This is a genomic window from Streptomyces sp. NPDC086989 (assembly GCF_044745505.1).
GTDB lineage: Bacteria > Actinomycetota > Actinomycetes > Streptomycetales > Streptomycetaceae > Streptomyces.
This window is the reverse complement of record NZ_JBIVAL010000007.1, coordinates 275,845-332,235: the sequence shown is the minus strand read 5'-3', so window position 1 is coordinate 332,235 and position 56,391 is coordinate 275,845. Positions and strand designations below refer to the sequence as shown.

Sequence of the window (56,391 nt, the reverse complement as noted above, 5' to 3'; positions counted from 1 at the left end):
CCGCGGTCGTTCACCCTCCTGCGGCGGGTTGCCGGCCCGCCATCGCCTGCTCGACCCACGCGCGCAGAACGTGCGCGGGTGCCGCGCCGGCCTGCCGGGCGACCTGCTCGCCCTGATCCAGGACGAGAAGGGTCGGAACGGCCTGCACTTCGAACCGGCGGCTGAGCTGTGGATTCTTGTCGACGTCGACCTTGACGAGCTTGATCCGTCCGGCGAGGTCGCGGGCGACCTGTTCGAGGGCGGGGCTGACCATGCGGCAGGGGCCGCACCAGGTGGCCCAGAGGTCGACGACGACGGGTACGGAGGCGCGCTCGGCGACCTCGGCGAAGTCGTCGTCGCCGGCGTCCACGAGCCAGGGCAGGGGCTGCTTGCAGTGGCCGCACCTGGGCCGTCCCTCGGCGGCCACGGGAACCCGGTTGCCGCGACCGCAGTTCGGGCAGGTCACCGTCGTCGTCCGGGTGGTGTTCACGCCGCCCTCGCTTCCTGGATCCCCTCCTGCTGGTCGTAGGTGACCACCAGCTCTGCGTGCTCGGCGTCGACGCGCACCGTCGCACCGTCCTGGACGTCGCCGCGCAACAGGGCGCGCCCGACCAGCGTCTCGACCTCGTGAGAGATGTAACGCCGCAGCGGCCGAGCCCCGTACACCGGGTCGTAGCCCTGGTGGGCGATCAACTCCCTGGCCGCGTCGGTCAGTTCGACGGTGATGCGGCGTTCGGCGAGCCGCTGGCGCAGTTCGTCGAACTGCAGCTCCACGATCCGCTCGATCTGCCGCTCACCGAGCGGCTTGAACAGCACGATGTCGTCGACGCGGTTGAGGAACTCCGGGCGGAAGTGTCCGCGCAGCTCGCCCATCACCAGGGCGCGGGCTTCGGGCTTGATCTCACCCTCGGCGGTGGCGCCGTCGAGGAGGTGCTCGGAGCCGATGTTGGAGGTCATGATGATCACGGTGTTGCGGAAGTCGACGGTGCGGCCCTGGGCATCGGTGATACGGCCGTCATCGAGGATCTGCAGCAGAGTGTTGAAGACATCGGTGTGCGCCTTCTCGACCTCGTCGAACAGCACGACCGAGTACGGCTTGCGGCGTACGGCCTCGGTGAGCTGGCCGCCCTCCTCGTAGCCGACGTATCCGGGCGGTGCGCCCATGAGCCGGCTGACGGTGTGCCGCTCCTGGTACTCGCTCATGTCGAGCCGGACCATGCTCTCCTCGGAGTCGAACAGGGCCCGGGCGAGGGTCTTGGCCAGCTCGGTCTTCCCGACGCCGGTGGGGCCGAGGAAGATGAACGAGCCGATGGGCCGGCGAGGGTCGCGGATGCCGGAGCGGGCACGGATGATGGCGTCGGCGACGAGCTTGACGGCCTCGTCCTGGCCGATGACGCGCTCGCGCAGGATCTCGTCGAGGCGCAGCAGTTTCTCGCGTTCGCCCTCCTGGAGGCGGGCGACGGGGACGCCGGTCCAGGCGGCGACGATCTCGGCGATCTCCTCCTCGGTGACGACCTCGCGCAGCAGCCGGTTCTGCCCTTGTTTGGCGGCCAGTTGCTCCTCCTCTGCGGCGAGTCGGCGCTCCAGGTCCTGGAGGCGGCCGTAGCGGAGTTCGGCGGCGCGGTTGAGGTCGTAGGCGCGTTCGGCCTCCTCCGCCTCGAGCCGGACCTGCTCCAGTTCCTGGCGCAGCTCCTGCACACGGCGGATCGCCTGCCTCTCGGCCTCCCACTGGGCGTGTTTGGAGTCGGCCTCGGCGCGCAGGTCGGCCAGTTCCCTGCGCAGCTCTTCCAGTCGGGCTTCACTGGCGGGGTCGGTCTCCTTCGAGAGGGCGGCTTCCTCGATCTCCAGGCGGGTGACGCGGCGGGTGATCTCGTCGAGTTCGGCGGGCATGGAGTCGATCTCGGTACGCAGCCGGGCGCACGCCTCGTCCACGAGGTCGATGGCCTTGTCCGGCAGGAACCGGTCGGTGATGTAGCGGTGGCTGAGGGTGGCCGCGGAGACCAGCGCGGTGTCCTGGATCTTCACTCCGTGGAAGACCTCCAGGCGTTCGCGCAGTCCTCGCAGGATGGAGACCGTGTCCTCCACGCTCGGCTCGTCGACCACCACCTGCTGGAAGCGACGTTCGAGGGCGGCGTCCTTCTCGATGTGCTTGCGGAACTCATCGAGGGTGGTGGCGCCGATCATGTGGAGTTCTCCGCGCGCGAGCATCGGCTTGAGCATGTTGCCCGCGTCCATGGCTCCCTCGGCGGCACCCGCGCCCACGACGGTGTGCAGTTCGTCGACGAAGAGCAGGATGCGACCCTGGGCGGCGTTGACCTCGCTGAGCACGGCCTTGAGCCGTTCCTCGAACTCGCCGCGGTACTTGGCGCCGGCGACCAGGGAACCCATGTCAAGAGCGAACACGATCTTGTCGCGGAGTCCTTCGGGCACGTCGCCGCGGACGATGCGGTGGGCGAGACCCTCGACGATGGCTGTCTTGCCGACGCCCGGGTCGCCGATGAGGACCGGGTTGTTCTTGGACTTGCGGCTGAGGATCTGGGTGACCCGGCGGATCTCGGCGTCCCGGCCGATGACCGGGTCGAGCCTGCCGGCCCTGGCCTCCACGACCAGGTCGCGGCCGTACTTCTCCAGGGCTTCGTAGGCGACTTCAGGGTTGGCGGAGGTGACGCGCTGGTTGCCGCGGACCTGGGTGAGCGCGCTCAGGAACGAGTCCCTGGTGATGCCGGCCTCTTTGAGCAGACGCCCGGCCTTGGTCGAAGGGCCCTCCTCGGCGAGGGCGAGCAGGAGGTGCTCCACGGACACGTACTCGTCCTTGAGGCGTTTGGCCTCCCGTTCGGCGGCATCGAGCAGGCGGGCGAGGCGCTGGGTGACGAAGACCTGGCCCGGTGTGGCGCCGGGGCCGGTGACCTTCGGACGACGGGAGAGTTCCTCGCGCACGGCCTCGCGCAGTTCGTCCGGCGCGGTGCCGGCCTGCTGCAGCAACCTCGGGATCAGACCGTCCTCCTGATCGAGGAGTGCGAGCAGCAGGTGTTCCCCGTCGACCTCTGTCTGCCCCATGCTGACGGCCGCGGACTGGGCTTCCTGGAGGGCTTCCTGGGACTTCTGGGTGAGACGATTCATGTCCATGGGGGGTTTTCACTCCTCGTGCCGCGCTCTCGCAGGGCGGCTTCGAGCAGGCTGATGCGATCGAGCAGGTCGAGCACCAGGCCGATCGAGGCGTAGTTGAGGCAGAGTCCGGAGCGCAGCCGCTGGATGCGGGCGAGCACCGCCGGGGCCGTGGGGTCGAACACCAGGTGGCCCGCGGCGTCGCGGTCGGCGTCGACCAGTCCGAGGGCGACGAACCGGCGGATCAGGTCGGGGTGGAGGCCCGAGTGACGGGCCACGGCGTCCAGGGAGAGTCTGCGGACGGGCACGAGCGCGTACCGGACGGCCGTCTCGGCGGTGAGGCCTGTGCCCGTTCGTACCGGACGGTCGCCCATGCCGGCCCGGCCGATGCCTGCCGCTCGCGCGGGTCGGTCGTTCATCGTGTCCTCCTGGGGTCGAAGGAGGAGGTGGCGGCGAGTTCCTCGAACAGTTCGCGCTCCCGGTCGCCCAGGGTGGGCGGCACCATGACGCGGAGTTCGGCGTACAGGTCGCCGTCGGCGCCGCGCGGGTTGGGCATGCCCTCGCCGCGCAGCCGCAGTCGCCGACCGCTGGACGAGCCCGCGGGCACGGTGACCTTGGCCGTGCCACCGCCAGGGGTGGGCACGGGCACGGTCGCACCGAGAGCCGCTTCCCAGGGGGTGACGGGGACCTGGACGTGGACATCGCGGCCGGCCAGCCGGAACTGTGGGTGGGGCCGGATGCGCACCCGCAGGTACAGGTCGCCTCCGGGGGCGTCACCACTTCCCTTGCCACCCTCCCCCGCCAGCCGGATGCGCTGTCCGTCGGTGACGCCCGGCGGCACGTTGACCTCGTACTGCCGCGGCTGCCCGGTGGGCCCGGCGAGCGTGACGGTGCGACGGCCGCCCCTGAACGCCTCCTCCACGGTGAGCGGCAGCTCGGCCTCCTGGTCGGCTCCCGGTACACCGCCGCGGGTGGCGCCTGCTCCGAAGAACGAACCGAACAGGTCCTCGATGTCGATGTCCTCCGCTGCGAAGTCGTCGCCGAAGCCGGTTCCGTACCGGACCCGGGGGCCGCCCGCGCCCGCGGTCCTCCGGGCGCGGAAGCCGCCGCCCGCGCCGGCCGCGACCCGTTCGTCGAAGTCCTCGGGGATCTTGCGGAAGTCCTCGCCGAAGCGGTCGTAACGGGCCCGGGTCTTCGGGTCCGACAGGACGCTGTACGCCTCGTTGAGGTCCTTGAAGCGTTCCTCCGCACCCGGGTCCTTGTTGACGTCGGGGTGGTATTTGCGGGCGAGCTTGCGATATGCCTGCTGGATCTCGTCCTGGCTCGCGGTTCGCGGCACGCCCAGCACCTCGTAGAAGTCCCGTGCCATCGCCGCTCACTCCCGCTTCGCGACGGTCACGGCGGCGGGCCTGAGCTGCCGTTCGCCGTCCCCGTAGCCCGGGCGCAGCACGTCGACGACCGTGCCGGGCGAGGCGTCGGGGTCCTGGACGACGCCGATCACCTCGTGCCGGGCCGGGTCGAACGCGACGCCGGTCTCCGCGTGCCGCGGGTAGCCGAGCAGTTCGAGGACGTTCACCGCCTGGTCGCGGACCGCCTGGACGCCCTCCACGATGGCACCGGGATCGGCGCCGGCATGGGTCAGGGCGAGTTCGAGGTTGTCCAGGACGGGCAGGAAGGCGGCGGCCGTCCTGGAACGCTCGGCCGTCCGCTCCCGCTCCAGTTCCCTGGCGTGGCGCTTGCGCAGGTTGTCGAGGTCGGCGAGCGCGCGCCGCCAGCGGTCCTCCAGTTCCCTGAGCTCGGCCGTGTACTCGTCCTCGGACGGTGCGGAGCCGCCGCCGGCCGCGCCGAGGCCGGGTTGCTCGTCCGTGGCAGGCCCCCGCCCCGCCGGCGGGTCCGAGCGCGGCAGATCCTCGGGGGGAGGGCCTCCTACGTCGCCCTCCGAGGCCGGACCGGTGTGCTCGGCCACGGCCGGGTCGGGTTCCTTGGGGTGGATGGGCATGGCGGTTCCTCAGGCCTTGTCGAACTCGGCGTCGATGACGTCGTCGTCACCGTCACCGCCCGTCGTGGGACCGCCGGTGGTGGGGTCCTGCCCGGGGCCGCCCGTGTCGGCGGCGGCGCCCTGGTGGGCCGCCAGCCCGGCGAGCAGTTGCTGGAGTTCGGAGGTCAGAGGCCGCACGCGCTCGATGCCCGCCTCTTCCTTGACCGCCGCCCGTGCATCGGATACGAGCATTTCGGCGCGTGCCCTTTCGTGCGCGGGGGCCGCGTCGCCCAGTTCCGTGAGGAGCTTCTCGACCTGGTAAGCGACGGCGTCGAGCTCGTTGCGGGCGTCGACGGCCTCGCGGAGCGCCTGGTCCTGGCCCTGGTTGCGCTCGGCCTCCTGGACCATGCGTTCGACTTCAGTGCGGTCAAGGTTGGAGCTCTCGCTGATGGTGATGCCCTGTTCCTTGCCGGTGTCCTTATCGCGAGCCGTGACGTTGAGGATCCCGTTGGCGTCGATGTCGAAGGTGACCTCGATCTGTGCTTCGCCCCGCGGCGCCGGCCGGATGTCGGTGAGCTGGAACCGCCCCAGCGCCCGGTTGTCGGCGGCCAGCTCGCGCTCGCCCTGGAGGACGACGATGTCGACGGCGGGCTGGTTGTCCTCGGCGGTGGAGAAGGTCTCGGAGCGGCGCACCGGGATGGTGGTGTTCCGCTCGATGATCTTCGTCATCACGCCGCCACGTGTCTCGACACCCAGCGACAGGGGGGTGACATCGAGCAGCAGGACGTCCTTGACCTCGCCCTTGAGCACCCCGGCCTGGATCGCGGCGCCCAAGGACACCACCTCGTCGGGGTTGACGCTCATGTTGGGTTCCTTGCCGCCGGTCAGCCGGCGGACCAGGGCCTGAACGGCGGGGATGCGAGTGGAGCCGCCGACGAGGATGACCTCGTCGATGTCGCTCTCGCCGACCTTGGCATCGGTCATGGCCTGCTGGACCGGTCCGAGGCACCGCTCCACCAGGTCGCCGGTGATCTGTTCGAAGGTGGACCGCATGATCGAGTCGGTGAGGTGCTTGGGGCCCGCGGCGTCGGCGGTGATGAACGGCAGGCTGACCTGCGTCTGCGTCACCGAACTCAGCTCGGTCTTGGCCTTCTCCGCCGCCTCGAACAGTCGTTGCAGCGCCTGCGGGTCCTTGCGGAGGTCGATGCCGTTCTCCTTCTGGAAGTCGTCCGCGAGGTGGTCCACCAGGCGCCGGTCGAAGTCGTCGCCGCCCAGGTGGCTGTCACCGGCGGTCGAGCGCACCTCCACCACGCCGTCGCCGACGTCGAGGATGCTCACGTCGAAGGTCCCGCCGCCCAGGTCGAAGACGAGGACGGTCTCGTGCTGCTGCTTGTCCATGCCGTAGGCGAGGGCTGCGGCTGTCGGCTCGTTGATGATCCGCAGCACCTCCAGTCCGGCTATCCGACCGGCGTCCTTCGTGGCGGTGCGCTGGGCGTCGTTGAAGTAGGCGGGCACCGTGATGACCGCCTCCGTGACCCGTTCCCCCAGCTGCTTGGAGGCGTCCTCGGTGAGTTTGCGCAGCACCTGGGCGCTGATCTCCTCAGGCGCGTACAACTTGTCGCGCACCTTGAAGCGGGCCGCCCCGCCGTCGCCCTCGACGACGTCGTAGGCGACCGCCCTGGCCTCGTCGGAGATCTCGTCGAAGTGCCGGCCGATGAACCGCTTGGCCGAGTAAATGGTCCCCTTGGGATTGAGAATCGCCTGGCGCCGGGCCATCTGGCCCACCAGACGCTCGCCGGTGTCGGTGAAGGCCACTACAGACGGTGTCGTGCGGTTGCCCTCGCTGTTGGGCACCACGGACGGCTCGCCGCCCTCCCACACAGCGATCACCGAGTTCGTGGTACCCAGGTCGATACCCACTGCCTTGGCCATGAGAGATCTCCGTCCTGGTGCGGCGGTCCTGCGCCGACTCTCCGGATCACGTTCGTGCTTCCAGAGCGTGTCCAGGGTGGCTGGCCGGTGGGTTTCGCGCCTGCTCCTGACGAGCCAGAAGTGCACGGGCCCGGTAGCCCCGCGAGTGCGAGAGAAAATCTGGACATCTCGGATGAGCCGCCCCCGAGTGGGTAGAGGTGCAGACGATCGCCTCCCCGGGTTCCGGGGAGAACGGAGCGAACGCATGGCTGTCAGCCGGGCACACAGCGTGTACGGCCGCTGCTCCGACCGGGAGGGCAGCCTCCCGACGGGTGGCGCCGGGCGGCATCCCGTGCATGCACGGAAGGGGCTGCGCCCACCCGCCACGAGCCCGGTCGACCGTGCCCTCCACCAGGTGGAGGTGCTTTCCCGCGCCCTGTCCGAAGCCCCTGACGAAGGCGAGATCCTGCGCCTGGCCATGCACCACATAGCCACCGCCGGGCCGTACCGTGCCGAAGCCGGATACCTCGAGGTGGACGGTGACCTAGTCCCCAGTCCGCGGAACGGCCGGACCCACGCCGCGTCCGTGGACCGGAGGGTCAGGGAGCTGGAGGGGCAGGACGGCCCTGTGACCGTACCCGGCAGGCCCTGGGGCTGGGCCCTGGGGCTGCGCGGGCGGGAGAGACTTCACGGGTACCTCGTGGTGACCTCCCCAGCCCGCCCCACGGGGGCCCAGCGGTCCCTGCTCTCCACGCTCGTCTGGCATACCGCCGCTGCTCTCTCAGTCGCCTTCGCGCAGCGCCGCCAACGCGAGGACGCGCTGGAGCTCCACCGGGTCAGGGAGGAACGCACCACTCTTCAGCAGCAGCTGATCTCCGTGGTGGCTGAGCTGGGGTACCAGCGGGCCGTTCATGCGCTCATGGCCGACATCGCCGCCTCCGGCGGCGGTGCGGAGGCCACCACCCGCGCACTGCACGAGCTCACCGGACTTCCGGCACTGGTCGAGGACCGCTTCGGCCGGCTGAAGTCCTGGTCAGGTTCCGGCCGGCCCGACCCTTACCCGGAACCGGATCCCGTGCGCCAGAACGACATGCTGCACGCCGTCGCCCGGGAGGTCGGACCCGTACGGATCAAGGACCGGCTGATCGCCCTGGTCCGCCCACACGGCGAGATCCTGGGCGTGCTGGCACTGGTCGACGCCCTGGACGAGGCCGACGAGCACACCGTGTTCGCGCTCGAACACGCCGCCACGTCGCTCGCCCTGGGGCTGGCACACCTGCGCAACCTGGCCGAAGTGGAGCTGAGGCTGCACCGCGAGCTGGTCGACGACCTCCTGGCGGGGACGGACGCCGCGAGCGCCTACGCCCGGTCCGAGGCAGTCGGACACGACCTGCACCGCAGCCACTACGTCGTCGTCGTGGAGTGGTCGAACCGGACCGCGGACGATGCGTTCGCCCGGACCGTGGGCCGGGCGGCCTCTGCCGTCGGCATGCGCTCGCTGCTGACCCAACGCTCCGACCACATCGTCCTGGTCGTTGACGACAGGCCGCACGGTTGCGCGCTGCACGAGGCGCTCGCCCGGGAGACCGGAACACGGTCCGGGACGATCGGGGTGAGCGCCCCTTCCGACTCCGTGCCCGACATCCCCCACCGCTACCAGGAGGCTCAGCGCGCCCTCGAAGTGCGCCGCAATTCTCGCGAGCGGTACGGCACGACCTTCTTCGACGAGCTCGGCCTGTACCGCATCCTGGGACCCGGCGCCGATCGCCAGGAACTGGAGACGTTCGTCCACGAGTGGCTCGGGCGGCTCATCGACTACGACTCCCGGCATCACGCGGCCATGGTGGAGACCCTCTCCCGCTACTTCGACTGCGGCGGCAACTACGACGAGACCGCCGGATCCCTCGCGATCCACCGCAGCACGCTGCGCTACAGGCTGCAGCGCATCCGCGAGATCAGCGGCAACGACCTCGCGAACGTCGAAGACCGGCTCAACCTCCAGGTGGCGACCCGAGTGTGGAGGATCGTGCTGGGCGGCCGTGAACCAGGAGAGCCCGGGTCTCAAGGTCGATCTGCTGAGCCTCTCCGGTAGGAACGACCACGACGGGAACGCGAGCGCCGGGCGCGCTGACGATCTCAGGCCGCTCGGCGACCACCGGTCGCAGACCGCCCGTGAGGCCGAGCACGGACAGCCCGGCGCACACCTCTTCGCGTACCTCGGGCTGGTCCTCACCGATCTCACCCGTGAAGACCAGGGCGTCCAGACGGCTCAAGGATGCCGCCATCTCGGCGATGCCCCGACGGCAATGGTGGGTGAAGACGTCAAGGGCCAGTGCAGCACGCTCGTCGCCCGCCGCCCGGCTGCGGACCAGGTCGCGCGTGTCGCCCGAAGTGCCGGAGAGGGCGAGCAGACCGGACCTGTGGTTCAGAGCGTCTTCGATCTCGTCCGCTGACACGTTCTTGCGTTTCAGCAACCACGTCAGGGCGCCAGGGTCGAGGCTGCCGCTGCGACGACTCATCACCAAACCCTCCAAGGGCGTGAAGCCCATCGTCGTGTCGACACTGCGCCCCTCGAGCACGGCGCAGGCGGAGCAGCCGCCGCCCAGGTGCACCATCACCAGCTGCAGCTGCTCAGGGCGGCGACCGAGGAGTTCAGCGGTCCGGGCCAGCGCCCAGGCGTAGGACAGACCATGGAAGCCGTAGCGGCGCAGTCCATACGCCTCGCGCCAGCCGGCGGGTACGGCGTACTCCCGTGCGGCAGCTGGGAGACCGGCGTGGAACACCGTGTCGAAGCAGACCACGTGCGGAACTTCGGGCAGCAGCTCCCGAGCCGCGTCCACAACGGTCAATGCCTGCGGGACGTGCAAGGGCGCGAGTTCTGCCAGCCGGTCCAAACGGACACGCACATCGTCGTCGAGCACGGTGTGGCTGCGCATCTGCGAGCCGCCGTGGACGATGCGGTGACCCACGGCTGTGGGAGCCGGCCCTTCCCCCAACAGCTGCCGCAGCGATCCGAGTGCGCCTTCGCCGGGAGGAGATTCGCTGTGGTGTTCGTTGAGGACCTCACCGCCGTCCCCGAAGACCGTCAGACGCAGACTCGACGAACCCGCGTCCGTCACTAGTACCCGGCTGATTCGTGTTCGCACACACCGACCCTCTCCCTCGTCCGCAACGGCACTGAGTACCCGATCCGACCACCCGGGAAACGGAACAGTCCGCGGGACACGTCCAGGGGATGCTGCGGCGGGTCTGATCGCGCCGGGACCGGGTGGGACCGGAGAATGCTCGCAGCCGGCCTGGCGGCCTCCTTCGGGGTGCGTAGGTTCGTCAACGCGCTGCTGCTCAGCATCTGGTTCATCGTCGCCGTCGGACTCGCGTACACCTTCCACCACGCGGCCCACGTCACCAGTCACACCTGGGCCCAGGCCCTGGTCTGGGCCGGAGGGTCGGCGCTGTGGATCGCGCTGACGTTCACCGAGTGGCTGTTCCGGGGCCGTCGTCCCGGCGGGGATTCCCGGCTCGGGGACCGCCGAGCCCCTCCCGCGTCGGCAACGCCAGAAGCGGAGGGCTGTGTGCGGTCACCTCAAAACAGCCCGGGTTCACAAAGAACAGCAGGTCAACGGACCCTTCCTCTGGGCTTCAGGTGGGTCGGGGGGAGCTGCGGGGCGGGAATCGGAGGGCCGTCGTAGCCCTTTACCTCGCCGTATCGGGAGCCGTTCATCCAGTCTTCTCGGGCCTGGGCGATCTCGTCGTGGGAGCGGCCGATCCAGTTCCAGAACATCACGATCTCCTCCTCGAACGGCTCGCCGCCCAGCAGCATCAGGCCCGCGTCCGAGGTCGCGCGCAGGGGGAGGTCCGTGCGGCCGCAGCCGAGGTAGAGCATGGAGCCCGGGAGGACCGGTACGCCGTCCACGTGGGCCTCGCCCGACATCGACAGCACCGCGTACTCGAAGTCCGGGTCCAGCGGGAGCCGGGTTTCGGTGCCCGCCGCGAGGGCCAGGTCGGCGCCGACGATCGGGCTGTACGCCGTGCCCGGCGAGGCCGCCGTGTCCAGGGTGCCCAGGATGACCGTCGCGGTCAGGCCCGGCGCCGTCACCTGCGGGAGCTCCGCGTGGTGCTGGAAGTGGGGGTCGACGTTGCGGTGGGCCTCGGGGAGGGCCACCCACAGCTGGGCCCCGTGCAGGATCCGGCCGTGCGGGCGGGGGCTCTCCTCGGAGTGGCTGATGCCTCGGCCGGAGGTCATCAGGCCGAGCTCGCGCGGGCGGATCGTCTCCAGGCTGCCGACGCTGTCGCGGTGGAGCACCTCGCCGTCGTGGAGCCAGCTCACGGTCTGGAGCCCGCTGTGGGGGTGCGGGGCGACCTGCATGCCGGGCTCGCCGGCGATGTCGTCCGGGCCGTAGTGGTCCACGAAGCACCAGGCGCCCACCATGCGGCGGCCCAGGTTCGGCAGAAGCCGGCGGACCTCGGTGGACTCCCCGAGCTGGACCGTGCGCGGGCTGAGGAGCTCACGGACGGGTTCGGCCACGACGAAGCCGCGGCCGCCGCAAGCGGAAAGAGCGGGCTGGCGATCGAGATTGCTCATACCCCCCAACCTAGTACGCGCGCCGGTGCCGCGTTCGGTGGAATGCCCGGCCGCCGTCCCGTGTTGGAGGGGGCGGACACAGCACCGGAACACCATCCGGGCACCACCCCGACGGCGGAAGGGACGCGATGAACGCGCCGACGACCTACTTCGAGCACGGGACGGCAGCCGAGCGCTGGGAGCGGGCCCGGCTCTTCTTCGATGCGAAGGAGTACGCGACGGCCGCGCGCATCCTGCACCCGCTGGCCGAGGAGGCCCCCGAGCAGCTGGCGCCGCGCCTGCTGCTGGCCCGCGCCTACTACCACTCCGCCCAGCTCTCGCGCGCCGAGCAGGAGCTCCGCGCCATCCTGGAGCGCTGGCCGGTGGAGGACTACGCGCAGCTGATGCTCGGCCGGACGCTGGAGCGCCGGGGCCGGGCCGCCGAGGCCGCCCCGTACCTGCGGCTCGCCGCCGCCATGGCCGGCGAGTTCCCCGAGTAGGCGGACAAAAGGCGGCGCCGTGCCGGGCCGGGCGGCCGCCTCGGTTAGCCTGGGGGCACGATGAACCGTCTGACCACGCCTTTCGGCTCCTACGAGCTCACCCGTTTCCCCGAAGACCCGCGCGACCAGCTCCGAGCCTGGGACGCGGCCGACGAGTACCTGCTGCGCCACCTCGACTCCGGTACGGGGGAACGCGGCCCGGTGGACCTGGCCGGCGCCGGGCAGATCACCATCCTCGGGGACCGGTGGGGGGCGCTGACGACGGCGCTGGCCGCGTACCGCCCGACGCAGATCACCGACTCCTACCTGGCCCGGGCCGGCACCGCCGCGAACCTGGACCGCGCCGGCATCGGCACCGCCAAGCAGACGGTGCGGCTGCTGACCACCCAGGACCCGCCGCCCGAGCGGATCGACGTACTCCTGGTCCGGGTCCCGAAGAGCCTGGCGCTGCTGGAGGACCAGCTGTACCGGCTGGCGCCGCACGTGCACGCGGGCACGGTCATCGTGGGCACCGGCATGGTCAAGGAGATCCACACCTCCACCCTGAAGCTCTTCGAGAAGATCCTCGGCCCGACCAGGACCTCGCTCGCCGAGAAGAAGGCCCGGCTGATCTTCTGCACCCCCAGTGCCACGTCGACGCGGGCGGTCGACCCGTGGCCGGTCACGTACACCCTGGACGAGGAGGCGGGCTCGGGCGCCGGCCTGACCGCCGTCAACCACGCCGGGATCTTCTGCGCGGACCGGCTCGACGTCGGCACCCGCTTCTTCCTCCAGAGCATCCCGACCAACACCGACGGCGCCCGGGTCGTGGACCTCGGCTGCGGCAACGGCATCGTCGGCACGGCCGTCGCGGTCGCGGACCCGCGCGCGGAGATCGTCTTCACCGACGAGTCGTACCAGGCGGTTGCCTCCGCCAAGGCCACGTTCCGCGCCAACGTCCACCGCGAGCGCGAGCGGGCCGACTTCCTCGTCGGCGACGGCGTGGCCATGCTGGACCCCGGTTCGGTCGACCTGGTGCTCTGCAACCCGCCGTTCCACTCCCACCAGGCGACGACCGACGCGACGGCGCTGCGGATGTTCGCGCAGTCCCGCAAGGTGCTGCGGCCGGGCGGTGAGCTGTGGGTGGTCGCCAACCGCCACATGGGCTACCACACCCACCTGCGCCGCCTGTTCGGCAACAGTGAGGTCACGGCGAGCGAGCCGAAGTTCGTGGTGCTGCGCGCGGTCAAGCGGGACGAGCGCTCACGCCCCGTGTGACCTGCTCGTATACCCGCCGGTACGGCCCGCGGTACGCCCTGCGCCCGGCCTAGACTCGGCCGCGTGAGCAGCCCGGTGCGAAATGACGGTACGGACGAAGGCGCGGACGGCGGTGCGGACGGCGGTGTGAACGGCGGTGCGCACCGCGCGCGCTACCGTCGCGAGGAGCTGGCCAGCGCAGCCGGCGTCAAGGTGCGCAACCTGCGCTACTACCAGGAGCGCGGGCTGCTCCCGCCGCCGCGCCGCGAGGGCCGGATCGCCTGGTACTCCGCGGACCACCTGACCCGGCTCCGGCTGATCAGCGATCTGCTGGGGCGCGGGTACACCGTCAACGGGATCGCCGAGCTGCTGCACGCGTGGGATGCGGGCGGCGGCCTGTCCCAACTCCTGGGCCTGGAGCGGGCGATGACCCGCGACTGGGTACAGGACGAGCCGGTCACGATGACCCTTGCCGAGCTGCGCGAGCTGTTCGGCCCGGCGGCGACGGCCGAGGACACCCGGCGGGCCGCGGAGCTGGGGTACGTACGGATCGAGGGCGGCCGGGTCACGCACCAGAGCCGGCGGCTGCTGGAGGCGACGCTCACGCTCGTGCGCCAGGGCGTGCCGCTGGCGGAGGTCCTCGACGCGGGGGGCTTCGTACAGGCTCAGGCGGCCGCGCTCGCCGACCGGTTCGTCGGACTGTTCCGGCGGCATGTGGTCGGCCCGGACGGCCTGGAGCACCTTTCGGCCAGTCAACTGGATCACATCTCGGAAGCCGCGGCGGCGCTGCGGCCCGTGGCGGGCGAGGTCGTGGCCGCGGAGTTCGCCCGGGCCATGGCCCGGCGGGTGGAGGCGGAGGTCGCCGAACTGCTGCGCACTGAGCAGTGACCGACGGGTAGGAGTCGGCCGAAAGGGTACGGTCGAACAACCTTGCCAACCCCCATTGGCACTCTTACATTCAACTCGTCGGTAACAACGGTGCACAGCCGAAATAAGGGACGATCTCATGGCAGATTCCCCCAACTTACCGGATCCCTCCGCCCCGCCCGGCAGAGACGACGAAGGAGGCGGCCGCGTCCGCTGGCGCCGTTTCGCCGTCCTGACAGTCCCCGCCGTGGCCGTCACCGCGGGCCTGGGCATCGCCCTCGCGCAAGGTGTGCTCGCCGCCTCGTTCGCCGTGTCGGGCCAGCAGTTCAAGGTGTCGGCGGCGAGTCTGGAGGGCGAGGGCTTCGCCCAGTACGGCAGCGTCGACGTCAACGCCCGCGAGGAGCTCATCCCCGTGGCGGTCACCGCCATCAAGGAGGCCAAGCTCCACAGCCTCTGCCAGTCGGTGGTCACCACGCTCCCCGTCGTCGGCGACATCTCGCTCAACCTCACGGCCGGCGACAAGACCCCCGTCGAGGCCAGCAACCTGTTCGTGGACGCCACCCAGCTGTCCGGCAACGCCGTCTTCACCAACATCGAGATCGGCCGTGACGCGTCCACCCTCGACAAGGGGCCGGCGGAGGCCGTCGGCATGCAGGACCTGTTCGCCCAGCAGGCGGACACCGTCAGCATCACCGATCTCCACCAGACGGCGTGGGCGACGAACGCGGGCACCTTCAAGCTGTCCGGGCTGAGCATGAACATCAGCAAGGGCAAGAAGGAATGCTTCTGAGCCGCTGGCGGCGGTGGCGGCGGGGCAGGCCCTTCTGGGGAGGACTCTTCGCCGTCCTCGCCGGGGCGGAGATCTGCATCCTGCCGCTCGCTCCGCTGAAGGTGATGCTCCAGCAGGGCATCGCGGGCATCCCGTCCGTCCTGATGGGCGTCGTCATGATCGTGCTCGGCCTCACCGCCTGGTTCTCGCCGGCGCAGCGCAGCCTCGCGGGTGTCCTCACCACGCTCGTGGCCACCGCCGCGCTGGTCATGTCGAACCTCGGCGGGTTCCTGGTCGGCACGCTGCTCGGGATCCTCGGCGGCGGGCTGATGTTCGCCTGGCAGCCGCACGCCGCCGCACGCCCCTCGGCTGCACCGCACGGCCCCGCACCGCACTCCCCCGCACCGCAGCCGCCCGCACCGCCGCACTCCGCCTGACCGCCGCGGTCCCCGCACCACCGCACTCCCGTACCACCGCAGTCCCGTTCCACCGCAGTCCCCCACACCCACCGGCTCCAGCCCGCACCCCCGATCCCCAAGGAGCGCCACCCATGAGCCGCACCTGTACCGCATTCGCCCTCGGCCTCGCCGCCGCCGGAGCGCTGTCGGTGGCCTCGGTCACCGCCCCCGCCACCGCCACACCCTTACCGCTGGCCGGGTCCACCACCGTCACCCCGGCCGGACACTCCTTCAAGGCCACCCTCAGCGGCAAGGCCACCCTCAAGGCCGGTTCCGTGACGGTGACCTGTTCGGTCTCCGTCTCCACCGGCACGGTCCCGGCCGCCCCCGGGAACCAGAACGCGGCCGGGCCCGTCTCGTCGCCGATCTCGGCGCCGACGTACAGCTCGTGCACCTCCAGCATCCCGGGCGTGACCCCGACGGTCACCACCAGCGGTTCGTGGTCGGTGTCGATGCAGGACGGATCCCCGATCACCGCCACCATGACCGTCCCGGTCGGCGGGCTCGTCGTGCACACGACCGGCCTGGCCACCTGTACGGTCACCGCGGCTCCGTCCGCCCCGGCGAACGTCGCCGGGAGCTGGGTGAACGGCGCACCGCCGAGCCTGACCTTCACCAACGCCGCGGTGCCGGTCACGGTCACCGGCGGGTTCGGCTGCCCGACCAGCGCGACCTCGTCCACCTTCAACGCCGTGTACAAGGTCACCGACACGACGGACCCGGCGCAGCAGATCACCGTCGGCCCCTGACGGGCGCCGGCGACCCGCGTACGAGGAGGCCCGCCGGCCCCGGAGCGATCCGGGGCCGGCGGGCCTTTCGCCGTCACGGGTCTCAGCGGTGGGCCGGGAACTCCACCACCTGCTGGTACGTGGGCCGGTTCTGCCAGTTGATCTGCGGATGACTCAGGCCGCCCACCGGACGCTGCACGATCGAGTCCGCGCACCACTGGTTGCCGGCCGCGCAGGTGCCGTCGGCCGGGTACACGTCCGCCACAGGGGCCGCGGCGGCCTGCTTCAGCGTGGCCGCGACGGCGTCCCGGCACGCGGACAGTGAGCCGCCGCCGCAGTACATACGGGCCAGCGGACCGGCGACCGGGTGTCCGAGCACCGCGCGCAGGTCCTTGTCCGCGTAGCTCCACCAGCCGTACTGGAACGCCGATCCGGCGTGTGAACCCGTGGGGCCGTGGCCCGCGTTGGGCGCCTCGTCGACGCTGAGGGAGGCCCGCAGGGCGTCGTAGAGCGGGGCGCCGAGGCCCGGTTTGAACTCGGCCTCGATCAGCAGCGGCCACCAGGCGTCCATGATGCGGATGGCCTCGGCGTGCGCGTACGTCTTCGAGCCCTGCGCGGTCTCCTTGCGCCGGGCGCCGGCCGCCTGCCAGGCGGCGAGCTTGTCGGCAGCGGCGGCCACCGCCGGGTCGGTGAGCGGGGCGCTGCGCAGGACGGCGAGCAGTTCGGGCAGCAGGTTCTCGGCCCGCAGGTCGGTGACGGCCGCGTCCGCCATGGCCTGGGTGAGCTTGGCACGGGTCACCCCGCCGGCGGCGACGAGCGGTTTGACGCGCCGGTCGAGGAGGTCGCCCCGGTGCACGGAGCCCATGCCGAAGCCGGCCGCACTGTAGTCGTCGGCCTGCTTGTTGTTCCAGCTGACGTAGTAGTCCTGCCCGATGGACTGCGGGTGCTCGGCGGGCGGGGTGTAGGCGGCCGTGTTGGCGGTGGGGTCGAACCCCTGCCATTCGTACTGCCGCTGCGCCGCGATGGGCAGCGCGGCGTCCACCGAGGCCGGCCGGACCGGGTTCAACCCGCTGTTGTAGTAGGCCGCCTCGCGCGCGTCGGCGTAGAACCAGTTGAAGGCGTACCCGATGTGCTGGGCGGCCTGCTGGAAGGTCCGGGCGTCCGTCACGTACGAGGGGTCGTTGAGCATCTGGAAGCCGATGATCGAGTCGGCCTCGTGGCGGTACGTGGAGCGCAGCGCGGTGTAGGCCACGGGTTTGCCCGAGACGGTGGCGCGGTGGGTGACGATGCCGTAGTTCGTCCGCCAGACCTGCATCCGGTACGAGCCGTTCGGTGTCGGGTCGGCCACCGAGGACTTCCAGGCGTTGGTGCGCTCCAGTTTCTCCATCGGGGTGCAGGCGCCGTGGTAGAGGTACGAGGCGCTGGCGGTGGTCGGTGTGCCGCCGCCGGGCTCGCAGAGTTCGACGGCGAAGGTGTCGGTGATGTCCTGCCCGGCCGAGGTGGCGCTCCAGGCGTAGTCCTGGCCGCGGCCGAGCTGGACGTACATGCTCACACCGGCAAAGGAGGCGCCGCGGGCGCTGATGTCCGGGCCCTGGATCTCCTGGAGCATGAGGAGCTGGGGTGCGAGGTAGCCGGTCTGCGGACCGAACACGGCGACGGGGTGGCCGCTCGCGGTCTTCGCCCCCGAGACGAGCAGGGCGTTGGACATGCTCTGCTTGACCGGCTTGGGCGGGTTGGCGGCGGCCGGGGTGGCCGCGGCGCCCGTACGGTCGTACACGAGCTGCTCGGCGGTGACCGAGCCCGGGTCCGGGAGGGCGGCGCCCTGCGGGTTCGCGGGCTTCTGCGCGTACGGGAAGGACGTGCCGTCGTGGACGGTGAGCACGGCTTCGGGGTCGTTGCGTTCGCGGAAGGACTCCCAGACCCGGGTGCCCTCCTCCAGGCCGTACTGCCGCTGCGCGGCGAGCAGGGAGAGCGCGGCCTGCACCTCGCCGCCGCCTCCGCCGCCGAACAGCCCGCCGACGACGGAGGCGAGGGCGATCAGGTCGGTGACCTTGAAGGGCTGGATCTCGCCAGCGTTGGTGATCGAGTCGATGTGACCGGTGAGGACGTATTCGCCGGGGAAGTAGCGGCCGTTCTTGGACTGGACGCGGTAGGCGTTGATGCCGTCCACGTAGGCCTGCGCGTCCTCCATCGCGAGGCGGCCGCGGTCGCCCTCGGTGGTGCGGATCCGGTCCACCTGGGCCTGGAGGTCGGCCTCGGTGTACGGGGCCTGCGGCCAGAACTGCTGTTCCAAGCCCTGGTTGGCGAGGGCGCCGCCGGCGAAGGGGGTCAGGTCGCCCCGGCCCACGTGGCGGAACAGGTCCATCTGCCAGAGCCGGTCCTGGGCGGCGGCGAAGCCCGCGCCGAAGGAAGTGCCGTAGCGGGTGGTGCCCTTGATGTGGGGGACGCCCGTCTTCTTGTCCCGGGTGATCGTGACGTCGGAGCGCGGGCTGGAGGTGGACTCGACCTGGTCCGCCGGGACGCCGAAGGAGGCGTCGTTGAAGAAGTCTTCGACCTTGGCGTCGGTGAGGCTGGGATACCCGGCCACCAGGGAGTCGTACCGGGCCAGTTGGTCGGAGGCGTGGGCCGGCATCGTGCCGAACGCCTTGTGCAGCAGGATCTGGGCGAGGGTCGCGTTGCCGTTCTGGCCGGGCGGCAGGATGTCCGCGCACTGGCCGCCGCAGTAGTCGGCGACGGTCAGTGGCACGGGCACGTCGGCGGCGGCCGCGGGGGCGAGCGGGGAGAGCAGGGCGGCGCCGAGGGCGATCACCCCGGCGGCGACGGCTGTTCTCAGACGGACGGTGGGACGTCGCATGCGTTCCTCCGTGGGGCAGGAAGCGGTCACGGGGGAGGGTACTGGCGAGGTCTACCACTCAGTAAGATGAACGACCGTCACTTTTCACGGCAGTTGCTGCCGCGGACGTAAATCCGTTGCCCGAACCGCGGGTGTCCGACAGGCTCCCTGCCATGTCACGAACTGCCATGCCCCCCGAAGCGCACCAAGTCGCCGACCTCTTCTCCGGCGGGCGGCTCATCGCCGTCCCGCGCAGGACCGCCCGCCGCGAACAGCTCCTCGCCCACCTCGCCGAGACCCTCTTCGCGCCCGACCGGGCGTACACGGAGTCCGAGGTGAACGACGCGCTGCGCACCGTGCACGAGGACTGCTCGGCGCTGCGCCGCTACCTGATCACCGCGGGCCTGCTGACCCGCACCCGGGACGGCAGCAGCTACCGGCGGGCCGCGGCTATCCCCGGTACGTCTCCAGCAGCCTGAGCCAGATCTCGCTGACCGTCGGGAACGCCGGGACCGCGTGCCACAGGCGCTCGATCGGGACCTCCCCCGCGACCGCGATGGTGGCCGCGTGCAGCAGTTCGGCCGCGCCCGGTCCGACGAAGGTGGCCCCGAGGAGCACCTCCCGGTCCAGGTCGACGACCATCCGGGCGCGGCCGCGGTACCCGTCGGCGTACAGGCCCGCGCCCGAGACCCTGCCGAGGTCGTAGTCGACGGCGCGCACCCGGTGGCCGGCCCGTTCGGCCTCGGCGAGGGTGAGGCCCACCGCCGCGGCCTCCGGGTCGGTGAACACCGCCTGCGGCAGGGCCTGCGTATCGGCGGTCGCCGCGTGCGCGCCCCAGCGGGCGGTGTCGAGCGCGGGGCTGCCCGTCGCGCGGGCGGCGATGGCGGCTCCCGCGATCCGGGCCTGGTACTTGCCCTGGTGGGTCAGCAGGGCACGGTGGTTCACATCGCCGACCGCGTACAGCCAGTCGTGGCCCTGGGCCCGGCAGGTGTCGTCGACGGCGATCCAGTCGCCGGGCGTCAGCCCGACGGTCTCCAGCCCGATGTCCTGCGTGTGCGGGGAGCGGCCGGTGGCCACGAGCAACTCGTCGCCCTCCAGGAACTCGCCGCCCTCCAGCACGACCCGGACGGGCCCCGTCGAACCGTCCCGGACGACCGCCTCCACGGAGACCCCCGTCCGGACCACCGCGCCGGCCTCGCGCAGCGCCTCGGCGACCAGCTCTCCGGCGAAGTCCTCCATCCGCGGCAGCAGCCCGGAGCCCCGTACCAGGACGGTGACCTGCGCGCCCAGGGCCTGCCAGGCCGTCGCCATCTCGGCGGCCACCACCGAGCCGCCCACGATCAGCAGCCGGCCCGGCACCTCCCGGGCGGAGGTGGCCTCGCGGCTGGTCCACGGCCGCGCACCGGCGAGCCCGGGCACGTCCGGGACGACGGCACGGGTGCCGGTGGCGACGACCACCGCGTGCCGGGCGGCGAGCACGTGGTGCTCCCCCTCGGGGCTGGTGACGGCGACCTTGCGGACGCCGTACAGGCGGCCGTGGCCGCGGTAGACGTGCGCACCGATCGAGGCCAGCCAGTCGACCTGGCCGTCGTCCTTCCAGTTGCCGGTCCAGTAGTCGCGGTGCGCGAACACGGCCTCCGCGTCGAGCGGCCCGCCGACGGCGCCCGCCAGGCCCGGCACCCGGCGGGCATCGGCCCTGGCCAGCGCCGGGCGCAGCAGCGCCTTGCTCGGCACGCAGGCCCAGTACGAGCACTCGCCACCGATGAGTTCGGCCTCCACCAGGGCGGTGCTCAGCCCGGCGGCGCGGGTCCGGTCGACGACGTTCTCGCCGGCCGGGCCCCCGCCGAGCACCACGACGTCGTACTCCACCGCTTCCGACACAGTCACCGTCCGTGGTCCCAGGGCCTCATCTCCCGGTCACTTTACGTGTGCCGCGGGCGAAGTGCCGAAGGCGCGAGGGGGGTTCTCAGGCCTCCGTCGTACCGGTGGAGTCCCCCGCGGCCGCCTGGCCCTCCTGCTGCGCGGCGATCTTCGCACGCACCTCGTCCATGTCCAGCGCCCGCGCCTGCCCGATCAGGTCCGTCAGAGCGGTCTCGGGCAGCGCGCCGGGCTGCGCGAAGATCGCCACCTGGTCGCGGACGATCATCAGCGTCGGGATCGACGTGATCTGGAAGGCCGCGGCCAGCTCCTGCTGCGCCTCCGTGTCCACCTTGGCGAAGACCAGGTCGGGGTGCGCCTCCGAGGCCTTCTCGTAGACCGGGGCGAACTGGAGGCAGGGCCGGCACCAGCCCGCCCAGAAATCGATCAGCACGAACGGGTTCTCGCTGACCGTCCGGTCGAAGTTCTCCTTGGTGAGCTCGACAGTAGCCACGGTGTCCAGACCTCCTGATTGCCTTGTATGCACCTTGAACGATCGACCCGCCCCGTGCATTCCGCCCGCAGGCCCGCCGGCGCGGGGACCGCACGCGCGCGGCCCTCAGGAGAGGCCCGCAGGAACGGCCCGCAGGAACGGCCCTCAGAAGGGGTGAGCCGCCGGGGCCGAGCGGACCGTCGTCCAGCGCAGCTCCGTGAAGGCGTCCAGGTTCGCCTCCCCACCGAACCGGGCCCCGGTGCCGGAGGCGCCCGTCCCGCCGAAGGGGGCCACGGCCTCGTCGTTCACCGTCTGGTCGTTGACGTGCGCGATCCCTGTCGGGATGCGGCTCGCCAGCTCCAGGCCGCGCCCCGCGTCCCGGGTCACGATCCCGAGGGAGAGACCGTACGGGCCCGCCGAGGCCAGGGCCACCGCCTCCTCCTCCGTGCCGAAGGACCGGACGGGTGCCACCGGGCCGAAGACCTCCTCCGCGTACGCCGGGGTGTCGTCGGCGACGCCCGCCAGCACGGTGGGCCGGTAGAACAGCCCCTCGTGGGTGCCCCCGGCGACGAGCTTGGCTCCCTGCCCCGTACTGGCCTCCACCAGGCCGTGGACCCGCTCCAACTGGCCCCGGTCGATCAGCGGCCCCAGGTGCACACGCTCGCGGTACGGGTCCCCCACGGTCAGCGCCTCGGCCCGCACGGCGAGCCGCTCGACGTACTCGTCGTACAGCGAGGCGTGCACGAGGTGCCGGCCGGCCGTCATGCAGATCTGGCCCTGGTGGAAGAAAGCCCCCCAGGAGGCCTGCGCCACGGCGGCCTCGACATCGGCGTCCGCGAGGACGACCAGCGCCGAGTTCCCGCCCAACTCCAGGTGGGCCCGCTTGAGATGACGGCCCGCCAGCTCCCCGACGAGCCGTCCGGCCGCCGTGGACCCGGTGAACGACACCACCCGCACCAGCGGATCGGCGACCACCGCCGCCCCGGTCCTGGCGTCCCCGGGCAGTACGTGCAGCAGCCCGTCCGGCAGCCCCGCGGCGGCGAAGACGGCGGCGAGCGCCAGGCCGCCGCACACGGCGGTGCGCGCGTCCGGCTTCAGGAGCACCGCGTTGCCGAGGGCCAGGGCCGGCGCGACCGAACGGATCGCCAGGATCAGCGGCGCGTTGAACGGGGCCACCACACCGACCACCCCGGCCGGGACCCGGCGGGTGAACGACAGCCGCGGCGCCTCGCTCGGCAGCACCTGCCCGGCCGGGCGGGAGGCCAGCGCGGCGGCCTCGTAGCACTCCTGGGCGGCGACGTGCAGCTCGAAGTCCGCCTTGCCGGGTATGGAGCCGGACTCCCGCACCAGCCAGTCCCGCAGCTCGTCGGCGTGGGCCGAGAACAGGTCGCCGGCGCGGCGCAGGACCGCGGCCCGGGCCGGGTGGCCGGCCCGCGCCCAGTCCTCCTGGGCGGCCCGGGCCCGTACGGCGGCCTCCGCGACATCGGCGGGTGCGGCCAGTTCGACGGTGGCGAGGGTACGGCCGGTGGCGGGTTCGACGACCGGGGCGCAGCCCCCGGTCAGGGTCGGTCCGTCCTGCCAGAGCGTCGGTTCGAGGAGCGGCATGGCGCAGGGCCTCCGGTGGGGATGGGCGGGGCGGGGGGCGGCAGCACGCGCCATCGTGCCAGACCGGAGGCACCTGTATCTGTTCAGTTATTGGGCAGTTGACGGGACGTCATGACCGGAAACGATCGACCGCCCGGCGGGGTGGGCGCGTTCAGCGCTCCAGGACGAGCGCGATGCCCTGCCCGACCCCGATGCACAGCGTCGCCATGCCCGTACCCGAGCCGGCCGCGGCCAGCTGGTGCGCCACCGAACCGGCCAGCCGGGCCCCGGAGGCACCCAGCGGGTGGCCGATCGCGATGGCTCCACCGCGCGGGTTGAGCACGGCCGGGTCCAGCTCCGGCCAGGCCGCGACGCAGCCCAGCGCCTGCGCCGCGAAAGCCTCGTTGAGCTCGACCGTCGTCAGGTCGGCCAGGCTCCGGCCCGCCTTGGCGAGCACGCGCTGCACGGCGTCGACCGGGCCCAGGCCGAACAGCTGCGGCTCGATGCCGGTGACCGCGGAGGCGCTGATCCGGGCGAGCGGCTCCCGGCCGGTGGCCGCCAGCCCCTCCTCGTCCGTCAGCAGCAGCGCCGCGGCGCCGTCGTTGAGCGGGGAGGCGTTCGCGGCCGTGACCGTACCCGTGCCGTCCGTCCGGAAGGCGGGCTTCAGCCGGGCCAGCGCCTCGGGGGTGGAACCCTCGCGGATGCATTCGTCGCGTACGAGGTCCACGCCGGGGTACGGGACGACCTCGTCGTCGTACAGGCCCGCAGCCCACGCGTCCGCGGCCTTGCGGTGGCTCTCCAGCGCGAAGAGGTCCTGGGCCTCGCGGGTGATGCCGTGCTTCTCCGCGATGAGTTCGGCGCCCTCGCCGAGCGAGACCGTCCACTCGGCGGGCATGCGCGGGTTGGTCATCCGCCAGCCCAGGGTGGTGGACCACATCTGCTGGTGACCGGCCGGGAAGGACCGCTCGGGCTTCTGCACCACCCAGGGGGCGCGGCTCATCGACTCCACCCCGCCCGCGATGGCCACGGAGGCGTCGCCCAGTGCGATCGCCCGGGCGGCCTGGATCACCGCTTCGAGACCCGAACCGCAGAGCCGGTTGACGGTGACGCCGGGGACGGACACCGGGAGCCCGGCGAGCAGGACGGCCATCCGGGCCACGTCCCGGTTGTCCTCGCCCGCGCCGTTGGCGTCGCCGAAGACCACGTCGTCGATCCTGGCGGGGTCCAGGTCGGGCGTACGGTCCACCAGCGCCCGCACGACGTGCGCGGCGAGGTCGTCCGGGCGGACCCCGGCGTAGGCGCCGCCGAACTTGCCGATCGGGGTGCGGACGGCGTCGACGACGTACACGTCGCGGACGGTGCGGATGCTCATGGGGGCTCTCCTGGGCGGATCCGTACGGGCGGCGCCGCGGCGGTGCCGTGGTCGGCACCCGACGGCGCCGGGCACGCCCGGTGGGGCGCGCCCGCAGTCTCCGTCCGCAGGTCACCGGCTGTCAACGGCCCCTCGTCGGCCGGTGGCGGACACGGCCGCCGACCGCCGGGTCAGGCGGCCGGGCCGATCGGGGGCGAGGAGGGCCGATGGGGGGCGAGCAGGGCCGAGCAGGGGGGTCGGAGCGATCAGGCCGTCGGGCCGACGCGTCGCGCGCCGGGTCTGGCCGGGTCGGGCCGGGTCGGCGGCGCCGCCGCCGGGCCCACCGTCACGTGGACCCCCGCCGGACGGCCACGGCGGCCATCAGGTCGTGCCGCTGCGTGATCTCGGACGGCTCGCGCACCGCCCGGTCCACCAGCTCCGCCAGGTGGTCCCCGGAGGGCAGCTCGACCTGCACCGTGCTGAGCCGCGGCCGCAGCAGCCTGCCGATGAGCAGGTCGTCCGCGCCCATGACCGCGACGTCCTCGGGGACGCGCAGCCCCTCGTCGAGCAGGGCGCGCATCAGCAGCATCGCGTACTCGTCGTTGTACGCGAACACCGCGCCCAGGCCGAGGGAGCGCCAGCGGGCGGCCAGGGCGGCGGCCGACTCCTCCGAGTAGGCCATCGGGAGCGGTTCGATCACGGCGTCCGCAACCGAGCGGGCGCCCTCCAGCCGGGGAGCGGAGAAGAGCTCCAGCCCCTCATCCTCCGGGACGACCACGCCGATCCGCCGATGACCCCGCTCGACCAGGTGGGCGGCGGCCCGGACGCCCACCTCGCTCTGGTCCATGACCAGGGAGTGTGCCCCGGGGACCCCGGCCGGGCCCATCGTTATCACCGCACGGGCGCCGGCCCGCTTGAGCGTGGCCACGTTGTGCGCGCACAAGGCGATCTCGCCGAGGGAGATCACCGCGACCGGGCGCAGCTCGGCCCAGGCGCGGGCGGCCTCGTCACCGCTGAGGCCGAGGCTGCCGTACTCGACCACGGTGTAGTCGAGGCGGCGCAGGGACCACTGGAGCTCGCTGAGGAACGCGCTGTAGGGCGGCCCGATCGGCACGTGCGAGGTGGGCAGCAGCACGATCCGGGTGTGCCCGGCGCGCAGGCTGCGGGCGGCGGCGTGCGGCACGTACCCGAGCTCCTCGGCGGCCTGGCGGACCTTGCGGCGGGTCGGTTCGCTGATGCGTACGGCTTCCGCGTTGTTCAGAACGTACGAGACCGTCGCGCGCGACACACCGGCGAGCCGGGCCACGTCGGCGCTGGTCGGCACGGGGGCCGCCGCAGGAGCGGTGCCGGGGGGCGACGCAGGGGAACGCGTGGGCCCCGGGGCCGAAGACTTCGGCGACTTCGATGACTGTGACATTGCCGTGGCATCTTTCCAGACCGAGTACGCCCGGGGCCTAGCGGTTGGCCGGAAACGGCTGCTAGACAGCGATGACACGATTCATTGACACATGTCACCATGAGGTCGCATCGCACGCCCCGGGGCGACGCAGCACGTGTCCCCCTATCCCGCCGCGCCGCCGCCCCGCCGCACTCCGTCGCACCCCCGCCGTCACGCCGGGGCAGCGCGCACGTCGGCGTCGGCGGCATCCTGCTCGCCCTCCAGCCCGAACCCGTCGACCCGGCGGACGAGGTCCCCGACTTCGGCCTGATCGAGGGGTCTCATGGCCTCCCTGGAGGGCCGGATCCAACCGCTCTAGCCACCCTCGGTCCCTCCCCGTTACCTTCGGACCTACCGAGCGGTAATGGGGAGGTCCGATGTCGGTGACGTCAGGTACGCAGTCTTCAACCGTCCCGTCCGCCTGCGGCGGGCTGGTGGACACGGCGCGGGCGCTCACCGAAGGGGGAGTCAGCTCACGCCGGCTGACCGAGGAGGCACTGGCGCGGATCGAGGCCGCGCAGCCCGGACTCAACGCCTTCCGGATCGTACGCACCGAGTCCGCGCTCGCCGAGGCGGACGAGGCCGACCGGCGCCTGGCCGCCGGAGAGCGGCTCCCGCTGCTCGGCGTACCCGTCGCCGTCAAGGACGACATGGACGTCGCCGGGAGCCGACCGCGTTCGGCTGCGCCGGGGAGTTCCCGCCGAAGACCGCCGACAGCGAGGCCGTACGAAGGCTGCGCGCGGCCGGCGCGATCATCGTCGGCAAGACCCAGACGCCGGAGCTGGGTCAATGGCCGTTCACCGAGGGCCCGGCGTTCGGCGACACCCGCAACCCGTGGAACCCGGCGTACACGCCCGGCGGTTCCTCCGGCGGCTCGGCGGCGGCGGTGGCCGCGGGACTGGTACCAGCGGCCCTCGGGTCCGACGGGGCGGGTTCCGTACGCATCCCCGCGGCCTGGACCCACCTGGTGGGCGTCAAGCCGCAGCGCGGCCGCATCTCCACCTGGCCCGAGCCGGAGTCGTTCCACGGGCTGACGGTCAACGGCGTGCTCGCCCGCACGGTCGCCGACGCGGCGCTCCTGCTCGACGCCGCGAGCGGCCAGCACCCCGGGGACCGGCACCACCCGGCCCCCGTCTCCGCGGTCGAGGCGACCCGCCGCACCCCGCGCCGGCTGCGCATCGCCCTGTCGTTCGGGATGGCCTTCACGGCAACGCCGAAGTCCCTCGACCCGGAGGTCCGTTCGGCGGTGGAGCGACTCGCCGGGCGGCTGGAGTCCCTGGGCCACGAAGTGGTCCCGCAGGACCCGCGCTACGGACAGATCGGCCTGACCTTCGTCCCCCGCGCGACCCGCGGCGTCCGGGACTGGGCGTCCCGGGTGCCGGACCCCGCCCTGCTGGACCCGCGCACGCACGAGGCCATGCGCACGGGCCGCATCCTGGGCGGCCTCCCGCTGAGGGTGTCCCGTCGGGCGGAGGCGCGGCTGCGGCGGCGGGTGGGGGAGGTCTTCGACCGGTTCGACGTGGTCCTGACCCCGACGACGGCCACGCCGCCCCTGCGGATCGGGGCCCTGGCGGGGCTCGGCGCGATGGCCACGGACCGGGCGATGATCGCGGCGTGCCCGTACGCCTGGACGTGGAACGTCCTGGGCTGGCCGGGGGTGAACATCCCGGCGGGATTCACGACGACGGGCCTCCCGATGGGAGCCCAACTCCTGGGCCCGGAGGGAGCAGAGCCCCTCCTCCTGAGCCTGGCCGCACAGACGGAGGCGGCGGAAGACTGGGCGCGACACCGGCCGGGCGGCATACCGGGCGTCGGCGCGCTCGGCACATGAGGAGACGGTCGGGGGCCCGGGGACCGGGACGCGCCCTCCCGGCATCGGAAAGCCGACCGGAACATCCGGGGCGGGGACGGGCGGGGCGGGGTCGGTGGGGTGGGGGCCGAGGGGCGGGGTTTGGGTGGGGCGGGGTCGGTGGGGTGGGGCGGGGGCCGAGGGGCGGGGTCCGGGCGGGACGGTGTCGGGGTGGGTCCGGGGGCGTCCCGTCAGTCCACTGTCCTTCCGTGCCGTGCCGGCCCGTCAAGGGCGCTCCTCCGTCGCGTCGCTTCGCGATGGCCTGCGGCCACCCTTGACCGCCCGTCCCGTCCCGGAAAGACAAAGACTGCCGGGAAGCCCCCGAAGGATGGCCGGGGGGCACGTGTCCAGGGGCGACCCCATCACAGATCCGGGACAGGGGTCACGATCGTCAGCAGCCGGCTCACCGGGACCGGCCAGCCAGCCAGTAATGGCGGGCACGCCCCCATGCGGGCCCGTAAAAGCCCTTTCTCCGGACCCCGGCCGGGTCAACCCGCACCAGGCAGCGACCAGCACCCCATCCCAGTAACCCTGGGCCGGTGGACGCCTCAGATCGCTACGCGCTTCTCCCGGCTAAGCGTCCACCGGCCGTCCGTGGCCGTTCATAGGCCGCCCAGACCTGGACATTGGCGACCTTTTAGGGCGTCTGCGGTCTGTCTGTGGCGGCAAGCGGCCGGGAGGGAGTCTGATGCCGGATCTTCCAACCTCCCACTCCAGCAAGCCGCCTCACACTCCCGAAGTGGCGAACAAAAGGGACAAACAGCCCGCTGTCGCGTGCTTGGTGATGGAGTGCTGGTCGTGGGCGGCTTATGTCCGGCCACAGACGGCCGGTGGACGCTGAGCAGGGAGAAGCGCGTAGCGATCTGGGGCGTCCTCGGGCCCACTCCGACCCTGATGAGCTTCTGGACGCTGCCAGGTGCGGGCCGCGCCCCATCGTCGTCTGACTGGCCGGTCCTGGCGGACCGGCTGCGGAGGGACGGGGACCCCCGGCCCTGATCTCTGACTGGGCCGCCCCTGGACACGTGCCCCCCGGCCATCCTTCGGGGGCTTCCCGTCAGTCTTTGTCTTTCCGGGACGGGACGGGCGGTCAAGGGTGGCCGCAGGCCATCGCGAAGCGACGCGACGGAGGAGCGCCCTTGACGGGCCGGCACGGCACGGAAGGACAGTGGACTGACGGGACGCCCCCGAACCCACCCCGACACCGCCCCGCCCGGACCCCGCCCCTCGGCTCCCGCCCCACCCCACCGATACCGCCCCGCCCCAACTCCCCCTTCCTCCCCTCCCGGAGATCCGAACCACCTCTCCCCTCCCGCCCCCTCCCGTCACCCCCACCCCCTCAACAACCTGTCGAAGCTGCGCGATCTCATGTAAGTTCCCTTTGGGAACTAAACCCACTCACCGATTCGTCAGAACACAACGGGGAGCAGGAGCACTCATGGCCCAGCAGGCGACGTGGACTGCCGTGGACGACTACTTCAACGGGCTGCTCGTCCGCGAGGACGACGCGCTCGTCGCCGCCGGGATCGACACCGAGGCAGCGGAGCTGCCCGCGCACCAGGTGGCTCCGAATCAGGGGAAGTTGCTGAACCTCCTGGCCCGCATCCACGGCGCCCGCACCATCCTCGAGATCGGCACGCTCGGCGGTTACAGCACCATCTGGCTCGCCCGGGCGCTGCCCGCCGGCGGGCGGCTGGTCACGCTGGAGGTGGACGAGCGCTGCGCCGACGTCGCCGCCGCCAACATCGCCCGGGCGGGGCTGGACGAGGTCGTCGACATCCGGCGCGGCCGGGCCATCGACCTGCTGCCCGGGCTCGTGGACCTCGCCCCGTTCGACCTCGTCTTCATCGACGCCGACAAGCCGTCCAACCCGGAGTACCTGAAGTGGGCCCTCGAGCTCACGCGGCCCGGCAGCATCATCGTCGGCGACAACGTCGTCCGCGACGGAGCCGTCGTCGACGCCGACAGCACCGACCCCCGTGTCCAGGGCGTGCGACGGTTCACCGAACTCATCGCGGAGCACCCCCGGTTGACCGCCACCGCCCTCCAGACCGTCGGCAGCAAGGGCTATGACGGCCTGGTCCTGGCCCTGGTCACCGACTGACCTGCCGCAGGCCGACGGACCGCCGCTGCCGCGCCCGGGCGGTCCGAGCCAGGCCCGAGCCAGTAACCTCACCCGAATGACGGCACTTTCCCACCACAGCTCCGACCCCATCGAGCAGCCCGGGCGCGGCGGGGCCACCGCCACCACCGAGGCCGATCCGCACGCCATCGGGCCCGTGCGCACCGAGTACGCGCCCGACAAGGACGGCGATCCGGACCCCGGCGAGATCGTCTGGACCTGGGTCCCCTTCGAGGAGAACGACGGGCGCGGCAAGGACCGCCCGGTGCTGGTCGTGGCCCGGGAGGCGGGCGGGCGGACGCTGCTCGCCGTGCAGCTGTCCAGCAAGCGGCACGACAACGACCGGGAGTGGGTGCCGATCGGGACGGGGCCATGGGACAACGCGGGGCGGGAGTCCTGGGTGGACGTCGACCGGGTGCTGCGGGTGCACGAGGCGGGCATGCGGCGTGAGGCGTGCGCCCTGGACCGGGGCCGGTTCCAGCTGGTCGTGAACCGGCTCCGCGAGCGCTACGGCTGGCGGTAGCGCGCCGGACGCCCGGGACACGCCGGCGGATCAGCCGCCGAGGGCGGCCAGTGCCCGTTCGGCGTAGTGCGGTGCGCGCGCACCGAACAGTGCTCCGGTGGTGACGCCGCGCGGGGCGAGGTCGTCGGCGACGTCCTCGAACACGGCGTCGGGCGTGGCGTCGGGCGTCGAGCCGGGCGTGGAGTCGGGCGTAGAGCCGAGGGTGGGGTCTGCCCGAACCCCTCGCCGACTACCTCGCCCGACCCCTTCGGCCGAACCTTCGCCCCTCACACCCCGAACCCCGCGAAAGTCCGTTCGAATGCCTCTCGCGGGCCCGGATTGCGGTCCAGGATCCCGAACACCACCCGCTCGAAGACTCCCGCGAAACGGCCGGCCAGCAGGGTCCGGAAGGCCTCCGCGACCTGCGCGGGGTCGTTCTGGAACACTCCGCATCCCCAGGCGCCCAGCACCAGCCGGGGATAGCCGTGCAGCACCGCCGTCTCCAGGACGCGCTCCGCGCGTCGGGCCAGGGCCGCCGGGATCTCGGCGGTGCGCTCCGGTTCCTGGCGGCGGATGGTGCCCGCGTTCGGGGCCGGGGAGGTGAGGAAGCCCGCCCGGAAGGGAGTGTCGAGGAGTTCGCCGCGGTCGTCCCGGAAAACGGGGACCCCGGGCGAGTGAATCACCCGGTCGGTGTAGAAGGTGCTGCGTCCCGCGCGGTGGACCTCGTAGTACTCGGGGGCCTCCAGCAGCGTCTCGTACAGCGCGGAGGCGCGGCACAGCGCCTCCTCCTGGGCCTTGGCCCCGCGGAGGTAGCCACCCCCGGGATTGCGGGCCGAGGCGAAGTTCAGGACGGCCACCGGGGCCTGCTCCGGGTCGTCGCCGGCGAGCCTACGGGCTGCGACCGTGCTGCTCTCCCCCGTGACCTCGACGGTCGTCTCGTGGCGCCCGGAGGGAAAGTTCTCGTCTGGAATGACCGGGTTTGGCCCATATATCCTGGTTCCTGCCTTGGCGTCCGCCAGGGCGGCGGCGAGGGAGACCTCCCGCCCCGACCGCGTCCGGTAACCGCCGGCCGCCACGATGGACGCGTTCTCCCGCGCGATCTCGCGCAATCTGCTGCTCACGTCGCCATCATCGGCAGTACGGATCGCCCGCGGCCAGAGATTTTTCCGCGCGGCGCCCGGCTCCCACCTTTCAGGCCGCGAAGGACGGGTAGGCATGGTCAAGTCACATCATTGGACAGGAGACCCGGCCATGCCTCAGGACTCGTCCGCACCACCAGCCCCTCTGCCCCCGGGCGCCTCACCCGCGCTCAGTGAAACCGCCGCCGAGGACCTGGTCCACGGCATCTGCTTCAAGACCGGTCCGCCCCGCACCCTCGGTGCCGAGCTCGAATGGCTCGTACTGGACTCCGAGCGGCCCGGCGAGACAGTGCAGCCGGACCGGTTGACCGCCGCGCACGACGCGGCCCGCGCCCTGACCCTGAACTCCCGGCTCAGCATCGAGCCCGGCGGCCAGCTGGAGCTCAGCTCGGCCCCCGCCGCCTCCCTGTCCGGCTGCGTGGACGGGCTCCAGGCCGATCTCACCGCCGTACGCACCGCCCTGCGGGCCCGGGGCCTGGTCCTGTGCGGGACCGGCCGGGACGCGCGCCGGCCGCTGCGCCGGCTGCTGCACAGCCCGCGCTACGACGCGATGGAGATCTACTTCGACCGCACCGGTCCCGCCGGGCGGGCCATGATGCGCGCCTCCGCCTCCGTGCAGGTCTGCGTGGACGCCGGTTACGAGGAGCCGGGCCCGCTCGGGTACGGCCGGCGCTGGCGCCTGGCGCACCTGCTGGGCGCCGTGTTCGTGGCGGCCTTCGCCAACTCCCCCGCGCACGAGGGCCCGTACGCCGGCTGGCGGTGCTCCCGCCAGGGGATCTGGCGGGACATCGACAGCCGGCGCGCGCTCGCCCCGCCACTGGACGCCGAACCGCGGGCCGGTTGGACCCGGCACGCGCTGGACACCGAGGTCATGTGCCTGCGGTCGTCCGACGGCGGGCCCTGGACGGCCCCGCGCGGGCTGACCTTCCGCGACTGGCTCCGGTCCGGCGGTGGGGCTGCGGGGGCCGACGGCAGCCCCGGGTCCCCCGTCCTGCGGGCGCCCACCGCCGAGGACCTGGAGTACCACCTGACGACGCTGTTCCCGCCGGTGCGCCCGCGCGGTCATCTGGAGTTCCGGATGATCGACGCACAGCCCGGTGACGACGGCTGGCTGGTGCCGGTGGCCGTGGTGCACGCCCTGTTCGACGATCCCGAGGCCGCCGAGATCGCGTGCCGGGCGGCGAAGGCGCTGGCCGACGCCCACGGTCCCGGACCCGCGCCGCGCAATCCTCTGTGGCAGTCCGCGGCCCGGCACGGCCTGGCCGATCCAGAGCTGCGTACGGCCGCGGCCGCGTGTTTCCGCGCCGCGGCGCAGGCGCTGCCGAGGCTCGGGGCGAGCCGGCACGTCCAGGACGCCGTCGGCGCCTTCAACGAACGCTACGCACTGCGCGGTCGATGTCCCGCCGACGACGGCCGTCGGCAGCTGACCGGAACGGGGGCGCACTGATGACCACCTCACCTTCTTCGGCGGATTCCACCCGCTCCCCGGACCAAGCGCCCGCGGCGCTGCGCGAGCGGGCCTTCACGGCGCTGACCGCGGCCCGCGCCCGCACGGCGCTGCTCACCGACGCGGTGAACGACCGGGACCTGATCGCCCAGCACTCCCCGCTGATGTCCCCGCTGGTGTGGGACCTGGCCCACATCGGGAACCAGGAGGAGCTCTGGCTGCTGCGCAACGTGGCCGGGCACGCGTCCCTGCACCCCGAGATCGACCCGCTGTACGACGCCTTCCAACACCCGCGCTCGGAGCGGCCGAAGCTGCCGCTGCTGGGGCCCGCGGAGGCCCGCCGCTACGCGGCCGAGGTGCGGGGCCGGGTCTTCAACCTGCTGGAGCGCACCGCGCTGGAGGGCACGGCGCTGCTGGACGACGGTTTCGCGTTCGGGATGATCGCCCAGCACGAACAGCAGCACGACGAGACGATGCTGATCACCCATCAGTTGCGCCGGGGCGAGCCGGTGCTCACCGCGCCGGATCCTGATCCGCCGCGGGGCGCTCCGCCGTCCGCGGCCGAAGTGCTGGTGCCCGCGGGCCCCTTCACGATGGGGACCTCGGCCGAGCCGTGGTCGCTGGACAACGAACGGCCCGCGCACACCCGGGAGACCGCGGCGTTCTGGATCGACACGGTGCCGGTGACCAACGCCGCGTACCAGGCGTTCATGGCGGACGGCGGCTACGGGAACGAGCGCTGGTGGGCTCCTGAGGGCTGGGAGCAGATACGCCGGCACGGGATCGGGGCGCCGCTGTTCTGGCGCAGGGAGGCGGGCCAGTGGCTGCGCCGCCGCTTCGGGGTGACCGAGCCGGTGCCCGCCGACGAGCCGGTGCTGCACGTCAGCTGGTACGAGGCGGACGCGTACGCCCGCTGGGCGGGACGGCGGCTGCCGACGGAGCAGGAGTGGGAGAAGGCGGCCCGGCACGATCCGGCGACCGGGCGTTCCACGCGCTATCCGTGGGGCGACGAGGACCCGACCCCGGCGCACGCCAACCTGGGCCAGCGGCATCTGCGGCCGGCTCCGGCGGGCAGCTATCCGGCGGGGGCGTCCCCGCTCGGGGTGCGCCAGCTGATCGGTGACGTGTGGGAGTGGACGTCCTCCGATTTCCTGCCGTACCCGGGGTTCCGGGCGTTTCCGTACCGCGAGTACTCGGAGGTCTTCTTCGGCCCGGAGCACAAGGTGCTGCGGGGTGGTTCGTTCGCCGTGGATCCGGTCGCCTGCCGGGGCACGTTCCGCAATTGGGACCTGCCGGTGCGCCGTCAGATCTTTTCGGGTTTCCGGACCGCGAGGGATGTCTGATGTGCCGCCACATCGCCTTCGTGGGGCCGGAGGTGCCGTTGGCGCGGCTGTTGAGCGAGCCGGAGCACTCGCTCGTCCGGCAGTCCTGGGAGCCGCGGCGCCAGCGCCACGGCACGGTGAACGCGGACGGTTTCGGTGTCGGCTGGTACGCGGAGGGCGACCCGGCTCCCGCCCGCTACCGGCGGGCCGGGCCGATCTGGGGCGACCTGAACTTCGCCGATCTGGTCCGTGTGGTGCGCACCCGGGCGGCGCTGGCCGCCGTACGGGACGCCACCGTGTTCGGGGCGGACGGGGAGGCCGCGGCGGCGCCGTTCGCGTCGGGGCCGTGGCTGTTCAGTCACAACGGCGCGGTCCGGGACTGGCCGGACGCGGCGGCGCCGCTCGCGGCCACCCTGCCTCCCGGGGAGCTGCTGTCGCTGGTCGCGGGCACGGACTCGGCGCTGGTCTGGGCCCTGGTGTTGCACCGGCTGCTGCGGGGGGACGACCTGGGCACGGCGCTCGCCGAGCCGGTGCGGGAGTTCGAGGCGGCCGCTCCCGGCTCCCGGCTGAACCTGCTGCTGACCGACGGAACGGACATCGCGGCGACGGCCTGGGGTGATTCGCTCTGGTACCTGGTCGACGTGGGGGCGCAGCGCACGGTGGTGGCGTCCGAGCCGTACGACGACGATTCCCGCTGGTGCGAAGTACCCGACCGGACCCTGCTGACCGCCCGTGGCACACGGGTCGACCTGACCCCGCTGAAGGAGAATCCCCTGTGAGCGACTTCCAGTTGACCCGCACCCTCGACGAGCACTCCGCCGACGCCGCGCTGCGCGCGGACGTCCTGCACGGGCTGACGGCGGCCCCCAAGGTGCTGCCGCCCAAGTGGTTCTACGATGCGCGGGGCAGTGAACTCTTCGAGGAGATCACCCGTTTGCCGGAGTACTACCCGACGCGCGCCGAGCGGGAGATCCTGCTGGCGCGGGCCGGGGAGATCGCGGCCGCGAGCGGGGCGCGCACGCTGGTGGAGCTGGGTTCCGGCTCCTCGGAGAAGACCCGGCACCTGATCGAGGCCATGCCCGCGCTGCACACGTACATTCCGGTGGACGTGAGTGGGAGCGCCCTGGAGGGGGCGGCGAAGGTGCTGCTGGCGGAGCACCCGGGGCTGCGGGTGCACGCGCTGGTGGCGGACTTCACGAAGCCGCTGCGGCTGCCGGACTCCCCCGGCCCCCGGCTGGTGGTGTTCCTGGGCGGCACGGTCGGCAATCTGCTGCCGCCGGAGCGTGCCGTGTTCCTGGCGTCGGTACGGGCGATGCTGTCGCCGGGGGACGCGCTGCTGATGGGGACGGACCTGGTGAAGGACGAGGCCGTGCTGGTGGCCGCGTACGACGACGCGCAGGGGGTGACGGCCGAGTTCAACAAGAACGTCCTGGCCGTCGTCAACCGGGAGCTGGGCGCGGACTTCCACACCGACGACTTCGCGCACGTCGCGGTGTGGAACCGGGAGCAGGAGTGGATCGAGATGCGGCTGCGGGCCCGGTCGGAGCTGGTGGTGAAGGTCCGGGAGCTGGATCTGGTGGTGCCGTTCGCGGCGGGTGAGGAGATCCTGACGGAGGTTTCCGCGAAGTTCCGTCAGGAGGGTGTGCGGGCGGAACTCGCCGAGGCCGGGCTGGAGTTGACCCGGTGGTGGACGGATGCGGAGGGCCGCTTCGCCCTGTCCCTGTCGGTGGCGGACGGTGCGGTCGGCTGGGCCGGTACGCCCGGGAGCAGTACGGAGGAGGCGGGTACGGAGTCCGCGGCGACGGCCGCCTGAGCCGCGGCCGCGAGGTCCCGCCGGTCCGGGTGGCGGCCCGGCGGGATCCGCGGCAGCAGCCGCACCTCGGCCCGGACCCCGCGGGCGCGGGCGATCCGCCACAGGGAGGCGGTCAGCGGGTCGTCCCCGACGAAGGCGGTCGCACCGGCGGGGCTGCCGTCGGGCAGCCGGTAGGCGAGCCGTACGGGCTGTACGGGGACCCCGGCGTTCAGGGCGGCCTGGAAGGCGGCTCTGCGGAAGGTCCCCCGGGCGCGGCCGCACCAGGTGCTGCCTTCGGGGAAGACGGTGACGCGGTCGCCGGCCAGCAGGGCGCCGGTGAGGGCGTCGACGGTGTCGGGGAGGGTACGGATCCGCTCGCGTTCGATGAAGAGGGTGCCGTTCTGCCGGGAGAGCGGGCCGAGCAGCGGCCAGTGGCGGATGTCGCTCTTGGCCAGCATCCGGCAGGGCATGACGGCGGCGACGAGCGCGATGTCCAGCCAGGAGATGTGGTTGGCGACGATCAGCCTGCCGCCGTCCGGCCCGGGGTTTCCGTGCACGGTGAGGCGGAGGCCGAAGGAGCGGACCAGGGCGGTCGCCCAGGCCCTCACGAGCATGCGGCGGGGGCGGTCGGGGAGCAGCCGGACCGGCTGGAAGCCCAGGATCCCGAGGAGGACCAGGGCGGCGGCGGTGGTGAGCCGGAGCACCGCGCGGGCGGGGCTCGCGCTGTTCCCGTCGTGGCCGGCGCAGGCCTCGGGGGTACAGGGCGAGGTGGGCAGCCAGACGCTCATGCGGCCGGGACGAGCGAGAGGAAGTGCTTGAGGTAGCGGGGGTTGGTGCGCCGCAGCGAGAGCAGGACGTACAGGTCGGCGCAGCCGAACTCGGCGTCGAGGGCGGGCTCGCCGCACACCCAGGCGCCCAGGCGCAGGTAGCCGCGGAGCAGCGGGGGCAGCTCCATGCGGGCGGGGAAGGTGATGCCTTCGGCGTTCCAGGGGAGGTGGGGAGCGACCCGGTACTCCTCGGGGGCGAGGTTGCGGGTGAGGACGCTGTCGCGGGTGGCGGCGGCCAGGACCCCGCCGTCGGCGAGCGGGATCGAGCAGCAGCCGGCGAGCCAGTTGTGGCCGGAGCGGTCCATGTAGCGGGCGAGGCCGGCCCAGATCAGGGCGATGACGGCGCCGTTGCGGTGGTCGGGGTGGACGCAGGAGCGGCCGACCTCGACGAGGTCGGGGCGGATCGGGGCGAGGGCGGAGAGGTCGAACTCGCCTTCGGAGTAGAGGCGGCCGGCGACGGCGGCGCGCTCGGGCGGCAGGAGCCGGTAGGTGCCGACGACCTGCCCGGTCTCCTCCTCGACGACGAGGAGGTGGTCGCAGTACGCGTCGAAGGCGTCGGAGTCGAGGCCCGGCTCGGGGCCGTCGAGGCGGGCGCCGAGCTCTCCGGCGAAGACCTGGTGGCGCAGGCGCTGGGCGGCGCGTACCTCGTCCTCGTTGTGGGCGAGGCGGACGGCGTAACGGGGGGTGGCGGGGAGGGCTGCGGGTGACGTGGCGGGTGTGGCTGCGGGAACGGCCGCGGGGACGGCTGCCGGAGTGACGGCGGGGGTGGAGGCGGGGGTGGAGGCGGGGAGAAGGGTGGACGGGGACAGGGGGGCGATGGTCATGGCGGCTCCTGATCCGGGCACGGGGGCCGGGCCGGCAGGCGTGCCGTCCTGGCTCCTTTACTTCTTCCGTGACTGGCTGGATTCGACATGACCGCCCAGCGGCGACCGGATGTGCGAACGCTGAACTCGCCGGGCTCGGTCCGGTGGGCCGGGGGGAGGGGCGGCGGTGCTCAGCGGTCGGAGCTGAGGACCTTGCTGATCGTGTCGGATGCCGCCTTGGCGGCCTGCTGCGGGTCCTGTCCCGTGAGCACGGCCGTCATGTAGGGCTTGATCGGGTTCTTGCCCTCGACCTCGGCCCAGCGGGCGGACTTCGGGGTGGCCCGGCCCTGGGCGGCTCCGGCGGCCATGGTCGCGGCGCCCTCGTTGCCGTCGACGAGGTGGGCGAGGGTGGTCTTGTTCGGTACGTAGCTCATCGTGCGGGCGAGCTCGGTCTGCCATCGCTCGCTGACGAGGGCGGTGATCACGTCGACGGCCTGGGGGCGGTGCCCCGTCCGCTCGGGGATGATCAGGTCGGAGCCGCCGGTGAAGACGGCGCCGGGCTTGTCGGAGGTCTTGCCGGGGACGGGGAAGAAGCCGAGCTTGCCCTTGAGGGCGGGGTTGGCGGCCTCGATCGCGGCGGCCTGGCCGGGCGGGGCGATGATCTGGGCGACGTCGCCGCGGGCGAAGACGTCGGACTGCGGGGGCGTCTCCTCGTCCGCGTCCTTCGGGCCTTCGCCGAGGGCCTGGAGCTGCTTGTAGAACGCCATGCCGGCCAGCGCCTTCTCGTCGTCGAGGGTGCCGATCCACTGGCCGCCGGTCTCGACGGCGAGGTCGCCGCCCTCGTCCCAGACGAATCCCGACAGGACGTACCAGTTCTGCCCGGCCAGGTAGATGCCCTGGCGGCCGCCCCTGTCGAGCTTCTGGGTGGCCTGGATCCACTCCTGCCGGTTCTTGGGCGGGGTCTTGATCCCGGCGTCCGCGAAGAGGTCCTTGTTGTAGATCACCACGCGGTTGGCGGCGTACCAGGGGACGCCGTACTGGGCCCCGTTGATGCTCCCGGGGTCGGAGAGGCCCTTGAGCCAGTCCCTGCTGCCCCATTCGCGCAGGCCCTCCAGGGTGAGTTCGGACAGTCCGCCGGTCTCGATGTACTGGGCGACCTGGGTGTTGCCGACCTCGATGACGTCGGCGCTCTCACCGCCCTTGCCGGCGAGCACGGCATTGACCTTCTCTCCGATGCCCGTCCATTCCAGGATCTTCACGTCCAGGTCGACGCCGGGGTGCTCCCGCTCGAAGGATGCGGTGAAGTCCGTGATGAAGGCGTCCGATGCGCTGCCCTTCATCAGCCAGAGCGTCACCTTCTGCTTCCCGCCCTCCGCTCCTCCCAGCAGGCTGCAGCCGGTGAGGGCGGTCGCGGCCGCGAGGGCCGTGCACACGGCGAGGAAGCGCATCTTCACGAAGGTCACCTTCTGGAGGTCGATCCCGGATGGCTTGAAATTGGCATAGACCAATGGGCGGGTCAAGGGCCTTTCGCTCGGGACTGTTCAGACAAAGTTCGCGGAAACCGCCTTACTGGGGCACCGTGGAACGAGGCACAAGACCCCACCGTCGGGAGACCCCCATGTCCAACCACACCTACCGGGTGACCGAGATCGTCGGCACCTCCCCCGAGGGCATCGATCAGGCCATCCGCAACGGGATCACCCGGGCGGGACAGACACTGCGCAACCTCGACTGGTTCGAGGTCACACAGGTGCGCGGGCACATCGAGAACGGCACGGTGGCGCACTACCAGGTGGGGCTCAAGGTCGGCTTCCGCCTCGACGGCGAGGACTGAGCGCGGGCTCAGGTCCGCCCTTCACCCTCCTGGGCGGACCTGAGCTCCGGCGCGTCCGCGGCCCAGTCCGCGAGGACCACCGCGAAGCCCGCGGCGCGCGCCGCCCGGCAGACGAGTTCGTCGTCGTCCACGAGCATCCGCACCTCCCGGCCCCGGGCGATCCGCTGCAGCACTTCCAGCTTGGTGGTCCGGGCCGGCCTGCGGTCCTGGTTCCCGCGCATCCACAGCCGGCCCTCGGGCAGCCCGTGCCTGGCCAGCCACTCCACCGTGTCGGCGCGGCACCGCTCCGGGCGGCCGGTCAGGTACGCGATCTCGCAGTCGGCGGCGCTCTCCACCGCCAGCGCCACCCCGCGGGTCAGCGGCGGGTCGGCCGGGGCCGCGCCGAAGAAGCCGTCCCAGTCACGCGGGCGGCCCTCCAGGAAGTGCTGGCGGTGGTCGGTGTCGGCCAGGGTGTTGTCGATGTCGAAGACGGCCAGCGGCCGCCGGTCGTTGCGTTCACTCATGCGGGTCAGGGTAGGCAGGGAATCCTGACGGCGCGCGTGCGTTACAGCCTGGTGTGATCCGCAGACTCTCCCTCCTCGACCGGTCCCGCACCCGTGAGGGGCAACCGCCCGCGCAGGCCCTGCGCGACACCGTGGAGCTCGCCCGCGCGGCCGAACGGCTCGGCTACCACCGCTTCTGGGTGTCCGAGCACCACAGCGTCCCCGGGGTCGCCGGCTCCGCGCCCGCCGTCCTGGCCGCGGCCGTCGCCGGGGCGACCCGGCGGATCCGGGTCGGTACGGGCGGGGTGATGCTGCCCAACCACCAACCGCTGGTGGTCGCCGAGCAGTTCGGGGTGCTGGAGTCGCTGTTCCCCGGCCGGATCGACATGGGGCTCGGCCGCTCGGTGGGCTTCACGGGCGGGATCCGGCGGGCGCTGGGCCGCGGCACCGGGGACGCCGACCGGTTCGAGGAGCAGCTGGCGGAGCTGCTCGGCTGGCTGGACGGCACCCAGCAGGCGTATCCCGAGGTGCACGCCCGCCCGGCGGAGGGCCTGCGGATCCCGGCGTTCGTGCTGGCCACCGGGGAGGGCGCCGGGATCGCGGCCCGGGCCGGACTGCCGCTGGTGGTGGGCGACCTGCGGGCACGCGCCAGGGTCACCGAGATCATCGAGCGCTACCGCGCGGAGTTCCGCCCCTCGCCCGGCGGCTCGGAGCCGTACGTGGTGGTCTCGGGGACGGTGGCCGTCGCGCCGACCGCGGAGGCCGCCCGGCGCATCCTGGTCCCGGAGGCCTGGTCCCTCGCCCACTCCCGCACCCGGGGCAGCTTCCCGCCGCTGCGCCCGGCGCGGGAGATCGAGGCGCTTCCCATGACCGCCAGGGAACGGGAGCTGTACGAGGCCGGGCTCACCGGGCATGTCCATGGCACGGAGGAACAGGTCGCGGCGCAGCTCGCCGAGGTGGCCGCGGAGACGGGCGCGGACGAGCTGCTGGTCACCACCTCCACGTACGACCGCACGGCGCTGCTGGACTCCTTCGAGCGGCTGGCCCGGGTGGCGGGGCTCTGATCCGGGCGACCCGTAAACTGGGGCGAATGCACCACTCCACTGCACCCGAGGCCGACCGCGACTCCTTCGTACGGGTACGGGGCGCCCGGGAGCACAACCTGCGCGGTGTCGACGTGGACGTCCCGCGCGACGCGCTGACCGTGTTCACCGGGGTCTCCGGCTCCGGGAAGAGCTCCCTTGCCTTCGGCACGCTCTACGCCGAGGCCCAGCGACGGTACTTCGAGTCGGTGGCCCCGTACGCCCGCCGTCTGATCCACCAGATCGGCGCTCCGAAGGTGGACTCCGTCACCGGGCTGCCGCCGGCCGTCTCGCTGGAGCAGCGGCGCTCCTCCCCCGGGTCGCGGTCCTCGGTCGGGACGGTGACGCTGCTGTCGAACTCCCTGCGGATGCTGTACTCCCGCGCCGGAACCTACCCCGCGGGTGCCGAGCGGCTCGACTCCGACGCCTTCTCCCCCAACACGGCCGCAGGGGCCTGCCCTTCCTGTCACGGACTCGGCAGGATCCACCGCACCAGCGAGGAACTCCTCGTCCCGGACCAGAGTTTGTCGATTCGTCAGGGAGCCATCGCGGCCTGGCCGGGTGCCTGGCAGGGCAAGAACCTGCGGGACATCCTGGAGGTGCTCGGCTACGACGTGGACGCGCCGTGGCGGGAACTGGCGGCGGAGGACCGCGAGTGGATCCTGTTCACCGAGGAGCAGCCGGTGGTCACGGTGCACCCGGTGCGGGACGCGGACCGGATCCAACGGCCTTACCAGGGCACGTACATGAGCGCCCACCGCTACGTCATGCGGACTTTCGCGGACAGCAAGAGCGCCACGCTGCGGACCCGCGCGGCACGGTTCCTGGCCGATTCCCCGTGCCCGGCGTGCGAGGGGCGGCGGCTGGCACCCGCGGCGCTGGCCGTGACCTACGCGGGCCGGACGATCGCGGAGCTGGCGGCGCTGCCGCTGACCGCCCTGGACGGGGTACTGGCCGCCGCGCCCCCGGAAAGCGAGGCGGCCCGGGTGCTGGCGCAGGACCTGCGGTCGCGGATCGGGCCGGTCGTGGAGCTCGGGCTCGGCTATCTGAGCCTGGACCGGACCGCGCCGACCCTGTCGGCGGGCGAGCTCCAGAGGCTGCGCCTGGCGACACAGCTGCGGTCCGGGCTGTTCGGGGTGGTGTACGTGCTGGACGAGCCGTCGGCCGGGCTGCACCCGGCCGACACCGAGGCGCTGCTCGGCGTACTGGACCGGCTGAAGGCGGCGGGGAACACGGTGTTCGTGGTCGAGCACCACCTGGACGTGGTGCGGCATGCGGACTGGCTGGTGGAGGTGGGTCCGCTGGCCGGGGAGCACGGCGGGCGGGTGCTGTACAGCGGGCCTCCGCGGGGGCTAGCGGACGTGGCGGAGTCGGCGACGGCGCGCCACCTGTTCGCCGCGGACGGGCAGACGCCGCAGCGGCGGGTGCGGGAGGCGAACGGCGTCGTCCGGCTCACCGGTGTCGACCGGCACAATCTGCGGGATGTGGACGCGCAGTTCCCGCTCGGGGTGTTCACCGCGGTGACGGGCGTGTCGGGGTCGGGCAAGTCCACGCTGGTGGGCCAGGCGCTCGCCCGGGAGGTCGGGGAGCGGCTCGCGGATCCGTCGTTCCCGGTGCGGCGGCTGGTGGAGGTGGACCAGAAGCCGATCGGGCGGACCCCGCGGTCCAACCTGGCAACGTACACAGGGCTGTTCGACGTGGTGCGCAAGCTGTTCACACAGGCGCCGCAGGCGCGTGAGCGCGGCTGGAAGGCGGGCCGGTTCTCCTTCAACGTGCCGGGCGGCCGGTGCGAGACCTGCCAGGGCGAGGGCTTCGTCTCGGTGGAGCTCCTGTTCCTGCCGAGCACGTACGCGCCGTGTCCGGAGTGTGCCGGGGCCCGGTACAACACGGAGACCCTGGAGGTGACGTACGAGGGACGGAACATCGCGGAGGTGCTGGCCCTCACGGTGGAGTCCGCGGCCGGCTTCTTCGCGGGGGTTCCGGCGGCGGCCCGGAGCCTGCGGGCTCTGGAGGACATCGGGCTGGGCTATCTGCGACTGGGGCAGCCGGCGACGGAGCTGTCGGGCGGCGAGGCACAGCGGATCAAGCTGGCGACGGAGCTCCAGCGGCAGCGGCGCGACCACACCCTGTACGTGCTGGACGAGCCGACGACCGGGCTGCATCCGGCCGATGTGCGGGTGCTGCTGCGGCAGCTGCACGGGCTCGTGGACGCGGGGCACTCGGTGGTGGTCGTGGAACACGACATGGAGGTGGTGGCGGGCGCGGACTGGGTGATCGACCTGGGGCCGGGCGGCGGTGCCGAGGGCGGCCGGGTCGTCGCCGCGGGTCCCCCCGAGCGGGTGGCCCGCACGGCGGCGAGCCGCACGGCCCCCTACCTCGCCCGGGCCCTGGCGGGGGGATCCCGGTAGGGCCGTCCGGTTGCGGGGAGCAGGCTGACGGCGGCGATGCTCGCAGCCCACAGCACGGCCAGGGCGAACAGCACGAGGAGCAGCCACGGCCAGCGGCTGCGGACCTGTTCCAGCTCCCAGGCGCGGATCCGGACCTGGCAGTGGGCGTTCGCCGCCTGGAAGGTCATGCCGCACAGCGGCTCGGGTTCCGCCGCGGCGGAACCCGTCGCCGGCTCCTGGTCCGGGGGCGCGGGCGGCAGGAGCTCGGGATGGGAGTCCAGCCAGGTGGTGAAGGCGGCCCGCATGGCTGCGTGGCCGCGTTCGTTCGGGTGCAGGCTGTTGTGGAGCCACTTGGCGGGGCTGAAGCGCTGCGCTGCGAGCCCGTTGACCGTCTCGAGGTCCACGAAGTTGATTCCGGCGGCGCCCTTTCTGCGCTGGCACAGCTGGAGCCGCTGCGGTGCGAGGCTGTCCTTCATCTCGGCCATGTAGGTGATGCCGGCTGCGTGCGCGGCCTCGCGCATGGTGGTGTCGATCTGCTCCACGAACGCGCGGATGAAGTCGCGTTCCGCCTTCGTCAGCGCCACTCCGGAGCAGCGGCCGGCTGCGGCGATCGGCTGCGGGTAGGGGACGGCCACGACGGGCACGCTGGCCGGCACGGCCGCCCGGAGGGACCGGTAGGTCGCGACGAGGTCCCGGCGGACCTTCGCCAAGTTGTTCACGAACACGGGTTTCTGGGTCACGCAGTCGCCGGGTGCGAGGCACGCCTCTCCGAGGATGGCGAAGCCGGCGTCGTTGCCGCCCACCGTGACGATGACGAGGGCCGGGTGGACGGGGGGTGTTCGGCTCGCCAGCTGATCGATCTGAGTGCCGGGTTCTCCCGGCTGCACCCGGGAGGGCCCGGGCGCCGAGGCCGGGTTGAGGTTGAAGGTTCGGGCGCCGGAACACGCGAGGAACAGCACGCGGTCGAACCGCCGGTCGGCGGTGGTGAGTCCCACCGCGTAGGCGGAGGGGGAACGCCGGCATTCGTCGCGGCCGCCGTCGTCGGTTCCCTCGAAGTAACTGCTCGCCCCCTCGCCCGACATGTAGGAGTCGCCGAGCGCCACGAGGACCCGTCGGCCTCCGGCGACGTCGGGCGGCTCGGGGTGCTCCGGGGGCGCCGACGCGAGCAGGCAGAGCGCCGCGAGTACGAGGGCGACATCGGCGTGGGTGTTGGAGACGACGGCGGGCAGCAGCAGCAACGCCGCCGCCACGAGGACCGCTGCCAGCACCCAGTCGCGGTAAACGAGCCACAGGCAGGCCAGGGCGACGGCCCCGAGCACGACGAGGGCCACGGCCTCGACGAGGCCCACACCGGCTCCGGGTCCCGCGGCGGAGCGCCGGATGCGCAGCCGGCGTACGCCCCACTCGGACAGGAGGTTGAGGCCCAGCGGGAGGAACACGAAGAGGGCCGCGCCGAGGGCGATGAGCAGGCCGCCGAAGAGGCTGCCCTTGGCCTTGGGCAGCAGGACGGCGGCGACGGCGGCAGTGAGCACGGCCAGGGCGATCAGGGCCGTGCCCCACAGCAGCAGGGCCGTCCTCGGCCGGCCGGGTGCGGCTCCCCGCCATGCTTCGACGAACCAGCCCAGGCCGAGCAGCAGCAGAACCGACCCGACGAGCGGCAGGGCGTCCCAGTCCACCCCGGCGACGTGGGCGGCGAGTACGGCCGCTCCGGCCGCGCTGAGCAGGGCGGCCGCCCGGATCAGCCAGCGCGGGGCCTGCGCGCCAGGGCCCGGCTCATGACCGATCCCGAGCTGTCGTCCGACGAAGACGGCGCTGCACAGGACGAAGAAGCCGAGCGCCGCGTACAGCTCCGGGAGCGGTACCCCACGGCTGGATTCCACGACGAGGACCACCGCACCCGCGACGAACAGCAGCCGCGGCCCCCACCACAGGACGGTGCCGCGCCAGTCCCGCCGGCCCGCCGACCCCGCCGGAGCGTCGCTGTGCATGTTCGTACGCCCTTCTGTCACGCGTCTCCGGGGAGCAGGTGCTGGGAGAGTTCGCGGAAGCTCCATCGGCCCTGACTGCGGGTGAAGACCCACACCAGGTCGTAGCGGTCGGGCCAGGCGGCGGGGACACCGAGCACCTTGTCGGCCCCGATGGCCCGGATCAGACGGGGCATGCCGGTGTGCTCCCAGCAGACGAGGACTGGTATCGCGGCGGCCAATGCGGCGCGCGCCAGGGCCGTTTCGGCGCCGACGGCGAACTCGGTGCGGACGGGGGTCTTCAGGGAGGTGGCCAGCTCCTGCACCGTCTGGCGGCAGCGGGCTGGTGTTCCGGGCGGGCCGCCGGCCGCGAAGACGACGGCGGGTCGGGGCAGTGAGGAGCCGCCGGACGGCAGGAAGAGGCTGTGCAGTTCCTCGGCCCGGCGCCGGCCGCGGTCCGCGAGGAAGCCGGGGTCCTCGTTGCCCTCCGCGTCTTCGCCGCTGTCTCCGGCGTACGGCTTCTCGGCGTGCCGGATGAGGAGGATCAGGGCGTCCTTCGCGGTACCGGCCGGGCCGGGGGCGGGGGTGCGCGGGTGGTCCTGCCCGGAGCAGGCGGCCACGGCGAGCGGGCCGAGGGCAGCGGCCAGCACGGTGCGGCGGCGTGGCCCGGACCCGGCGGGGGCGTGTGGCATGGGGCCCACTGTCTCCCATGGGCCGGACCCGGGCGGGGCGCGGCGCGGCCTACGGTGCCACGAGCGCCCGGTCGGCCGATCGTGGCGGACGGCTTCCGGTTGCCCCGTCGCACCGTCCGGTCTCCCGGGCGGTTCTCAGCTGCCGGCGCCCCGCTTGCGGACCGCGCGCAGCCATTCCTTGTTCATGGCGGCGATGGACGGCAGTGGGATGCCCTTGGGGCAGGCGGTGGCGCATTCGCCGGTGAGGGTGCAGCCGCCGAAGCCCTCGTCGTCCATCGTGGCCACCATGTCGAGGACGCGGGTCTCCCGCTCCGGCGAGCCCTGCGGCAGCACGTTGAGGTGGTTGACCTTGGCTGAGGTGAAGAGCATTGCGGAGCCGTTGGGGCAGGCCGCCACGCAGGCCCCGCAGCCTATGCACTCGGCGTGCTCGAAGGCGGAGTCGGCGTCGGCCTTGGGTACGGCGGTGGCGTGCGCCTCGGGGGCGGAACCGGTCGGGGCGGTGATGTAGCCGCCGGCCTGGATGATCCGGTCGAAGGCGCCGCGGTCCACGACGAGGTCCTTGACCACCGGGAACGCGGCGGCCCGCCAGGGCTCGACGTCGATGGTGTCGCCGTCGGCGAAGGACCGCATGTGCAGCTGGCAGGTGGTGGTGCGCTCGGGGCCGTGGGCGTCGCCGTTGATGACGAGGCTGCACGCGCCGCAGATGCCCTCGCGGCAGTCGTGGTCGAAGGCGACCGGGTCCTCGCCGCGCAGGATGAGGTCCTCGTTGAGGGTGTCGAGCATCTCCAGGAACGACATGTCGCGGGAGATGCCGTCGACCTCGTACGTGACCATGGCGCCGGGGGTGTCGGGGTTCTGCTGGCGCCAGACGCGCAGGTTGAGCCTCATGCGTAGCTCCGCTGGGTGGGGTGGACGTACTCGAAGACGAGGTCTTCCTTGTGCAGGACGGGGGCCGCGCCGGTGCCCTGGTACTCCCAGGCGGCGACGTAGCCGAACTCCTCGTCGCGGCGGGCGGCCTCGCCGTCCGGGGTCTGGGACTCCTCGCGGAAGTGGCCGCCGCAGGACTCGGCGCGGTGCAGGGCGTCGAGGCACATCAGCTCGGCGAGTTCCAGGTAGTCGACGATGCGGTTGGCCTTCTCCAGGGACTGGTTGAACTCCTCACCGCGGCCCGGGACCTTGATCCGTGTCCAGAACTCCTCGCGGATCTGCGGGATCCGGGCGAGGGCCTTGCGCAGGCCCTCTTCGGTGCGGGACATGCCGCAGTACTCCCACATGAGCTCGCCGATCTCGCGGTGGAAGGAGTCGGGCGTGCGGTCCCCGTCGACGGCGAGCAGCTTGGCGAGGCAGTCGCGGGTCTCGCGGACCGCGGCCGCGGCCTCGGGGTGGCTGTCGTCGACGGCTTCCCGGTGGGGGTGGCGGGCCAGGTAGTCGTTGATGGTGGAGGGGAGCACGAAGTAGCCGTCTCCGAGGCCCTGCATCAGGGCGGAGGCGCCGAGGCGGTTGGCCCCGTGGTCGGAGAAGTTGGCCTCGCCGATGGCGAAGAGACCGGGGACGGTGGTCTGGAGGTCGTAGTCGACCCACAGGCCGCCCATCGTGTAGTGCACGGCGGGGTAGATCCGCATGGGGACCTCGTACGGGTTCTCCGCGGTGATCCGCTCGTACATCTCGAAGAGGTTGCCGTACTTCTCGGCGACCTTGTCCCGGCCCATGCGGCGGATGGCGTCGGCGAAGTCGAGGTAGACGCCCTGGCCGCCGGGGCCGACGCCGCGGCCCTCGTCGCAGACGTTCTTGGCGGCGCGGGAGGCGATGTCGCGGGGCACGAGGTTGCCGAAGGAGGGGTAGATCCGCTCCAGGTAGTAGTCGCGCTCCGCTTCGGGGATCTCGGCGGCGGGGCGGGTGTCGCCCTGGGCCTTGGGTACCCAGATGCGGCCGTCGTTGCGCAGGGACTCGCTCATCAGGGTGAGCTTGGACTGGTGGTCGCCGGTGCGCGGGATGCAGGTGGGGTGGATCTGCGTGAAGCAGGGGTTGGCGAAGTAGGCGCCGCGCCGGTGCGCCCGCCAGACGGCGGTCGCATTGGAGTTCATGGCGTTGGTGGAGAGGTAGAAGACGTTGCCGTAGCCGCCGGAGGCGAGGACGACGGCGTCGGCGTAGTGGGTGTCGATGCTGCCGGTGACCAGGTCGCGGGCGACGATCCCGCGGGCCACGCCGTCCACCGTGATCAGGTCGAGCATCTCGGTGCGGGCGTGCATCTCGACGTTCCCGGCGGCGATCTGCCGGGACAGCGCCTGGTAGGCGCCGAGGAGGAGCTGCTGGCCCGTCTGGCCGCGGGCGTAGAAGGTGCGGGAGACCTGGACCCCGCCGAAGGAGCGGGTGTCGAGGAGGCCGCCGTACTCGCGGGCGAAGGGGACGCCCTGGGCGACGCACTGGTCGATGATCTCGACGGATATCTGGGCGAGACGGTGGACGTTCGACTCGCGGGCACGGAAGTCGCCGCCCTTGACGGTGTCGTAGAACAGGCGGTGCACGGAGTCGCCGTCGTTGCGGTAGTTCTTGGCCGCGTTGATCCCGCCCTGGGCGGCGATGGAGTGGGCCCTGCGGGGGGAGTCGGAGAAGCAGAACTGGACGACGTGGTATCCCTGTTCGGCGAGGGTGGCACCGGCTGCGCCACCGGCCAGGCCGGTGCCGACGACGATGACGGTGTGCTTGCGGCGGTTGGCCGGGTTGACGAGCTTGGCCTCGAAGCGGCGGCGGTCCCAGCGTTCGGCGATGGGGCCGGCGGGTGCCTTCGTGTCGCTGATCGGCTCGCCGGTGGCGTAGTGGGTGTAGTCGGTGTGGGCGTGGTCGGTGTGGGCGTGGTCGGTGCGGGCGTAGTCGGTGCGGGCGTAGTCGGTGCGGGCGTAGTCGGTGCTCATGTCAGCTCACCACTCCGGTCATGACGGCGACGGGGACGGACACGAAGCCCGCGAAGAGGACGAGGGCCAGGGCGTTGGCCAGGAATTTCAGCGTCCGCTCGCGGCGGGCGTTGCCCGCACCGAGGGTCTGGGCGGCGCTCCAGAAGCCGTGCCGGACGTGCAGGCCGAGGGCGGCCATCGCCACGATGTAGACGGTGTTGCCGTACCAGGTGGAGAAGGTCGCGAGGACGTTCTCATAGGGGTGGCCGGCCCACGCGCGCTCGTTGACGGTGAGGGTGGTGAGGTCGAGGAGGTGCCAGACGATGAAGAGGGCGAGGATGATCCCGCCCCAGCGCATCGTGCGGGTGGCGTAGCTCGCGCTGCGGCGCTTGTGGGCGTACTTCACCGGGCGCGCCTTGATGTCGCGGCGGCTGAGCTGGTACGCGCACACCGCGTGGGCGACGACGGCGGCGACCAGGACCACGCGGACGATCCACAGGGCCCACTCGTGGTGCAGGAAGGGGGAGCCGAGGGTGCGCAGCCAGTGGGCGTAGCCGTTGAACTCGTCCGCCCCGAAGAAGATCTTCAGGTTGCCGAGCATGTGGACGACCAGGTATCCGAGCATGATCAGCCCGGACACCGCCATCACGGACTTCTTGCCGACGGTGGAGTCCCAGAGCGTGCGCGTGGTGGACGGTCGTCGGCCCGTCCGCGTTGCCAGAGCCATGTCCTCGACGGTAAGGACCAAAGTCCCGAGAGGTCCAAGACATGATGGCGCTGATCCCGATAGCCGCTTCCTATGTACGGGGTATGCTGGGGCGATGCAGTTCCAGCAGCTCCTGTACTTCGTGGCCGTTGCCGAAACCCGGCACTTCACCCGGGCCGCGCAGCGGGTGCACGTCGCCCAGCCCTCGCTCTCGCAGCAGATCAAGGCGCTCGAACGGGAGCTGGGGGCGGAGCTGTTCAGCCGGGCGCGGGGGAACATCGCGCTCACCGATGCGGGCGAGGCGCTGCTGCCGCTGGCGCGGCGGATCCTGGCGGATGCGGACACCGCGCGGCTGGAGGTCCAGGAACTGGCGCAGCTGCGCCGGGGGCGGGTGCGGCTGGGGGCGACGCCGAGCGTGTGCACGGGCCTGCTGCCGGGTGTGCTGCGCGCCTTCCACACCGCGCATCCGGGAATCGAGCTGCTGATCGAGGAGAGCGGTTCGCTGGACCTCGTACGGGAGCTCGCGCGCGGGGCTCTGGACCTGGCCCTGATCGCGCTCCCGTTGCCGCCCTCGGCTCCGGCGCTGACCACGGTGGAGCTGTTGACGGAGGACCTGGTGGTGGTCTCCTCCGCCGAGCTGCCCCCTCCGGCGGGCGGTGGCCCGCTCACGGTGTCCGCGCTGCGCGACGAGCCGATGGTGATGTTCCGCCACGGCTACGACCTGCGGGACCTGACGGTGGCCGCCTGCCGGGCGGAGGGGTTCGAGCCGGTGTTCACCGTGGAGGGCGGGGAGATGGACGCGGTGCTGGGCTTCGTCCGGGCGGGGCTCGGCGTGGCGGTGGTCCCGGCGATGGTCGTCGACCACGGCGGACCGGGGCTGCGGGCCACGCCGCTGGCGGGCTCTCCACTGCGCCGCACGATCGCCCTGGCGCACCGCACGGACGTCGCTCCCCCGCGCGCGGCGCGCGAACTGAAGCGGATGCTCCTGGGCTGACCCCGCCGCCTCGCGCCCGTGCACCCGGGAGGGCGCCGGCCCGGCTACCCGGCTTCGGGAAGGGGGCCGGCCCGGCTACCCAGCTATGGGGAGGGCCTTGTCGAGCCCGTCGGCCAGCATCGCGAAGGCCTCGTCGGCGTCGGCCACTGCGGCCGGGTGCGCTTCGTCGGCGCTCTGACCGGCATCCATGCGGCGATAGTTCTCCCTGCCCAGCTCATGGCGGACCGCCACCAGGTGCCCCGCCGCCAGCCGGGCGGCGAGCGGGCGGACCGACTCCGATTCGAGTACGGCGGCGAGCAGCTCCACCTCGCGGTCGGTGTAGTGGGACATCCGGCCCTCCAGACTGGCGGTGGAGTAGAGCAGCCGCTGGAAGGCGAGCACCCCGGGGTGGTCGCACAGCCCGGTGATCGGGTCCCGTTCGGCCAGGGCCCCCAGGAAGTGAGCGCGGAGCGCGCCCACCGGCGTCTGGCCGGCAGGGCGGTCGCGCACGATGCGGGCCGCCTCGTCCTGGTGGTCGGCGAACCGGTCGAGCACCAGGTCCTCCTTGGTCGGGAAGTACCGGAAGAGGGTGGGCTTGGAGACCTCGGCCGCGGCGGCGACGTCCGCCACCGACACGGCATCGAAGCCCCGTTCCAGGAAGAGTTCCAGCGCCGTGGCCGCCAGCTGGCGACGCGTACGGAGCTTCTTGTTCTCGCGCAGACCCGTCGTGTTCTCCATGCGCACAGCGTAGCACGAAATCGTGACCGGGTAATTTTCTTAACCGGGTTGCATTTTTTGCGGGGAGCCGCTTTCCTTGAGACATCGACGAGTACACCGACGAGGAGAGGACATCCGATGACCGACGTACTGATCGCGGGCTCCGGCCCCACGGGACTGACCCTGGCCTGCGAACTCGCCCTGAGCGGCGCCGCCGTCCGTGTCATCGAGGGACGCACCGCGCCGCACCGCGAGTCCCGCGGCAAGGGGCTCTGGCCGAGCAGCCTCGGGGTTCTCGAAAGGCTGGGCGTGGCCGAGCCCCTGACCGCCATCGGCAGCAGCGAGGTGGTCCTGCGCAAGTACTTCGACGGAGCACACGTCAACGACACCCCCATGCCCGGCACCGGCCTGCTGATAGGGCAGTGGCAGGTCGAAGAGGCGCTGCGCGGCCGGCTCGCCGGCCTGGGCGTGCAGGTCGAGTACGGATCCCGGCTCGCCGGGATCGCCCAGGACGCGGCCGGGGTCCGCGCGGAGCTGGCGGACGGCACTGCGATCGCAGCGGGGTACCTCGCCGGGTGCGACGGCGGGCGCAGCACCACCCGCAGACTCCTCGGCATTCCCTTCGAGGGCAGTGGGGAGGAGGAGCCCGCGATGGTCGTCGGGGACGTCAGGGCCCCCGGGCTCAGCCGGGACTTCTGGCACCAGTGGTTCACCTCGGAAGGCGGCGGGATACTGCTCTGCCCGATGCCGGGGACGGACACCTTCCAGCTCCAGGCTTCGCCCGAGACGGACGAGCACGGCGGACTGCTGCCACCCTCGCTGGAGAGCTTCCAGCGGCTCTTCGACCGGCATGCCCGGATGCCGGGGATCCGGCTCGCGGATGCCACCTGGCTCTCCGCCTGGCGGGTCAACGTCCGCATGGCCACCCGGATACGAGAGGGCCGGGCGTTCCTCGCGGGGGACGCCGCGCACGTCCACCCCATAGCCGGCGGGCTGGGCATGAACACCGGCATCCAGGACGCGGCCGCCCTCGGCCGGACGCTGACCGCAGCCCTCGCCGGGCAGGCCGGCGAGGAAGCACTCGACGCGTACGGGGCGGAGCGGCTGCCGGTGGCCGCCGAGGTCCTGGCCGACACGTCACGGCGGTACGAGCGGGTCCTGGCCGCCGTCCGGACGCCCGGCCGGGGAACGGAGGCCGGCCTGGACTGAGCGGCCCGGCCGCCGCGGCGGCTCCGGACTCCGGATCGGCCTGCCGGCTCCGGAGCAGGGCTCGGTTCCCGGTTCCGGCTCGTGCGGGTGCGGGGCGGTGGCGTCAGGAGGGTGTGGGCACGGCGTCCGAGAGCGAGAGCGTGTGGATGCGGTCGGGGGCGCCGGGGCGTGCGTAGTACCAGCCCTGGGCGGTGTCACAGCCGAGGTCGCGCAGCTGGGCGGCCTGGGCGCCGGTCTCCACGCCCTCGACCGTGACCGCGAGTTCGAGGCTGTGGGCCAGGGCGACGATGCCCTCCACGATCTTGACGTCGACCGGGTTGGCGGGCTGCTGCTGCATCCCCTTGGTGAAGGAGCGGTCCAGCTTCAGGACGCTGACCGGCAGGCGCCGCAGGTTGGCCAGGTTCGAGTAGCCGGTGCCGAAGTCGTCGAGCGCGATGTCCACGCCGAGGGCTGCGAGCCGGCGCAGGGGTTCCAGGAGTTCGTCGTCGGCGCCGATCAGGGCCGACTCGGTGACCTCCAGGCACAGCGCGCCCGGGGCGAGGCCCGAGTTCTCCAGCACCGCGACGGTGTCGGCGACCAGGCCGGGGTGGTGGAGCTGGGTCGGCGAGAGGTTGACGTTGATCCGCAGGGTGGACCCGCCGTGCTGGCGCTGCCAGTTGCGGGCCTGACGGACGGCCTCCTCCAGGACCCAGCGGCCGAGCGGCACGATCAGCCCGGTCCGCTCGGCGAGCGGGATGAAGCGGTCCGGGCCGAGGACCCCGTACTGCGGGTGCGACCAGCGGACCAGGGCCTCCGCGCCGTGGACGCTGCCGTCGTGCATGTGGACCAGCGGCTGGTACTCGATGAAGAACTCGCCGCGCTCCAGGGCCGCCGGGAGGGCGTTGGTCAGACCGTGGCGGGTGATGGCCCGGGCGTCGGCCTCGGCGTCGGCGAACTCGAAGCGGTTGCCGCCGGCCGCCTTGGCCCGGTACATGGTGATGTCGGCGCTGCGGAGCACCTCCGCCGCGGTGCGCTCGCGGGCCGGGCCCTCGACGATGCCGATGCTGCCGCGGACCGACAGCTCGCGGCCCTCGATCCGGATGGGCACCGACAGGGCGGACAGGATCCGGACGGCCAGTTCGGTCACCTTCTCCTCGGTGTCCGAGCCGGTGGTCAGTGCCACGAACTCGTCGCCGCCGAGCCGTGCGACGACTTCGCCGGGGCCGGTCGCGCAGCTCTGCAGCCGGTCGGCGACCTCTACCAGGAGCCGGTCGCCCGCCGAGTGGCCGAGGCTGTCGTTGACCGCCTTGAACCCGTCGAGGTCCAGGTAGCAGAGGCCGAAGCGGCTGCCGCCGGCCCCGCTCAGGGCCTTTTCGAGGCGTTCGAAGAACAGCGTGCGGTTGGGCAGCCCGGTCAGGGCGTCATGGGTGGCCTCGTAGCGCAGGCGCAGGTTCAGCAGCCGGCGCTCGGTGGTGTCCTCCATCAGGGCCAGCTGGTACTGGGGCACGCCCTCGGCGTCGCGCAGCAGCGACACCGTGAGGTTGGTCCACAGCACGGTCCCGTCGTGGCGGTAGTACGGCTTCTCCACGCGGTAGCTCTCGCGTTCGCCGCGGACGAGTTCGCCGTACATCCGCCAGACGTGCGGGGCGTCGTCGGGGTGGCCCCACTCGCTGACGTTGCGGCCGCGGACGTGCCCGCCCATGCCGCCGAACATCTGCAGCAGTGCGTCGTTGACCTCCAGGACGTTGCCTTCGAGGTCGGCGATGCCGATGCCGACCGCCGCGCCCTCGAAGACCGCCTTGAAGCGTTCCTCGCTGGCGTGCAGGGCCTGCTGGGCGTCGATGCGGGCGGTCAGGGCGGAGCGGGCGATGGCCTCCTGCTCCCGCAGGGTGCGCTCGCGCAGGGCGCGGGCGAATCCGGCCGCGATCCCGTGCTGCAGGCGGGCGCAGCGCGAGCGGTACTCCTCGGTGCCCTCCACCCCGACGCCGTCGGGTCCGCAGTAGAGCACGAGGTACGACTCGACGACGCCGAGCGTGCCGGCCAGGGCCTCGGGGTCGGTGCAGTGCACGGCGACGAGTTCGGCCCCCACCCGCTGGGCGACGCCGGCGTCGAAGGGCCGGGCGTGCAGGGCTTCGGCGAGGGTCTGGGCGAGGGGTATGAGGTGCTGTTCGAACTCGACGCGGGTCAGCGAGGTCGCGGTGACGGGGAAGATCGCCCGTCCCCAGATGGTCGCGAAACGTCCGATCCGGTCCTCCAGCCCGCTCCGCAACGCGGCAGGGCCCGCCGGCGTCGGCGGGCCTGTCAGCGGGACCGGGGGCTGCGCACCCTGCGCGGGTCCCGTGTTCTTCGGGGTCGGTGTGCCGGAGGGCACCGCGGCCGCAGATCTCACGCCTTGCGTCCCACTCCGCCGAAGCCCGAGAAGGCGTACGGGTCCTCGGGCGCCTCCGCGTCGTCCGGGTCCTCGGTGCCCTCGGGCTGCCAAAGCGGCATGGACACGACGCCCGGCTCGACCAGCTCGAAGCCGTCGAAGAAGCGGGTGATCTGTTCGCCGCTGCGCATCACGAGCGGGTTGCGGATGTCCCGGTAGACGCCGACCGTCCCGGCCGCGACCTCCTCCGAGAGCGGGATCCCCTCGTAGGAGGCGTGCGTGAGGACCAGCAGGCTGCCGGGGGCCAGCGCGTCGCGCAGCTGGGCGACGGCGGCGTGCGGGTCGTCCGCGTCCTCAAGGAAGTGCAGGACGGCGACGAGCAGCAGGGCGACGGGGCGCTCGAGGTCGAGCAGCCGCGCGACCTCCGGGGCGGCGAGGATGTCGTGGGGCTTGCGCAGGTCGGCGGCGACGATGCCGGTGTGCTCGTCGCCGGCGAGGACGGCGCGGCTGTGGGCGACGGCCACCGGGTCGTGGTCCACGTAGACCACGCGGGCTTCGGGGCTGGCCGCCCGGGCGATCTCGTGGACGTTGCCGAAGGTGGGGATGCCGGAGCCGATGTCGAGGAACTGGGTGACGCCCTGGGCCACGGCGTAGCGGACGGCGCGGCGCATGAAGGCCCGGTTGGCCTGCATGATCTTGGGCAGGCCCGGCAGGAACTCCATGGCGCGGCGGGCGGCCTGGCGGTCGACCTCGAAGTTGTGGGAGCCGCCCAGGTAGTAATCGTAGATGCGGGACACGCTCGGCACCGATATGTCGATGCCTGGCGGGGCCCAGGCGGGGCGCTCCATCGGGGTCTCCAAGCCGTAATCGTGTGCGGTCGTCCGGAGTCGGACGCCTGTCCGAGCCGAATGTACTGATCATTGCCCAACGGAGCGAGCAAAAGCGGAAATTGGTGATCCGTTCTTCATCACACACCAAAGGCCTTCCCGGCCCATCCCGCAGCGAATGACCGAAACCGACAAGTCGCTTTTGAGAATGTGCATCCACATGACCGGAATAGTGCATTCCGTGGCTCAAACATCTACGGTCCCCGCGCCACCCGTTCAGGCGAACCAGGGCCGACCTCCGCGTGCGCGGGCGCACGTGGGCCCATGCTCCCCGGGTGAACAGAGCCTGTACCAGACGCCTGCTGGTGGTCCCGGTCCTGCTGTGGGCGGCGCTGTCCGCCACGCCGGCCGTGGCTGATAGCTGCGCCTACGCGACGATCGACGCCGGGGACGGCGCGGGCGCCGTCGAGCTGGTCGCGGTGGCCGGAAGCAGCTCCGCCGCAGGCGGCCGGGGTGGCGGACATCACGGCGACGGGCACGGAAACGGCCATGGAAACGGCCACGGCGGACACCACGGAGGCGGCGGGCACGGCGGCCACCACTGCCCGTCGCCTCCCCCGCCGTGCCCGCCGGAGCCGACCCCCACCCCGACGCCCACACCCACGCCGCCCCCGCCGCCGAAGCCCACGCCGAAGCCGACCCCCAAGCCGACTCCGCCGCCCGCGCCGGAACCCCCGCCGCCGGCCCCGAAGGCCGTACCGCCGCCTGCGCACGCGCCGCGGCCCGAACCCAGGGCCCCCGCCCCGCCCCCGCCGAAGCCGGTGGCCGCGCC

46 protein-coding genes and 2 pseudogenes (1 of these 48 only partly in view) are annotated in these 56,391 nt (G+C 72.5%); 21 read left to right on the top strand and 27 right to left on the bottom strand.

The window, feature by feature from the left end:
* Positions 1–10 precede the first annotated feature (10 nt).
* The 6 genes from trxA to dnaK are packed head-to-tail and all read right to left on the bottom strand — an operon-like array spanning position 11 to position 6,994.
* Positions 11–469, bottom strand: a complete 459-nt coding sequence (trxA, locus tag ACIPK4_RS19505) for a thioredoxin (RefSeq protein ID WP_402314135.1) — start codon at positions 467–469, stop codon at positions 11–13.
* Positions 466–3,105, bottom strand: coding sequence for an ATP-dependent chaperone ClpB (gene clpB, locus ACIPK4_RS19500; RefSeq protein WP_402314133.1), 2,640 nt, complete (start codon positions 3,103–3,105; stop codon positions 466–468). The genes trxA and clpB overlap by 4 nt, the downstream gene beginning before the upstream one ends.
* The gene (locus ACIPK4_RS19495; RefSeq protein ID WP_402314131.1) at positions 3,096–3,503 is read right to left on the bottom strand and encodes a chaperone modulator CbpM; all 408 of its coding nucleotides are present in this window, start codon (positions 3,501–3,503) and stop codon (positions 3,096–3,098) included. The genes clpB and ACIPK4_RS19495 overlap by 10 nt, the downstream gene beginning before the upstream one ends.
* A complete protein-coding gene (locus ACIPK4_RS19490) occupies positions 3,500–4,453 on the bottom strand; it encodes a DnaJ C-terminal domain-containing protein (protein WP_402314129.1) in 954 nt (317 codons plus the stop codon). Before ACIPK4_RS19490 ends, ACIPK4_RS19495 begins: the two co-directional genes overlap by 4 nt.
* A 6-nt stretch (positions 4,454–4,459) precedes the next feature.
* Positions 4,460–5,083: a nucleotide exchange factor GrpE gene (locus ACIPK4_RS19485; protein WP_402314127.1), complete on the bottom strand. Its 624-nt coding sequence runs from the start codon at positions 5,081–5,083 to the stop codon at positions 4,460–4,462.
* Between the two features lie 9 nt (positions 5,084–5,092).
* Complete coding sequence (dnaK, locus tag ACIPK4_RS19480) at positions 5,093–6,994, bottom strand: molecular chaperone DnaK (protein ID WP_402314125.1); 1,902 nt, start codon at positions 6,992–6,994, stop codon at positions 5,093–5,095.
* A gap of 244 nt (positions 6,995–7,238) precedes the next feature.
* Between dnaK and ACIPK4_RS19475 the strand changes: the two genes are divergently transcribed.
* The gene (locus ACIPK4_RS19475) at positions 7,239–9,065 is read left to right on the top strand and encodes a PucR family transcriptional regulator (protein ID WP_402314123.1); all 1,827 of its coding nucleotides are present in this window, start codon (positions 7,239–7,241) and stop codon (positions 9,063–9,065) included.
* Here the strand turns inward: ACIPK4_RS19475 and ACIPK4_RS19470 are convergent.
* Together ACIPK4_RS19470 and ACIPK4_RS19465 are read right to left on the bottom strand one after the other, a co-directional pair.
* Positions 8,965–10,119: an acetate/propionate family kinase gene (locus tag ACIPK4_RS19470; protein ID WP_402314121.1), complete on the bottom strand. Its 1,155-nt coding sequence runs from the start codon at positions 10,117–10,119 to the stop codon at positions 8,965–8,967. The genes ACIPK4_RS19475 and ACIPK4_RS19470 overlap by 101 nt on opposite strands.
* Positions 10,120–10,589: 470 nt before the next feature.
* Complete coding sequence (locus ACIPK4_RS19465) at positions 10,590–11,555, bottom strand: pirin family protein (RefSeq protein ID WP_402314119.1); 966 nt, start codon at positions 11,553–11,555, stop codon at positions 10,590–10,592.
* A 128-nt stretch (positions 11,556–11,683) separates the two neighbouring features.
* Between ACIPK4_RS19465 and ACIPK4_RS19460 the strand changes: the two genes are divergently transcribed.
* The 6 genes from ACIPK4_RS19460 to ACIPK4_RS19435 all read left to right on the top strand — a co-directional run bounded on the left by ACIPK4_RS19460 (position 11,684) and on the right by ACIPK4_RS19435 (position 16,113).
* The gene (locus ACIPK4_RS19460; RefSeq protein ID WP_385189556.1) at positions 11,684–12,034 is read left to right on the top strand and encodes a tetratricopeptide repeat protein; all 351 of its coding nucleotides are present in this window, start codon (positions 11,684–11,686) and stop codon (positions 12,032–12,034) included.
* A 69-nt stretch (positions 12,035–12,103) separates the two neighbouring features.
* Positions 12,104–13,291, top strand: a complete 1,188-nt coding sequence (locus ACIPK4_RS19455) for a methyltransferase (protein WP_402314404.1) — start codon at positions 12,104–12,106, stop codon at positions 13,289–13,291.
* 63 nt (positions 13,292–13,354) lie between these two features.
* Positions 13,355–14,158 (top strand): MerR family transcriptional regulator, encoded by an 804-nt coding sequence (locus ACIPK4_RS19450; RefSeq protein ID WP_402314117.1) that lies wholly within the window; start codon positions 13,355–13,357, stop codon positions 14,156–14,158.
* Between the two features lie 118 nt (positions 14,159–14,276).
* Entirely contained in the window at positions 14,277–14,927 is a 651-nt protein-coding gene (locus ACIPK4_RS19445; protein WP_402314115.1) for a DUF6230 family protein, read from the top strand.
* Positions 14,918–15,343: a DUF6114 domain-containing protein gene (locus ACIPK4_RS19440; RefSeq protein ID WP_402314113.1), complete on the top strand. Its 426-nt coding sequence runs from the start codon at positions 14,918–14,920 to the stop codon at positions 15,341–15,343. Before ACIPK4_RS19445 ends, ACIPK4_RS19440 begins: the two co-directional genes overlap by 10 nt.
* A 113-nt stretch (positions 15,344–15,456) precedes the next feature.
* A complete protein-coding gene (locus ACIPK4_RS19435; protein WP_402314111.1) occupies positions 15,457–16,113 on the top strand; it encodes a hypothetical protein in 657 nt (218 codons plus the stop codon).
* Between the two features lie 82 nt (positions 16,114–16,195).
* Here ACIPK4_RS19435 and ACIPK4_RS19430 read toward each other — a convergent pair whose 3' ends face one another.
* Positions 16,196–18,946 carry a penicillin acylase family protein gene (locus ACIPK4_RS19430; protein ID WP_402314109.1) on the bottom strand — a complete coding sequence of 917 codons (2,751 nt, stop codon included), beginning with the start codon at positions 18,944–18,946 and terminating at the stop codon, positions 16,196–16,198.
* Between the two features lie 152 nt (positions 18,947–19,098).
* Here ACIPK4_RS19430 and ACIPK4_RS19425 point away from each other — a divergent pair, with 152 nt between their 5' ends.
* A complete protein-coding gene (locus ACIPK4_RS19425) occupies positions 19,099–19,404 on the top strand; it encodes a DUF2087 domain-containing protein (RefSeq protein WP_402314107.1) in 306 nt (101 codons plus the stop codon).
* On the opposite strand, the gene ACIPK4_RS19420 is transcribed toward ACIPK4_RS19425, so the two are convergent.
* The 5 genes from ACIPK4_RS19420 to ACIPK4_RS19400 form a co-directional block, all read right to left on the bottom strand.
* A complete protein-coding gene (locus ACIPK4_RS19420; protein WP_402314402.1) occupies positions 19,376–20,806 on the bottom strand; it encodes a dihydrolipoyl dehydrogenase family protein in 1,431 nt (476 codons plus the stop codon). The genes ACIPK4_RS19425 and ACIPK4_RS19420 overlap by 29 nt on opposite strands.
* An 85-nt stretch (positions 20,807–20,891) precedes the next feature.
* Positions 20,892–21,296: a thioredoxin family protein gene (locus ACIPK4_RS19415; RefSeq protein ID WP_402314105.1), complete on the bottom strand. Its 405-nt coding sequence runs from the start codon at positions 21,294–21,296 to the stop codon at positions 20,892–20,894.
* Between the two features lie 144 nt (positions 21,297–21,440).
* Complete coding sequence (locus ACIPK4_RS19410) at positions 21,441–22,880, bottom strand: aldehyde dehydrogenase family protein (RefSeq protein WP_402314103.1); 1,440 nt, start codon at positions 22,878–22,880, stop codon at positions 21,441–21,443.
* A gap of 151 nt (positions 22,881–23,031) precedes the next feature.
* On the bottom strand, positions 23,032–24,231 hold the full coding sequence (locus ACIPK4_RS19405) for a thiolase family protein (protein WP_402314101.1): 1,200 nt from the start codon (positions 24,229–24,231) through the stop codon (positions 23,032–23,034).
* 325 nt (positions 24,232–24,556) lie between these two features.
* A complete protein-coding gene (locus ACIPK4_RS19400; RefSeq protein ID WP_402314099.1) occupies positions 24,557–25,534 on the bottom strand; it encodes a LacI family DNA-binding transcriptional regulator in 978 nt (325 codons plus the stop codon).
* A 491-nt stretch (positions 25,535–26,025) separates the two neighbouring features.
* Between ACIPK4_RS19400 and ACIPK4_RS19395 the strand changes: the two are divergent.
* The 3 genes and pseudogenes from ACIPK4_RS19395 (at position 26,026) to ACIPK4_RS19385 (ending at position 30,139) form a co-directional block, all read left to right on the top strand.
* Positions 26,026–27,479, top strand: a pseudogene (locus tag ACIPK4_RS19395) (amidase).
* 1,453 nt (positions 27,480–28,932) lie between these two features.
* Positions 28,933–29,598 carry an O-methyltransferase gene (locus ACIPK4_RS19390; RefSeq protein WP_402314097.1) on the top strand — a complete coding sequence of 222 codons (666 nt, stop codon included), beginning with the start codon at positions 28,933–28,935 and terminating at the stop codon, positions 29,596–29,598.
* A 76-nt stretch (positions 29,599–29,674) separates the two neighbouring features.
* The gene (locus tag ACIPK4_RS19385; protein ID WP_402314095.1) at positions 29,675–30,139 is read left to right on the top strand and encodes a type II toxin-antitoxin system PemK/MazF family toxin; all 465 of its coding nucleotides are present in this window, start codon (positions 29,675–29,677) and stop codon (positions 30,137–30,139) included.
* A gap of 266 nt (positions 30,140–30,405) precedes the next feature.
* Here the strand turns inward: ACIPK4_RS19385 and ACIPK4_RS19380 are convergent, their stop codons facing one another.
* The gene (locus tag ACIPK4_RS19380; protein ID WP_402314093.1) at positions 30,406–31,239 is read right to left on the bottom strand and encodes a TIGR02452 family protein; all 834 of its coding nucleotides are present in this window, start codon (positions 31,237–31,239) and stop codon (positions 30,406–30,408) included.
* Positions 31,240–31,369: 130 nt separating this feature from the next.
* On the opposite strand from ACIPK4_RS19380, the gene egtA reads away from it, so the two are divergent.
* Genes egtA through egtD form a run of 4 tightly spaced genes read left to right on the top strand, consistent with a single transcriptional unit; the run spans position 31,370 to position 35,839 of the window.
* On the top strand, positions 31,370–32,704 hold the full coding sequence (gene egtA / locus ACIPK4_RS19375) for an ergothioneine biosynthesis glutamate--cysteine ligase EgtA (protein ID WP_402314091.1): 1,335 nt from the start codon (positions 31,370–31,372) through the stop codon (positions 32,702–32,704).
* On the top strand, positions 32,704–34,047 hold the full coding sequence (egtB, locus tag ACIPK4_RS19370) for an ergothioneine biosynthesis protein EgtB (protein ID WP_402314089.1): 1,344 nt from the start codon (positions 32,704–32,706) through the stop codon (positions 34,045–34,047). Before egtA ends, egtB begins: the two co-directional genes overlap by 1 nt.
* Complete coding sequence (gene egtC / locus ACIPK4_RS19365; RefSeq protein WP_402314087.1) at positions 34,047–34,805, top strand: ergothioneine biosynthesis protein EgtC; 759 nt, start codon at positions 34,047–34,049, stop codon at positions 34,803–34,805. The genes egtB and egtC overlap by 1 nt, the downstream gene beginning before the upstream one ends.
* On the top strand, positions 34,802–35,839 hold the full coding sequence (egtD, locus tag ACIPK4_RS19360; protein ID WP_402314085.1) for an L-histidine N(alpha)-methyltransferase: 1,038 nt from the start codon (positions 34,802–34,804) through the stop codon (positions 35,837–35,839). The genes egtC and egtD overlap by 4 nt, the downstream gene beginning before the upstream one ends.
* Before the next feature lie 239 nt (positions 35,840–36,078).
* Here the strand turns inward: egtD and ACIPK4_RS19355 are convergent.
* The 3 genes and pseudogenes from ACIPK4_RS19355 to ACIPK4_RS19345 all read right to left on the bottom strand — a co-directional run.
* Positions 36,079–36,432 (bottom strand): annotated as a pseudogene (locus ACIPK4_RS19355) (lysophospholipid acyltransferase family protein); the annotation flags it as partial.
* 170 nt (positions 36,433–36,602) lie between these two features.
* Positions 36,603–37,469: a GNAT family N-acetyltransferase gene (locus ACIPK4_RS19350; protein ID WP_402314083.1), complete on the bottom strand. Its 867-nt coding sequence runs from the start codon at positions 37,467–37,469 to the stop codon at positions 36,603–36,605.
* Positions 37,470–37,639: 170 nt separating this feature from the next.
* Positions 37,640–38,902, bottom strand: a complete 1,263-nt coding sequence (locus tag ACIPK4_RS19345) for an extracellular solute-binding protein (protein ID WP_402314081.1) — start codon at positions 38,900–38,902, stop codon at positions 37,640–37,642.
* A 164-nt stretch (positions 38,903–39,066) separates the two neighbouring features.
* On the opposite strand from ACIPK4_RS19345, the gene ACIPK4_RS19340 reads away from it, so the two are divergent.
* A complete protein-coding gene (locus ACIPK4_RS19340) occupies positions 39,067–39,282 on the top strand; it encodes a dodecin (RefSeq protein ID WP_402314079.1) in 216 nt (71 codons plus the stop codon).
* Positions 39,283–39,290: 8 nt separating this feature from the next.
* On the opposite strand, the gene ACIPK4_RS19335 is transcribed toward ACIPK4_RS19340, so the two are convergent.
* Complete coding sequence (locus tag ACIPK4_RS19335) at positions 39,291–39,785, bottom strand: hypothetical protein (protein ID WP_402314077.1); 495 nt, start codon at positions 39,783–39,785, stop codon at positions 39,291–39,293.
* A gap of 53 nt (positions 39,786–39,838) precedes the next feature.
* Between ACIPK4_RS19335 and ACIPK4_RS19330 the strand changes: the two genes are divergently transcribed.
* Together ACIPK4_RS19330 and ACIPK4_RS19325 are read left to right on the top strand one after the other, a co-directional pair.
* Positions 39,839–40,828 carry an LLM class flavin-dependent oxidoreductase gene (locus ACIPK4_RS19330; RefSeq protein WP_402314075.1) on the top strand — a complete coding sequence of 330 codons (990 nt, stop codon included), beginning with the start codon at positions 39,839–39,841 and terminating at the stop codon, positions 40,826–40,828.
* A gap of 26 nt (positions 40,829–40,854) precedes the next feature.
* Positions 40,855–43,254 (top strand): ABC transporter, encoded by a 2,400-nt coding sequence (locus tag ACIPK4_RS19325; RefSeq protein WP_402314073.1) that lies wholly within the window; start codon positions 40,855–40,857, stop codon positions 43,252–43,254.
* On the opposite strand, the gene ACIPK4_RS19320 is transcribed toward ACIPK4_RS19325, so the two are convergent.
* From ACIPK4_RS19320 to ACIPK4_RS19300, 5 genes are all read right to left on the bottom strand, one after another.
* On the bottom strand, positions 43,218–45,221 hold the full coding sequence (locus tag ACIPK4_RS19320) for a GDSL-type esterase/lipase family protein (RefSeq protein WP_402314072.1): 2,004 nt from the start codon (positions 45,219–45,221) through the stop codon (positions 43,218–43,220). The two genes, ACIPK4_RS19325 and ACIPK4_RS19320, sit on opposite strands and share 37 nt — an antisense overlap.
* A 17-nt stretch (positions 45,222–45,238) precedes the next feature.
* Entirely contained in the window at positions 45,239–45,889 is a 651-nt protein-coding gene (locus ACIPK4_RS19315) for a hypothetical protein (RefSeq protein ID WP_402314070.1), read from the bottom strand.
* 135 nt (positions 45,890–46,024) lie between these two features.
* Positions 46,025–46,777 carry a succinate dehydrogenase/fumarate reductase iron-sulfur subunit gene (locus ACIPK4_RS19310; RefSeq protein WP_402314068.1) on the bottom strand — a complete coding sequence of 251 codons (753 nt, stop codon included), beginning with the start codon at positions 46,775–46,777 and terminating at the stop codon, positions 46,025–46,027.
* Entirely contained in the window at positions 46,774–48,801 is a 2,028-nt protein-coding gene (locus tag ACIPK4_RS19305; RefSeq protein ID WP_402314066.1) for a fumarate reductase/succinate dehydrogenase flavoprotein subunit, read from the bottom strand. The genes ACIPK4_RS19310 and ACIPK4_RS19305 overlap by 4 nt, the downstream gene beginning before the upstream one ends.
* A 1-nt stretch (position 48,802) precedes the next feature.
* Complete coding sequence (locus tag ACIPK4_RS19300) at positions 48,803–49,507, bottom strand: succinate dehydrogenase (protein ID WP_054227776.1); 705 nt, start codon at positions 49,505–49,507, stop codon at positions 48,803–48,805.
* Positions 49,508–49,601: 94 nt separating this feature from the next.
* On the opposite strand from ACIPK4_RS19300, the gene ACIPK4_RS19295 reads away from it, so the two are divergent.
* Positions 49,602–50,480 carry a LysR family transcriptional regulator gene (locus ACIPK4_RS19295; protein WP_402314064.1) on the top strand — a complete coding sequence of 293 codons (879 nt, stop codon included), beginning with the start codon at positions 49,602–49,604 and terminating at the stop codon, positions 50,478–50,480.
* A gap of 75 nt (positions 50,481–50,555) precedes the next feature.
* On the opposite strand, the gene ACIPK4_RS19290 is transcribed toward ACIPK4_RS19295, so the two are convergent.
* Positions 50,556–51,197: a TetR/AcrR family transcriptional regulator gene (locus ACIPK4_RS19290; RefSeq protein WP_402314062.1), complete on the bottom strand. Its 642-nt coding sequence runs from the start codon at positions 51,195–51,197 to the stop codon at positions 50,556–50,558.
* 117 nt (positions 51,198–51,314) lie between these two features.
* On the opposite strand from ACIPK4_RS19290, the gene ACIPK4_RS19285 reads away from it, so the two are divergent.
* On the top strand, positions 51,315–52,385 hold the full coding sequence (locus tag ACIPK4_RS19285; RefSeq protein ID WP_402314060.1) for an FAD-dependent monooxygenase: 1,071 nt from the start codon (positions 51,315–51,317) through the stop codon (positions 52,383–52,385).
* Between the two features lie 103 nt (positions 52,386–52,488).
* On the opposite strand, the gene ACIPK4_RS19280 is transcribed toward ACIPK4_RS19285, so the two are convergent.
* Together ACIPK4_RS19280 and ACIPK4_RS19275 are read right to left on the bottom strand one after the other, a co-directional pair.
* The gene (locus ACIPK4_RS19280; protein ID WP_402314400.1) at positions 52,489–54,669 is read right to left on the bottom strand and encodes a putative bifunctional diguanylate cyclase/phosphodiesterase; all 2,181 of its coding nucleotides are present in this window, start codon (positions 54,667–54,669) and stop codon (positions 52,489–52,491) included.
* Between the two features lie 80 nt (positions 54,670–54,749).
* Positions 54,750–55,580 (bottom strand): SAM-dependent methyltransferase, encoded by an 831-nt coding sequence (locus ACIPK4_RS19275; RefSeq protein ID WP_402314398.1) that lies wholly within the window; start codon positions 55,578–55,580, stop codon positions 54,750–54,752.
* Between the two features lie 314 nt (positions 55,581–55,894).
* Here ACIPK4_RS19275 and ACIPK4_RS19270 point away from each other — a divergent pair, with 314 nt between their 5' ends.
* On the top strand, positions 55,895–56,391 hold the 5' portion of the coding sequence (locus tag ACIPK4_RS19270) for a hypothetical protein (protein WP_402314058.1). Its footprint extends 190 nt past the window's final position; only the first 497 of its 687 coding nucleotides appear in the window; its start codon is at positions 55,895–55,897; its stop codon lies off the right edge, out of view.

Excerpts from the sequence above, each read along its gene's own strand:
- clpB (WP_402314133.1), bottom strand. The coding sequence starts at position 3,105 with ATGGACATGAATCGTCTCACCCAGAAGTCCCAGGAAGCCCTCCAGGAA.
- ACIPK4_RS19495 (WP_402314131.1), bottom strand. The coding sequence starts at position 3,503 with ATGAACGACCGACCCGCGCGAGCGGCAGGCATCGGCCGGGCCGGCATG.
- ACIPK4_RS19490 (WP_402314129.1), bottom strand. The coding sequence starts at position 4,453 with ATGGCACGGGACTTCTACGAGGTGCTGGGCGTGCCGCGAACCGCGAGC.
- ACIPK4_RS19485 (WP_402314127.1), bottom strand. The coding sequence starts at position 5,083 with ATGCCCATCCACCCCAAGGAACCCGACCCGGCCGTGGCCGAGCACACC.
- dnaK (WP_402314125.1), bottom strand. The coding sequence starts at position 6,994 with ATGGCCAAGGCAGTGGGTATCGACCTGGGTACCACGAACTCGGTGATC.
- ACIPK4_RS19475 (WP_402314123.1), top strand. The coding sequence starts at position 7,239 with ATGGCTGTCAGCCGGGCACACAGCGTGTACGGCCGCTGCTCCGACCGG.
- ACIPK4_RS19465 (WP_402314119.1), bottom strand. The coding sequence starts at position 11,555 with ATGAGCAATCTCGATCGCCAGCCCGCTCTTTCCGCTTGCGGCGGCCGC.
- ACIPK4_RS19460 (WP_385189556.1), top strand. The coding sequence starts at position 11,684 with ATGAACGCGCCGACGACCTACTTCGAGCACGGGACGGCAGCCGAGCGC.
- ACIPK4_RS19445 (WP_402314115.1), top strand. The coding sequence starts at position 14,277 with ATGGCAGATTCCCCCAACTTACCGGATCCCTCCGCCCCGCCCGGCAGA.
- ACIPK4_RS19440 (WP_402314113.1), top strand. The coding sequence starts at position 14,918 with ATGCTTCTGAGCCGCTGGCGGCGGTGGCGGCGGGGCAGGCCCTTCTGG.
- ACIPK4_RS19435 (WP_402314111.1), top strand. The coding sequence starts at position 15,457 with ATGAGCCGCACCTGTACCGCATTCGCCCTCGGCCTCGCCGCCGCCGGA.
- ACIPK4_RS19430 (WP_402314109.1), bottom strand. The coding sequence starts at position 18,946 with ATGCGACGTCCCACCGTCCGTCTGAGAACAGCCGTCGCCGCCGGGGTG.
- ACIPK4_RS19425 (WP_402314107.1), top strand. The coding sequence starts at position 19,099 with ATGTCACGAACTGCCATGCCCCCCGAAGCGCACCAAGTCGCCGACCTC.
- ACIPK4_RS19410 (WP_402314103.1), bottom strand. The coding sequence starts at position 22,880 with ATGCCGCTCCTCGAACCGACGCTCTGGCAGGACGGACCGACCCTGACC.
- ACIPK4_RS19405 (WP_402314101.1), bottom strand. The coding sequence starts at position 24,231 with ATGAGCATCCGCACCGTCCGCGACGTGTACGTCGTCGACGCCGTCCGC.
- ACIPK4_RS19390 (WP_402314097.1), top strand. The coding sequence starts at position 28,933 with ATGGCCCAGCAGGCGACGTGGACTGCCGTGGACGACTACTTCAACGGG.
- ACIPK4_RS19385 (WP_402314095.1), top strand. The coding sequence starts at position 29,675 with ATGACGGCACTTTCCCACCACAGCTCCGACCCCATCGAGCAGCCCGGG.
- egtA (WP_402314091.1), top strand. The coding sequence starts at position 31,370 with ATGCCTCAGGACTCGTCCGCACCACCAGCCCCTCTGCCCCCGGGCGCC.
- egtB (WP_402314089.1), top strand. The coding sequence starts at position 32,704 with ATGACCACCTCACCTTCTTCGGCGGATTCCACCCGCTCCCCGGACCAA.
- egtC (WP_402314087.1), top strand. The coding sequence starts at position 34,047 with ATGTGCCGCCACATCGCCTTCGTGGGGCCGGAGGTGCCGTTGGCGCGG.
- ACIPK4_RS19350 (WP_402314083.1), bottom strand. The coding sequence starts at position 37,469 with ATGACCATCGCCCCCCTGTCCCCGTCCACCCTTCTCCCCGCCTCCACC.
- ACIPK4_RS19340 (WP_402314079.1), top strand. The coding sequence starts at position 39,067 with ATGTCCAACCACACCTACCGGGTGACCGAGATCGTCGGCACCTCCCCC.
- ACIPK4_RS19335 (WP_402314077.1), bottom strand. The coding sequence starts at position 39,785 with ATGAGTGAACGCAACGACCGGCGGCCGCTGGCCGTCTTCGACATCGAC.
- ACIPK4_RS19325 (WP_402314073.1), top strand. The coding sequence starts at position 40,855 with ATGCACCACTCCACTGCACCCGAGGCCGACCGCGACTCCTTCGTACGG.
- ACIPK4_RS19320 (WP_402314072.1), bottom strand. The coding sequence starts at position 45,221 with ATGCACAGCGACGCTCCGGCGGGGTCGGCGGGCCGGCGGGACTGGCGC.
- ACIPK4_RS19315 (WP_402314070.1), bottom strand. The coding sequence starts at position 45,889 with ATGCCACACGCCCCCGCCGGGTCCGGGCCACGCCGCCGCACCGTGCTG.
- ACIPK4_RS19310 (WP_402314068.1), bottom strand. The coding sequence starts at position 46,777 with ATGAGGCTCAACCTGCGCGTCTGGCGCCAGCAGAACCCCGACACCCCC.
- ACIPK4_RS19305 (WP_402314066.1), bottom strand. The coding sequence starts at position 48,801 with ATGAGCACCGACTACGCCCGCACCGACTACGCCCGCACCGACTACGCC.
- ACIPK4_RS19300 (WP_054227776.1), bottom strand. The coding sequence starts at position 49,507 with ATGGCTCTGGCAACGCGGACGGGCCGACGACCGTCCACCACGCGCACG.
- ACIPK4_RS19295 (WP_402314064.1), top strand. The coding sequence starts at position 49,602 with ATGCAGTTCCAGCAGCTCCTGTACTTCGTGGCCGTTGCCGAAACCCGG.
- ACIPK4_RS19290 (WP_402314062.1), bottom strand. The coding sequence starts at position 51,197 with ATGGAGAACACGACGGGTCTGCGCGAGAACAAGAAGCTCCGTACGCGT.
- ACIPK4_RS19285 (WP_402314060.1), top strand. The coding sequence starts at position 51,315 with ATGACCGACGTACTGATCGCGGGCTCCGGCCCCACGGGACTGACCCTG.
- ACIPK4_RS19275 (WP_402314398.1), bottom strand. The coding sequence starts at position 55,580 with ATGGAGCGCCCCGCCTGGGCCCCGCCAGGCATCGACATATCGGTGCCG.